Below are 42,680 nucleotides of genomic sequence, written 5' to 3' on the forward strand. Positions count from 1 at the left end.
CCGGCCGCTATCGGCGTAGCGCCGCGGCGAGAGGAAACCGGCCGCTATCGGCGTAGCGCCGCGGCGAGAGGAAACCGGCCGCTATCGGCGTAGCGCCGCGGCGAGAGGAAACCGGCCGCTATCGGCGTAGCGACTCGCGGATCTGCTCGCCGGCGGCCTCGAGCGCCTCCTGGCAGGCCGACAGCGTCTCGCGGGTCAGGCGGCTCTCGGAGGCCTCCTCGCGCACCTTGGCGACGAAGTCGGCGAGCAGCTCGCCGAGCTCGGCGTCGAGTTCGGCCCTGCTGTCGGTCGTGCCGTTGTCGGCGGTACGGCCGCCGGCCGGGCCGCCGAGGTCGCTCCACACCTGGGTCCAGACGCGCCGCCACTCCCTCGACAGCCGCTCGCCCTCGCTCTGCCACTGGGCGGCGTGCTCCATCCACTGGCGCTTGTGCTGCTCGCTGATCCGGCGCACGTGCACACGCTGCTGCTGCGCGGCGCCCCTCTTGACGTCCTTGGCCATCGCGGTCAGCTCTTCGCGCAGCGACTTGACCGTCTCGCGGACGTCCTCCTTGACCTCGCGGGCGATGTCGCGCACCGAGTCGGTGATCTCCTGTTCGAGGTCGGCCAGCTCGTCCAGGCGGGAGTCGAGCTCGGCGCGGCCCTTGTCGGTGATCGAGAACACCTTCTTGCCGTCGATCACCTCGTGGGTGACCAGGCCCTCCTCCTCCAGCCTGGCCAGCCGCGGGTAGATCGTGCCCGGCGAGGGGGAGTAGACGCCGAGGAAGCGGTCCTGGAGCAACCTGATCACCTCGTAGCCGTGGCGCGGGCTCTCCTCCAGCAGCTTGAGCAGGTACAGCCGAAGCCTGCCATGGCCGAACACCGGGCTCATTCCTTCTCCCCCTTGAGCAGCGTGACATCGGCCGAGACGGTGGTGGCCGTGAGCGAGGCCATTCCACCACCCAGCCTTCCCGACAGCGACTTGGCCCCGAGGTCGCCGATCCTGTACAGCTCGTCGAAGGCCGAGTTCAGCCGGCCCGTGGTGGAGCGGATCGCGACATCGCTCTCCACGTCGTACGGCAGGCGCACCAGGATGTCGCCGGAGACGGTCGTCAGCGTGACGTGCCCGGTCGGGCGCAGGGCCAGGTCGGCGGTGATGCGTCCGGAGATGGTGTTGGCCCGCAGCCGCCGCGGCGTGCCGCCCGCGACCGCCAGGTCGCCCGAGACGCTCTTGAACGCCAGGTCGCCCTCCATCGCCCTGGTCTCCACGTCGCCCGAGACGGTCTCGGCGTGGACGTCGCCGCTCACTCCGTCCAGGACGATCTCGCCGGAGACGCTACGGACGTTGGTGCGGCGCTCGAACCCGGCGACGACGGCCGAGGCGGAGACCACGCCGACGCTGATCGGGCAGTCCTTGGGCACGGTGATCGTCAGCGTGGTGGCGCGCTTGCCCGAGCGTTTGAGCCAGCCGAGCAGGCCGTCCCAGGTGAGGTCCTTGTAGGCGATGGTGAGGGTGCCGTCGTCGTCATGGGTGACGATCAGTGGCGCCGAGTCGATCTCGGCCACGTCGAGCGTCGGTGGCCCCTCGCTGGCCAGGACGGCCAGTTTCCCCGCGACGACGCGCACGTTGAGCGCGGCCACGGTGTCGAAGGTGAGCTGCTGCGGGCGCTCGATCGTCCACTGCGACATGGTTCCGTCCTTCGTTGCCGACACGTCCACCACAAGACACGATATGTCGCGTTTCGCGAAACATCAAGATGTATCGCGTCAGGGCGCGTCGGGCGCCAGGCGTCACTCGTCGTCGTCGGAGTCGTGGCGGGCCAGCCACGTGGCCAGGCGCTCGATCGGCGTCTCGAAGTCGGGGTTGAGATCCACGAACTCGCGCAGCCGCTCGCCCAGCCAGAGGATGCTGACCTCCTCCTCGCCGCGACGCTCGACGAGCTCCTCGATCCCCCGGTCGGTGAAGTACATCTCTCTCCTGTTCCCTCGGTCGAGGCGAGCCCACGACCGTGAAGCAACTCTAACGAGCGCCCGGAGGTGCTCCGCCGTGAACCTTTCGCGCGCGGGCCGGTAAATACGGGCATTCGATCATTCGTACCGAAAGGCACCGCATGCCGCAGCCCGCCGCGACCGTGGAGGTCGCCGACGCCGAGCTGATCCGGCGGTCGTTGCACGAACCCGAGATGTTCGCCGCCGTCTTCGACCGTCATGCCCCGCACCTGCACAGGTACGCGGCGCGGCGGCTCGGCCCTGACGCCGCCGAGGACGTCGTCTCCGAGACGTTCCTGGCGGCCTTCCAGAGCCGCCACCGCTACGACGTGGCATACGCCGACGCCAGGCCCTGGCTGTACGGCATCGCCTCCAACGTGATCAGCAAGCGGCGCAGGGACGAGATGTCCCGCTACCGCGCCTACGTCCGCAGCGGCGTGGACCCGGCCGAGATCACCGGAGGGCTCGTCGAGGACAGCGTGACCACGCTGACGGTGAACCGCCCGCTCGTCGCCGCGCTGGCCGGGCTCAAGCGGCGCGATCGCGACGTGCTGCTGCTGATCGCGTGGGTGGGGCTGAGCTACGACGAGGTCGCACGCGCCCTGGACATCCCGGTCGGGACGGTCCGCTCGCGGCTCAACAGGGCCAGGAAAAAGGTTCGCCAGGCACTGGACGACACCACCACCACACCGAAGGACGGTCTCCATGGATGAGATGGACGAACTGCGTCGCCTCTGGGCCACCGTGCCCGAAGGATCGGCGGCGGACCTCGCCGGTTCCCGCACGCTCCTGGCGCGCGCCTACACCGCGGACCGGCACGCGCGGGGGCCGCGCCGGCTCCCCGTCATGACGGCTTGGCGGTCGGTCCTGCCGGTCAAGGCCGGGCGGTCGGTCCTGCCGGTCAAGGCCGGGCGGTCAGGTCTGCCGGTCAAGGCCGGGCGGTCAGGTCTGCTGGTCAGGGCGGTGGCCGTGGCGGGCGCCACGGCCGTGATCGGCGTGGCCGTCCACCTGGTCCCCGGCGCGCTGCCGCCCGCGAGCGCGCAGGACGTGCTCGAAAGGGCGGCCGACGCCGCCGCGGAACAGAAGGAGGTGACGCTGCGGCCGGGCCAGTACCTCCACGTCAGGTCCGTGGCCGCGCAGACCCTGACGGTCGGCCGCAAGGACGGCTCCGGCGCCGACCACCTGGCCCTCACGGTCGCCGAGGACAGATGGGAGCCCGCGACGGCGGGCAGGCCCTGGCTCGTCAGAGAGGAACGGACGGCCGCCACCCCGCTGCCGGGCAGCCGCCTCCCCTCCCTGCCGTGGCGGCGTGGCGTCGAGGACAGCGTCTACGAGTCGTCCTGCGACAAGACCCCCGGTGACGAGCTGTCGTACCTGCGGCTCGGCGACTGGCCCACCGACGTGGCCGCGCTGCGCGCCAGGATCGAGAAGGCCGCCGCACAGGAGGCAGGACCCGTGAACCTGCGCCTGTGGACGACGATCAGCCGGCTGGTGCGGATGTCGGCCGCTCGCCCGGCCCTGGCCGCGCCGCTGTTCGAGGTGGCCTCCGGCCTGGACGGCATCAGCCTCGACGCCGAGGCGACCGACGCCGCGGGCAGGCCCGGCATGGCCGTCGGCATGGCCGAGAACGACAGCCTGCGCTCCGAGCTGGTCTTCGACAAGGACACCTACCGCTACCTCGGTACCCGCCACGTCGTCATGAAGGACAGGACGGAGACCCCGGGCGGCCACACCTTCGTCATTCCGAAGGGCACCGTCACCGGCAGCGCGCTGCTCGGCGTCGAAGCGGCCGACACCATGCCCGAGCCGGCACCCCACGCTTCCCGACTCAAGATCCCCTGCTGAGCCTCAAGGTCCCCTCCTGAGTCTCAAGGTCCCCTCCTGAGTCTCAAGATCCCTACTGGAAGGACAACAACACCATGCTGGTACTTACCGCTCTGCTGGCGGCCGCCGTGGCCGTCACGCCCTCGCCCGAGTACGACGCCGCCCACACCAAGGCGGTCAAGCTGGAACAGGCCCAGGTGTCGTGCATGAAGGCGGCGGGCCTGGAATACCGGCCCCTCGACATCGAGAAGGCCACCAGGAGCACCGCCGACCGCAAGGCGCTCAACGGGGACTACGCCGCCATGCGGGCCAAGCGGGCCACGGAGGGCTTCGGCGTCTGGTCCGAGCTGGTCCACCCCGAGCGCGACGAGGACAAGGACCACCCGAACAACGCGGTCTTCATGTCGCTGCCCGAGAAGCAGCACAAGGCCTACCAGGCGGCCCTGGACACGTGCTTCTCCGCGTCGGCCAAGACCGTGCTCGGCAAGGACGTCCGCTCGCTGGACGACTACTACGAGCAGCTCGACAGCGCCTACGACACGCTGGCCGGAACCGAGCTGGACGGCGCCGCCGACCTGGTCAAGCTGGGCAAGTCCTTCGCCACCTGCCTCGAGGTCGACCCCGCCAAGCCCACGCGGCTGGCCGAGCGAGGCCGCCGCTTCTTCCTGGACGAGCGCACCAAGGTCGCGCGCGGGCAGGGGGTCAGCGCGCCGGCCGAGGCCACGAGCGTGCGCCCGGCGATGACGCCCGCGCAGGCCAGGCCGTACCTGGACAAGGAGATCAAGGCCGCGCTCCAGGACCTGGGCTGCGGCAAGGACTTCTACGCCGCCTACGCGCCCAAGGCGTGGAAGCTCCAGCAGCAGGTCTACGCCGACTACGGCGTGCCGTTCGCCTGGTAAGAGCACGCCGGAAGGAGGAGGAGCAGCACCCCGGAAAGCCGAACGCCCCGGCCTGTCGGTCACAGGCCGGGGCGTTCGCGCGTTCCGCGAGCTGTCTGTCAGCCGAACACCGCGTGCTGGATCTCCTCCAGCTCCCTGTCGTGCGCGGCGTGCGAGCCGGTCGCGGGGGAGCTGTTGGGCGTACGGGAGATCCTGCGCAGGCGGCGACCACCGAACAGGTCGGGGTTCTCCGCCAGCTTCAGCGTCAGGTACGGCCACGGCCCCATGTTGACCGGCTCGTCCTGCGCCCAGATCAGCTCCACGTTGGGGCTGTAGCGGGCGAGCTCGGCGTTGAGCTCGTCCTCAGGGAACGGGTAGAGCCGCTCGATGCGGACGATCGCCGTCGTGTCGGCTGCGGCCGACTTCTCGCGGGCCGCGGCGAGGTCGTAGTAGACCTTGCCGGAGCACAGCACGACCCTGGTGACCTTGCCCGCGTCGACCGTGGTGTCGCCGATGACCGGCTGGAAGGTGCCGGAGGTGAACTCGGCGGCGGCCGAGGTGGCCTTCTTGTGCCGCAGCAGCGACTTCGGCGTGAAGACGACCAGCGGCTTGTGCCTGCCCGCCAGCACCTGCCAGCGCAGCAGGTGGAAGTAGTTGGCGGGCGTGGTCGGCTGGACGACGGTCATGTTGTCGAGCGCGCAGACCTGCAGGAAGCGCTCGATGCGGGCCGAGGAGTGGTCGGGACCCTGACCTTCGTAGCCGTGCGGCAGCAGCAGGACGACGCTGGACTTCTGGCCCCACTTCTGCTCACCGGACGAGATGAACTCGTCGATGATCGTCTGGGCGCCGTTGACGAAGTCGCCGAACTGCGCCTCCCACGCCACCAGCGCGTCGGGCCTGACCACGCTGTAGCCGTACTCGAAGCCCAGTGCCGCGTACTCGCTCAGCAGCGAGTCGTAGACGTAGAACTTGGTCGTGTCGTGGTTGAAGGTCTTCAGCGGCGTGTGGTCCTCACCGGTGTGGCGGTCGACCAGCACGGCGTGGCGCTGGACGAACGTGCCGCGGCGGGAGTCCTGGCCGACCAGGCGCACCGGGCGGCCGTCGATCAGCAGCGAGCCGAAGGCGATGGTCTCGCCCATGGCCCAGTCGATGCTGTCCTGCTCCACCATCTGGCCGCGGCGCTGGATGATCGGCGCCAGGCGCGGGTGCGGGGTGAAGCCCTCGGGCAGGTTGAGCTGGGTGTCGACCACGCGCTTGAGCGTCTCGTCGGAGATCGCCGTCTGCGTGTCGGCGTGGGACCACTTGACCACCTCGGTGGCGGGCACGTGCAGCTCGCCGGCGTCGGCGGGGTGCTTGGCCGCCTCGCGGACCTCGGTGAAGGCCTGCTCCAGCTTCGCCTGGTAGTCGCGCAGCGCCGACTCGGCCTCCTCGACCGTGATGTCGCCGCGGCCGATCAGCGCCTCGGTGTAGAGCTTCCTGGTCGAGCGCTTGGCGTCGATGATGTCGTACATCAGCGGCTGGGTGTAGGCGGGGTTGTCGCCCTCGTTGTGGCCGCGGCGGCGGTAGCAGATCATGTCGATGACGACGTCCTTGCGGAAGGCCTGGCGGTACTCGAAGGCCAGCCTGCCGACGCGGACGACCGCCTCGGGGTCGTCGCCGTTGACGTGGAAGATCGGCGCCTGGATCATCCGCGCCACGTCGGTCGCGTAGACGCTGCTGCGCGACGAGGCGGGCGAGGTGGTGAAGCCGACCTGGTTGTTGACCACGATGTGGACGGTGCCGCCGGTGCGGTAGCCGCGCAGCTGCGACAGGTTGAGCGTCTCGGCCACCACGCCCTGGCCGGCGAAGGCCGCGTCGCCGTGGACGAGCACCGGCAGGACGGAGAAGCCCTCCTCGCCGCGCTCCAGCAGGTCCTGCTTGGCGCGCACGACGCCCTCGAGGACCGGGTCGACCGCCTCCAGGTGGGAGGGGTTGGCGACCACGGAGGAGACGATGGTCTTGCCGCCCGGCGCGGTGAAGGTGCCGGTGGCGCCGAGGTGGTACTTCACGTCACCGGAGCCGTGGGCGGTGCGCGGGTCGATGTTGCCCTCGAACTCGCCGAAGATCTGGCCGTAGGACTTGCCCACGATGTTGGCCAGCACGTTGAGGCGGCCACGGTGGGCCATGCCGATGACGACCTCGTCGAGACCCTCGCCCGCGGCCTCGCTGATGACCGAGTCGAGCAGCGGGATCAGCGACTCGCCGCCCTCGAGGGAGAAGCGCTTCTGGCCGACGAACTTGGTCTGCAGGAAGGTCTCGAACGCCTCCGCCGTGTTGAGACGCGCGAGAACGTGCAGCTGCTCCTCGCGGTCGGGCTTGGCGTGGGGCTTCTCCACCCGCGCCTGGATCCAGGCCCGCTCCTCGGGGTTCTGGATGTGCATGTACTCGATGCCGACCGTGCGGCAGTAGGAGTCGCGCAGGACGCCCAGGATCTCGCGCAGCTTCATCAGCGGGCGGCCGCCGAAACCGCCGGTGGCGAACTCGCGCTCCAGGTCCCACAGGGTCAGCCCGTGGGACTGGATGTCGAGGTCGGGGTGCTTGCGCTGCTTGTACTCCAGCGGGTCGGTCTCGGCCATGAGGTGGCCGCGGACCCGGTAGGCGTGGATGAGCTCGATCACGCGGGCGGACTTGGCCACGTCGTCCTCGTGGGAGGCCGACACGTCCTGCGTCCAGCGGACCGGCTCGTACGGGATCCTGAGCGCCTCGAAGATCTCGTCGTAGAAGCCGCCCTCGCCCAGCAGCAACCGGTGGATCGTGCGCAGGAAGTCGCCGGACTGGGCGCCCTGGATGATCCGGTGGTCGTAGGTGCTGGTGAGGGTCATCACCTTGGAGACGGCCAGGCGCGACAGCGTGTCGGGCGAGGCGCCCTGGTACTCGGCCGGGTACTCCATCGCGCCGACGCCGATGATCGTGCCCTGGCCCGGCATGAGGCGCGGCACGGAGTGGACGGTGCCGATCGTGCCCGGGTTGGTCAGCGAGATCGTCGTGCCGGTGAAGTCGTCGACGCCGAGCTTGCCGGCGCGCGCCTTGCGGACGACCTCCTCGTAGGCCATCCAGAACTGGCGGAAGTCCATGCCCTCCGCGGCCTTGATGGACGGCACGAGGAGCTGGCGCTCGCCGTTGCTCTTCTGCACGTCGATCGCCAGGCCGAAGCCGACGTGCTCGGGCTTGACCAGCGTCGGCTTGCCGTCGACCTCGGCGTAGGAGTGGTTCATCTCCGGCATGGTCTTCAGCGCCTTGACGATGGCATAGCCGATCAGGTGCGTGAAGGAGACCTTGCCGCCACGACCGCGCGCGAGGTGATTGTTGATCACGATGCGGTTGTCGATGAGCAGCTTGGCGGGAATGGCCCTGACGCTGGTGGCCGTCGGCACGACCAGCGAGGCGTCCATGTTCGCGGCCGTGCGGGCCGCCGCGCCGCGGAGCTTGACCTCTTCGGCGCCGGCGGGCACGGGGGTGGAGACCTTGGGCTTCTCAGTAGCGGTGGTAGTCACGGCGGCCTTCGGTGCGGCGGGGGCGGGCGCGGTCGCTGTGCCGTTCGCCGCCTCCCTGGCCGGGGTTCTGCCCGGTCCATAGTCAGGGTTGTAGTCAGCGAAGAAGTTCCACCAAGCCTGGTCAACAGACTCGGGGTCCTGGAGATACTTCTGGTACAGCTCGTCGACAAGCCATTCGTTCTGACCGAAGCTTGCCAGCGGGTTTGTCCGCGACGACTCAGACGACACGGCGGAAATCGCCCTCTTCCGCAGATCGGCATTGATAGAGAACCTGTCCAAGGCTACTCGCCCGGACCGGCATAGTGCGCCCTTGAGGCCACACCACTCCGCCTGATCCTCTCAGGAGAGTTCGAAGTGGTCACGCCTCCCTAGTCATTCCTGGGGGTGCAGCCATTGTTACCATTCGGTATCGACCATCTGGTGCAGGTTTTACCTCCTGCTAACAATGAGTCGGCTTTCGACCCTAATGTCCGATGTGATCCGGTTCAGCAGGTCGGCCAGCTCCTCCCCGGCCTCCTTCAGCTCCTCCAGCGACAGCGGTTCGAGCCGCTCCAGGAGGAAGAGCGCGTCGGTGGTCTCCTCGGTGATCCGTGTGCGCGCCACCTGCCGCCAGTTCCAGCGCCTGCACGTGACACCGGAGTCGTCGCGCCAGACGACCTCGCCCGGCTCCGGCGTGCCCAGCGCCTCCTCCGACGGCTCGTCGCCCCTGGCCCGCAGCAGGTGCGCCGCGCCCTGGTAGTGGCCGAGGTCCTCGCCGCCGATCGGCAGCACGTGCTTGACGCTGACGGCGTTGTAGGCGTCGACGACCAGGTTGATCTCGGGCAACGGCAGGCGGCGGGTCAGTGCGTCGACCGAGGGTCTGGTCCGCTGCGGCTTGGCGCCGAACGCCCGGTAGGCCGCCCGCCACGGGTCGATCTTGTCCTGCTGGACGGCGTGCGAGGATGCCTCCTCGAGCCAGGCGCGCGAGCGGTCGTCCGTGGGGCCGTTGCGCAGGCCGTACGCGGTCATCACCAGCACGGCGAAGTCGGGCCGCAGCTCGAAGATCTCGGGGTCAACGCGAACGTCGTCAATCATCTTCCCAGCTTAGAAGGACACTCGCATGAACCATCTCGTCCTTGATCTCAAGTATCACTGGGCCGTCTTCGGCCTGGCGCTGTTCCGGCCCGTGGTGACGCTGAACGGCTATCCGGTACCGGTCCGATGGGGACGCAACGTGATCCCCGTGGTGCCCGGCTCCCATCACCTGCATGTGCACGTGCCCGGCATCCTGCCGCCCCAGGTGGGCGCCGCCGACCTGCAGGTGTGGGTGGCGGCGGGCCAGTCGCTGCCCGTGGAGTACCGGGCGCCGGCGTGGTCCTTCTCGCCGGGGGCGCTCGGGCCCGCCCCCCAGCCGTGGAACGGCCTGGCCTTCCAACTGGCGCTGCTCGGGGTGCTGCTCGTGCCGCTGGCCTTCATCCTCTTCCTGCTCGGCGCGGTGCTCGTCTCGATCGCCCAATAGCCTTTGCAAAAAACCCTTTGCGATTTACGCTGGGTGGCATGGAGGACGCCTTCCACATCAGCGACCCGCGCACGCTCAAGGTCGTCGCCCACCCGCTCAGGGTCAGGCTGCTGGGCCTGCTTCGCGCCGAGGGGCCCGCCACCGCCAGCTCGCTGGCGCGCACGGTGGGCGAGAGCTCCGGCTCGACCAGCTATCACCTGCGCGAGCTGGCCAAGTACGGCTTCATCGAGGAGGACCCGTCCGACGACGCCAGGGAGCGGCGCTGGCGGGCCCGGCACCGCTTCACCGCGTGGAACACCGCCGAGCTCTCGGTCACCCCCGAGGGCAAGGAGGCCGTGGCGATCATGCACCTGCGGCAGATCGAGGCGATCGCCCGCTCGATGGAGGAGTTCCAGGAGGGGGAATGGCCGGTGGAGTGGGTCGAGGCCGCGGGCATGGGCGACCGGCTGGCCAGACTCACCCCCGAAGGCGTCCTGGAGTACTTCGAGCGCGTCGCCGACCTGCAGCGCGAGCTGGAGGCCAGATACGGCGCGGCGCCCGGCGCCGAACAGGTCTACCTCGGCACCACGGCCTTCCCCCGGAGGACGCGATGACCCTGGGGCCCTCTGGAACCCCTGAGAGCTCGGGGATCTCTGAGGGATTGGCGACCTCTGAGAGTTTCGGGACCTCTGAGAGCTTTGAGACCCCTGAGGGCTTTGAATCCTTTGAGGTCAAAGGGATCATTGGGACCCCAGGGACACCGCTGACAGCGCTTTCGGCGCGCCGCCGCTACATGCTGGTCAGCCTCCTCACCTGGCTGCCGCCCGGCCTGATGATGGCCCCGATGGTGCTGCTCATGACCGAGCGGGGCCTCACCATCGCCGAGGTCGGCGCGGCCATGGCCGTCTACTCGGCGGTGAGCATCGCGCTCGAGCTGCCCACCGGCGGCCTGGCCGACGTCGCGGGCCGCAGGGTCGTCCTGTCGGTGTCGGCCGCCTTCACGGCGGCGGGGCTGTCACTCATGGTCGTGGCCGACTCCTTCGTGCTCTTCGCGGCCGCCGCGGTTCTCAACGGCGCGGCGAGGGCGCTGTCCAGCGGGCCCGCCGAGGCCTGGTACGTCGACACCCTGCACGCCGCCGAGGGCCCCGCCGCCGATCTCAAGCCGGGGCTGTCCAGCGGATACGCGATGCAGGCGGTGGCGCTGTGCGGCGGCACGCTCGTCGGCGGGATCGTGCCCCTGGCCGTGCCCGGCGGGCTGGCCGTACCCCCGGGAATGGGCGCGGTCGCCGCCGTCGTGCTGCTGGTGGTCGTGCTCTTCGCGCTGCCCGAGCCGCCCCACCCGCGCGGCACGCTCGGCGAGGTGCTGCGCGCCGTGCCCGCCACCGTGGCCGCGGGGCTGCGCATGGCCGCCTTCGACGCCGTGCTGCGGCGGCTGATGCCGATCGCGGTGATCTTCGGCGTCGCGCTGGTCGCCGTCGAACTGCTCACCCCCGTACGGCTGGCCGCCCTCACCGGCGAGGCGGAGACCGGCGCCACCGCCTACGCCTTCGTCGCCGCGATCGGCTTCGCGGGCAGCGCCCTCGGCAGCGCGCTGGCCCCCAGGATCGCGGCGCTGCTCGGCGGCTCGGTGCGCGGCGCGGTGGCGGGCATCGTGGTGACCGCGCTGTCGCTGGCCGCGCTCGCCGCCACCGCGCGGCTGGACGGCGCGGCCGGCCTGGTGACCGCGGGGCTCGCCTACGCGGGGATGTTCACCGGGCTGTCGATCAACGCGCTGCTGCGCACCGAACTGACCCACCTGCGCGTCACCTCCGCCGAGCGCGCCACGATGACCTCCGTGACCGCCATGTCGCTGCAGGCGGGCGCGGGCCTGGCCAACCTGGGTCTGGCCGCGCTCGCGCTCGCCCTCGGCACGGCGGCCGCGTGGTGGCTGGCCGCGGCCTTGGTGCTGGCCTCCGCCCTGCTGTTCGTCAGGCTCCCCGCCGTCCGTCCGGCCGCCCCGGAGGAGCAACCGGCCGCATGAAGCCCCTTCCCTGACCTCCGTCCCCGCGCCCACCCGGACGTGGCGCCCGCCTCGCCGTGCGAACCGCTCCGGCGTTCACCCGGGCGTGCGTGCGCCTCGCCGTGCGAACCGTTTCCCCCGTGTTCCCCCGTGCGGTAGGGGCGCTCGTCGGGCCTTGTGAACCGTCCCTGCACGGAACCAGGCCGTGGGTTCCGGGGCCCGCGCGGCACGGGTGCTCGTCGGGCCGTGCGAGCCGTCTCGTCGTTCGCCCGGGCGTGCGCCGCGCCGTGCGAACCGGGGCCCGCGCGGCACGGGTGCTCGCCGGCGTGCAACCGTTCCGGCGCGGCAGGGGTGCTCGTCCGTCGGGTCGGGCGGGCGGGCGCGTCCTGGGGTGCCCGGCGAGAAGGCAGGTGGGGCGGCGGAACCGAACATGGTTCTGGAACAATGGCGAGATGGCGAAGTTTGTGGTGACGGCGGCGAACGAGGCTCAGCGGGCCGCCTGGTTGGACGGAACGCTTCCCTCGGTCGAGAAGGTACGGCCGGGCCTGTGGTCGATCCCGGTGCCCATCCCGGTCAACCCGTTGCGCTACGTCCTGGTCTACGCCCTCGAGCTACCCGGCGGCGTCGCGATCATCGACGCGGGCTGGAACACCGACGAGGCCTACGAGGCGCTGGCCGCGGGCCTGGCCGTCGCCGGCTACGCGATCACTGACGTCAAGGCCGTGCTCGTCACCCACATCCACCCCGACCACTACGGCCTGGCCGGCCGCATCCGTGAGGCGTCGGGCGCGTGGATCGCGCTCCACCCCGCCGACGCCCGGCTGCTGAGCGACCGCTACGACGACGAGTACGTGGAGTCGCTGGTGGAACGGGAGAGGGCGCTGCTGGTCAGGTCGGGCGTGCCGGAGCGGACGCTGGGGGAGCTGGCGGGCGCGTCGATGATGATCAGGCACATGGTGACGATGGCGCCGCCGGACCGGCTCGTCGAGGACGGTGACCGGCTCGACCTGCCCGGCTGGGACCTGCGCGCGGTCTGGACGCCGGGGCACTCGCCCGGACACCTGTGCTTCGTCTCCGGCGAGCGCAGGGTGCTGTTCTCGGGCGACCACGTGCTCGCGAAGATCACCCCGATCGTCGCCGTGCACCCGCAGTCGGGTCCCGACCCGCTGGCCGACTACCTCGACGCGCTGCTCGCCGTGCGCAAGCTGGATGTGGAGGAGGTGCTGCCCGCCCACGAGTACCGCTTCATGGAACTGGCCGAGCGGGTGGACCACGTGATCGGCCACCACGAGGAGCGGCTGGCGGAGATCGAGGGCGTGGTGGCCGCCCACGACGGCATCACCTGCTGGGACATCGCCACCCGGCTGACCTGGTCGCGGCCGTGGGAGTCGATCCAGCCGTTCATGCGCAGGGCGGCCACCAACGAGACGCTCGCGCACCTGGTGTGGTTGGAGAACAAGGGGCGGGTCAGGTGTGTCCAGGGCGAGCCGGACATGTGGCATTCCATGTAAATCCTGTAGGAAAAGTTGACTAGATCCGGCGGGATGCGTAGCGTCGGTCGCGACGGCTGAGCAGCGGCCAGAGGAGAGCGATGAGCATCGTCACCGTCGTCGGCAACCCCCGAGCGGGATCCCGCACCCACGGCGCCGCGGTGGCGGCCACCGCCGCCATCGCCGCCCGGCTCGGCCACGAAGGGGAAAGGGACGTCATCGACCTGTCGGCCCTGGCCCCCCACCTGCTCCACCCCGGCGCGCACGCCGGCCTGGAGGTGGCGCTCGACCTGGTCCGCGGCGCGTCGGTGGTCGTGCTGGCCAGCCCCACCTACAAGGCCACGTACACCGGACTGCTCAAGGCCTTCCTCGACCGGCTGCCGCACCGGGCGCTGTCCGGCAAGACGGCGCTGCCGGTGCTGGTCATGGGCGACCCGCGGCACGCCCTGGCCGTCGAAGCGCACTTCCGGCCGCTGCTGGTGGAGCTCGGCGCGGCCGTGCCCACGCCAGGGCTGGCGCTGCTGGAATCGGAGCTGCCGGGCGACGAGGCGCTCGCCGCGTGGGCCGACCTTGTGGCGCCGCAGATCCTCCTCCTCCGCGAGGGCGTCCCCGGCTGACCCGCGGTCCTTCCCGCCTCCCGTGCCTGCTGTCCTTCCTGTACTCCTTGTGCTCTCTGTGCTTTCTGTGCTCCCTGTACGGCAAGCTGTTGTGCTCCCTGTACGGCAGGCGGGGCCGGGCGCCACCCCTGGCACCGGGCGGGCGCCAGTCCAGGGATACGCGTCACCGGGCGCACGGGGCCGGGCGCCCCAACGGACCCGCCACGACCCCCCACGACCCGCCACGACCTGCCGACCTGCCGGGCTTCCGGGCTGTCGAGCTTCCGGGCATCCGGGATTCCGGGATTCCGGAGTGCGGGCGACGTGACGGTGGCCCGCCGGAGTCCCGCTGGAGTGCGCGTGATGGACGGGCGGTCAGCGGTGACCACGGTGGCCTCGACCCGGCCTGCCGTACAGGGAGGTGTACAGGGAGGCGAGGATCGGCGGCCCTGAGGTCGCCGTACCGGAAGCGAGCCTGTCAGTGGCGGGTGACGGTGTGGCGGCCGCGGGGGACCGGGAGGTCGAGCATGGTGCGGATGCCGGGCGGGGCCGCGCAGAGGGCGGGCACGATGTTGACCGCTCTGGCCGCGGCCGCCGCGAGCCCGTGGGAGACCTCGTCGACGGTCACCATCATCTGCGGCACGCCCTCGATGTGGATGGCGAACCCGGGCTCGGGCCAGCGGCGCACCTTGGCCGCGTCGGCCTTGTACACGCATTCGATGGTCATGAAGGGCCGCCCGCGCACCAGCCCGGAGAACACCCAGCGCGAGGCGCAGACGGTGCCCTCGCTGACCAGCCCGGCGGCGATCTCGAACTCCTCCGTCGCCAGCTCGAACTCGTCGCTCTCCTCCACCTCGTCCAGCCGCACGTCGAGCGCGTCGGCCACGAGCTGGACGCTCTCGGCGAACAGCGAGCGCTGGAAGGCCCGGTAGGGGCGCACCGCGGCGGTGTAGTCCTTGGCCGAGCGGGTGAAGCCGACCAGGTCCACCACGATCTGCCGGGAGGGATGGCCGCGGAAGTCGGACGACTCGCGAACGTAGATGTGGTCGACCCTGCTCGACAGCCCGGTCAGCGCCAGCGGCAGGAAGTCGCTCATGAAACCCGGGTTGATCCCGGTGCCGTGGAACGACGTGCCGCCCCTCTCGCAGGCCTCCTCGATGCGTTCGACGACGCCGGGCCCGTAGGAGCGCGGATAGACGAAGCCGGTGGTGGTGACGACGTTCTTGCCCGAGGCGAGCAGGGCGCAGATCGTCTCGACGTCGGAGGTGTGGTCGCGGCCGAAGTAGGAGGCGGGCAGCGGCATGTGCAGCACGCAGTCGGCGTCGAGCGCCATGATCCGCTCGACGTCGTCGGTGCACCTGACGCCCACCTCGGGCAACCGCGCCAGCTCTCCCGCGTCGACGCCGACCTTGTCGGGGTCGTAGACGAGGACACCGGCGAGCTCGAACTCGGGCCTGGTGAGCACGCTGCGCAGTGCGCAACGGCCGACGGCGCCAGTGGCCCACTGGATCACGCGGAGGGGCGGCTGTGCGGGCATGCAAGGCCTCCAGCCCGGATGGTGGGCGGGGCCGTTACAGGGAGGGGTGTCGTCCTTGACCGCCGCCCTAGCGGGGGCAAGAACTCTAGCAGAAATCCGCATGACTGATCACTGTCCGCAACAGCTTCGCCGGGATATTGTGCCCTTACTAGAATGTTGTTCTCCTACGGTGGAGGGTTCGCATGCTCCGGTTCGACGGCAAGGTCGCGATCATCACGGGCGCCGGGCACGGGCTCGGCCGCTCGCACGCGCTCCTCCTGGCCGAGCGAGGCGCGCGGGTCGTGGTCAACGACCTCGGCGGCGCTCTCGACGGCACCGGCGCGTCGGCCGGTCCGGCGGCCGACGTGGTCGAGCTGATCAGGAAGAACGGCGGCGAGGCCGTCGCCAACGCCGACAACGTCGCCACCCCCGAGGGCGCCAGGGCCGTCGTCCGGTCCGCCGTCGACGCCTTCGGCAAGGTCGACATCGTCATCAACAACGCGGGCATCCTGCGCGACAAGTCGTTCGGGAAGATGACGGTCGAGGAGTTCGACGCGGTGCTCGCGGTGCACGTGCGCGGCTCCTACCTGGTCAGCCAGGCCGCCTACCCCTACCTCAAGGAGCAGGGCTACGGGCGTGTCGTGAACACCTCCTCGCCCGCCGGACTGTTCGGCAACTTCGGCCAGGCCAACTACTCCACGGCCAAGATGGGCCTGGTCGGGCTGACCAAGACGCTGGCGATCGAGGGCGCGCGCAACGGCATCAAGGCCAACGCGATCGCGCCCATCGCCTGGACGCGCATGACCGAGGCGCTGCTTCCGGCCGAGTTCGAGGCGAAGTTCACGCCCGAGCGGGTGAGCGCGCTGGTGGCCTTCCTCGCGCACGAGACCTGCGAGACGTCGGGCGAGGTGTTCAGCGTCGGCGGGGGAAAGGTGGCGCGGGTGTTCGTGGCCGAGGGGCCGGGGTGGAAGGCCGACGACCTGTCGCCCGAGGCGATCGCCGGCAACTGGGAGACGATCATGGCCGAGCAGCCGTACGTGCTGACGGCCGCCGACTCGATGAAGGCGATGCTGTAGCGGGCGGCGCGCATCTCCCTGCCGCTGCGGCCCTCGGCGACCGTCCGGACCACCTGGAGCTCCTGGGGGCCAACCGGTCGGCGAGGCGCAGGGCGGCGGGAACGCCGCCAGCTCGGTGCGGGCCCGCTCGACGGGCCCGCCGCCCGGTTCGACGGGCCGCCCGGTTCGACGGGCCCGCCGCCCAGTTCGACGGGCCTGCCGTCCCGCTCGTGCAGTTCCACGGCCTGCGCGTAAGGCTTCTCCTCGCCGGTCGCCACGGCGTGGCAGCGCAACGCGCCCGCCGTGGCCCAGGGGCGGTCGGCGGCTCGTGCCCAGGCCTCGATCGATCCGGCGGCGGGGCTCGGCGGCCCGCTGACGGCGCGCCCAGCCGTACGGCGGGCTCCACCTCCACCGGGCCGCCTGCCGTGGCGAGGAGGGCCGCGGCGAGGAGGGCGGTGTGAGGAGGGCGGTGTGAGGAGGGCGGTGTAGTGGCCAGGCCGCGTCCAGGGTGTCTCCAGCCGGTCGAGCCCCGTTCAACGTCCGGCGCCCAGGTCCAGCAGGCTCAGCGGGCAGGCCGAGGAACCCGGGTCCGCCGCCGCGCCGGTCGGCTCGCGGCACCGGCCGGTGCCGCCCTCGATGGCCGCGATCCTGACCGGCACCGGCTCCAGCCGCTCGACCCGCGCCCGCGAGCCGGTGTGCCTGGCGATGGCTGCCGCCTCGGCCGCCGCCACCTCTGCGCGGCGCCTGCCCTCGAGGACCTGCTGCCCGGCGTCTGCAGCACCTCTGGTAGTCCCACGACCAGCCCCTTCCCTCTGGTAGTCCCGCGACCAGCCCCTTCCCTCTGGTAGTCCCGCGACCAGCCCCTTCCCTCTGGTAGCGCCGCGACCAGCCCTTCCTTCCGGCAGCACGGGGCCTTCGCTGCCGTCGGCTCCGCGGTGTGCCGGCCTCCGTCGTCGTCGTTCCAAGGTGTCGGCTTCCGCCGTCGCCGGTTCCACGGCGTGCCGGCCGCCGCTGCCGGATGCCTGCGGCTCGGGGAGCGGCCCGAGCAGGAGAGCGAGGCGGCCACGCTCCCGCCGGGCGGGCAGGCGCGGACGGCCGGCGGGCGCGCGGACGGCCGGCGGGCACGCGGGGCGCACCCGCGCGAGAACCCATGGTCACCGCCGAGTTCCGCCGGTCAAGACCCTACTTTGCTCGATCGGCGGCAGAAGATCTGCAAATCTCGGCCGGATGACACGCTCTTGATCCCTTGATTTCGTCATAAGTATCCTCTTATCGTCGCGGCATGACGGGTGACGTCCCCGGCTCGCCGGGCGATGTTCTGACGTTGATCGGCAGGGGCCCGGCCACCACGCGGCCGGACCCCGACGACCACAACCTCGCTCCGGGCACCAGCAACGGGATCGCCGCATGTTGATCATGAGAGGCATCGTCAAGCAGTTCCCCGGCGTGCGGGCGCTGGACGGGGTCGACCTCGACGTGCGGGCGGGCGAGGTGCACTGCCTGCTCGGACAGAACGGCGCGGGCAAGTCCACGCTCATCAAGGTGCTCGCGGGCGTCCACCGGCCCGACGCGGGCACCATCGAGCTCAACGGCGCCACCATCGCGCCGAGCAGCCCGGTCGAGGCCATCAGGCTCGGCGTGGCCACCATGTACCAGGAGCTCGACCTCGTGGACGGGCTCAGCGTGGCGGAGAACATCATGCTCGGCCACGAACCCACCCGCCTCGGCTTCACCCGCCGCAAGGCGCTCAGGAACCGGGCCGGCGAGATCCTCGACCGGCTCGGCCACGGCGAGATCAGGCCGTCGACGGAGGTCGGCAGGCTGTCGCCGGCCGCCAAGCAGGTGATCTCGATGGCCCGCGCGCTCTCCCACGACGCCCGCGTGATCGTCATGGACGAGCCTTCGGCCGCCCTCGCCCACGACGAGGTCGCCAACCTCTTCCGCATCATCAGGGAGCTCACCGCGCAGGGCGTGGCTGTGGTCTACATCTCCCACCGGCTGGAGGAGATCAGGGAGATCGGCGACCGGGTCACCGTGCTCAAGGACGGCAGGACGGTCGCCGTGGGCCTGACCGCCCGCGAGACCCCGACCTCGCGGATCGTCTCGCTCATGACCGGCCGCACCGTCGAGTACGTCTTCCCGCCCCGCTCCGACCGCGCCGCCGGCGCCGAGGTGCTGCGCGTGGAGAACCTGAGTGCGCCCGGCGTCTTCACCGGCGTCTCCTTCGCCGTGCGGGCCGGTGAGATCGTCGGCCTGGCGGGCCTGGTCGGCTCGGGCCGTTCGGAGATCCTCGAGGCCGTCTACGGCGCGCGCCGCGCCACCGGCAGGGTCCTCCTGGACGGCAGGCCCGTCGGGGGCGACACCGCCCGGGCCGTGCAACAGGGCATGGGCCTGGCCCCGGAGGAGCGCAAGGCCCAGGCGCTCCTGCTCGACCAGTCGGTGACCGCCAACATCACCCTCGGCAGCCTCGGCCGCTACGCCAGGTTCGGCTGGCTGGACCGGGCGCGCGAGGACAGCGAGGCCAGGCGGCTCGTCAGGACGCTCGACATCCGGCCGCCCGATCCGCAACGGCCGATCAAGACGCTGTCCGGCGGTAACCAGCAGAAGGCGGTGCTGGCCCGCTGGCTGCTCAACGACCGCAAGCTGCTCCTGCTCGACGAGCCCACCAGGGGAGTGGACGTCGGCGCGAGGGCCGAGCTGTACGCGGTGATCAGGAAGCTGGCCGACGACGGCATCGGGGTGCTGCTGGTCTCCAGCGAGGTGCCCGAGGTCCTCGGGCTGGCCGACCGCGTACTGGTGGTCCGCGAGGGCCGGGTCATCCACGAGGCCGCCGCGCGGGAGCTCGACGAGCACACGGTGCTGGACATGATCATGGAAGGGAGCGCGGCGTGAGGTCCGAAGGCGTTTCCGCGGCCACGGCCACGGGCCGAACCGGCGTCCTCGCCAGGGTCGGCGAGGTGCGGCACCTGGGCCTGGTGGGGGCGCTGGCGCTGCTGGCCGTCGTGGGCCTGGTCACCGTGCCGGAGAACTTCGCCACCGCCGCCAACCTGGTGAGCATCCTGTCGCTGGCCGCCACCATCGGGGTCATCACCGTCGGCATGACGTTCGTGATCATCGGCGGCGGCATCGACCTGTCCGTCGGCGCGATCATGGCGCTCGCCTCGGTGTGGGCCACCACGCTCGCCACCCAGTCGTACGGCCCGCTCGTCATGGGCCTGTGCGCCGTCCTCGTCGGCACGGGCGCCGGCCTGGTCAACGGCCTGATGATCGCCTACGGGCGGATCGTGCCGTTCATCGCCACGCTGGCCATGCTGGTGGCCGCGCGCGGCCTGGCCCAGCGGATGTCGGACCGCAAGACGCAGCTCATCCAGCCGGGCAACGAGGCGATCGTCGCGCTGTCGACCACCAGGGTGCTTGGCATCCCCCTGCTGGTCTACATCTTCGCGCTGGTGGTCGCGGCCGGCTGGATCGTGCTCAACCGCACCACCTTCGGCCGCCGCACGTACGCGGTCGGCGGCAACCCCGAGGCGGCCCGGCTGGCCGGAATCGACGTGCGGCGGCACACGATGCTGCTGTACACGCTGTCGGGGCTCTGCTGCGGGATCGCCGCCATCCTGATCATGGCGCGGACCACCACCGGCTCCTCCACCCACGGCGACCTCTACGAGCTGGACGCCATCGCCGCGGTCATCATCGGCGGCACCCTGCTCACCGGCGGCCGGGGGACGATCATCGGCTCCATCCTCGGCCTGCTGATCTTCACGTTGATCACCAACCTGTTCATCCTCAACGGGCTCAACACCAGCGACCAGTTGATCGCCAAGGGCCTGATCATCGTCGTCGCCGTCCTTCTCCAGCGGCGGAACCTCAAGGAGAGAGCACCATGACCGAGAAAGTCGCGCGCCGAGGTCTCCTCGTTGGCGGGGCCGTCCTGCTGGCCACCGGATGCACCAGCAACCAGCCCACCGCCCAGCCGTCCGCCCAGAACTCGGCGCCCGCTCCCGCTCCTGCCGGCGGCAACGACCAGCCCGGCACGAGGGTCGTCATCGGCTTCTCCGCGCCCGCCGCCGACCACGGGTGGATCGCCGCGATCGCCAAGAACGCCGAGTCCGCCGCCAAGCGGTACACCGACGTCGACTTCAAGCCCGTCGAGCCGACCAACGACATCAACGCGCAGATCTCCGCCGTCGAGTCGCTGATCGCGGCCAAGGTGAACGCGCTGGTCATCCTGCCCAACGACGGCCGGCAACTGAACCAGGTCGCGCTCCAGGCCACCGCCGCGGGCATCCCCGTCGTCAACCTCGACCGCATCTTCCCCGACAAGCTCGCCTACCGCACCTGGATCGGCGGCGACAACTACGGCATGGGCGTCGCGGCCGGCCACTACATCGGCAGGAAGCTGAAGGCCAAGGGCGTGGCCGACCCCGTCATCGTGGAGATCCAGGGCATCGCCACGCTGCCGCTGACCCAGGACCGCAGCAGGGGCTTCGCCGACGCGCTCAAGACGTACGGCTTCGACGTCACCGCCAGTCAGGACGCCCAGTTCACGGTCGAGACGGGCAACAAGGTCGCCGCCAACCTGCTCCAGGCGCACAAGAAGATCGACGCGCTGTGGAACCACGACGACGACCAGGGCGTCGGCGTCCTCGCGGCGATCAGGGAGGCCGGCCGCGACGAGTTCTTCATGGTGGGCGGCGCCGGCTCGGCCAACGCCATGCGGGAGATCCAGTCGGGCGCCTCGGTGCTGGAGGCGACCGTCACCTACAGCCCCACCATGGCCTCCTCCGCCATCAGGCTGGCGAGGTTGATAGCCCAGGGAAAGGGCATGAGCGACCTCGTAGAGAACCAAGTGCCGCAGTCGATCACGCTCGCTTCGGAGACCATCACGAAGGAGAACGTGCAGAAGTACCTACCTCTGGGGTTCGAATCCTGATGACACAGACCACCCTCGGCGTCGGCATGGTGGGCTACGCGTTCATGGGACGCGTCCACTCCCAGGCCTGGCGCAACGTGGCGGCCTTCTTCGACCTGCCGGTGACCCCGGTCATGGCGGCCCTGTCCGGCAGGTCCCGCGAGGCCGTCACGGCCGCCGCGGCCACGATGGGCTGGGCCGCGGTCGAGACCGACTGGAAAGAGCTCGTCAACCGCGACGACGTGCAGATCGTCGACATCTGCACGCCGGGCGACTCCCACGCCGAGATCGCCGTCGCCGCGCTCCAGGCGGGCAAGCACGTCATCTGCGAGAAGCCGCTCGCCAACACCGTCGAGGAGGCCGAGGCGATGACGGCGGCGGCCGCCGCCTCCTCCGGCAGGTCGATGGTCGCCTTCAACTACCGGCGCGTGCCCGCCGTCGCGCTGGCGCGGCAGATGGTCGCCGCAGGGGAACTCGGGCAGATCAGGCACGTCAGGGCGCAGTACCTCCAGGACTGGATCGTCGACCCCGACTTCCCGCTGGTGTGGCGGCTGCAGAAGGACAAGGCGGGCTCGGGCGCGCTCGGCGACATCGGGGCGCACATCGTGGACGTCGCCCAGTTCGTCACCGGACAGCACGTCGTGGGCGTCTCGGCGCTCACCGAGACCTTCGTCAAGGAACGGCCGCTGGCGTCGGCCTCCGCGGGGCTCGGCGGCAGCCGTACCTCGGAGAAGGGGACGGTCACCGTCGACGACGCGGCGCTGTTCATCGGACGGATGTCCGGGGGAGCGATGGCCTCCTTCGAGGCGACCAGGTTCGCCACCGGGCGCAAGAACGCCCTGCGCCTGGAGGTCAACGGGTCTCTCGGCAGCCTCGCCTTCGACTTCGAGGCCATGAACGAGCTGTGGGTGTCGTCGGGCGGTGAGGGCTTCACACGGATCCTCGTCACCGAGCCCCACCACCCCTACGTGGGCGCGTGGTGGCCGCCGGGGCACGGCCTCGGCTACGAGCACACGTTCACGCACGAGATCAAGGACTTCCTCGAGGCGATCGGCACCGGCACGGACCCGTCGCCGTCGTTCGCCGACGGGCTGAGGGTGCAGCGGGTGCTGGCGGCGGTCGAGCAGAGCGCGGCCGAAGGTTGCTACAAGGAGATCTCATGACGAGACCAGTCACGTTGTTCACGGGCCAGTGGGCCGACCTGCCGTTCGACGAGGTGTGCAGGCTGGCCGCCGAGTGGGGCTACGACGGCCTGGAGATCGCCTGCTGGGGCGACCACTTCGACGTCGGCCAGGCCGTCGCCGACCCGTCCTACGTGGCCGCCAAGCGGGCCCAGCTCGACAAGCACGGGCTCAAGGTCTGGGCCATCTCCAACCATCTGGCGGGACAGGCCGTGTGCGACCACCCCATCGACGCCCGCCACCAGGCGATCCTGCCGGCGCGCATCTGGGGCACGGGAGACCCCGAGTCGGTACGGCAGGCCGCCGCCGAGGAGCTGAAGAACACCGCGCGCGCCGCCGCGCTGCTCGGCGTCGACACCGTCGTCGGGTTCACCGGGTCGTCCATCTGGCACACCGTGGCCATGTTCCCCCCGGTCCCGCCGTCCATGATCGAGGCCGGGTACCAGGACTTCGCCGACAGGTGGAACCCGATCCTCGACGTGTTCGACGAGGTGGGCGTGCGGTTCGCGCACGAGGTGCACCCGTCCGAGATCGCCTACGACTACGTGACCACGCAGCGGACCCTCGAGGCGGTCGGCCATCGTCCCGCCTTCGGCCTCAACTGGGACCCCTCCCACATGGTGTGGCAGGACCTCGACCCGGTCGGCTTCATTCTCGACTTCGCCGACCGGATCTACCACGTCGACTGCAAGGACACCAGGGTCCGGGTGGGCGACGGGCGCAGGGGCCGGTTGTCGTCGCACCTGCCGTGGGCCGACCTGCGGCGCGGCTGGGACTTCGTCTCGACGGGGCGGGGCGACGTGCCGTGGGAGGACTGCTTCAGGGCGCTGAACTCGATCGGGTACGAAGGGCCCATCTCGATCGAGTGGGAGGACGCGGGGATGGACCGGCTCGACGGGGCGCCGGAGGCGCTGGCGTACATCAGGCGGATGAACGCGATCACCCCGCCGGCGGCGGCGTTCGACGCGGCGTTCGCCGCCGAGTAGGCGCCGGGCGGCCGTCGATCGTCTGGTAGGCGGTGGTCCAGAAGTCGCGGTGCAGGCGGTTGCGGGCAAGCGCGCATGATGTCCGCGTCATGCGCCTCGCCAGAAAACGGGCATGCGCTCACGTCGCTCCCGATGGCATGCTGGCAACGTGGTCGTACGCCTCCGCATCGCCGAAGAGCTGAGACTGTTCCTGCCGGTGGCCCGCCGCCAGGAGTGGCACGACGTGCCGCTCGACGGCACGGCCACGCTCGGGCACCTGGTCGAGGCGCTCGGCGTCCCGCTGACCGAGGTCGGGCCGATGCGGGCCGGTGACAGCGGCGTCGAGCCGTCGTACCAGCCCGCCGCCGGCGACGTGATCGAGGTGCCCCCGGTGCCGCGCCCGCAGCGGCTGCCCGAGGGGCCGCGTTTCCTGCTCGACGTGCACCTGGGCACCCTGGCCAGGCGGCTGCGGCTGCTGGGCATCGACACCGCCTACCACAACGACATGGACGACCCCTCGCTGGTCGCCCAGGCCAACGCCGAGCGGCGGGTCCTGCTGACCCAGGACCGCGGGCTGCTGCGCCGCCGCGCGCTGTGGCTGGGCGCGTACGTGCGCGGGTCGCGGGCCGACGATCAGCTGCGCGACCTGCTCGGACGGTTCGCCCCGCCGCTGCGCCCGTGGACGCGCTGCACCGCGTGCAACGGCGAGCTGGTCGCTGTCGGCAAGGAGGAGGTCGAGCCGCTGCTCGAGGTCGGCACCCGGCGCAACTACGACGCCTACGGCCAGTGCGAGGAGTGCGGCCAGGTCTACTGGCGCGGGGCGCACAGCGACCACCTGGAGGAGATCGTCCGTACGGCTTACGCGCACCCCGCGACCGGCGGCTGACGTCCTCCCGCCGTACGCGCATGCGTACGGTGCGCGCTGCCTGGACCGGGTCCTGGACGCCTGGCCGTCACCTTGCCGCGACCCCGATTCCGGCACCGCCCCGCCTCGCCCGCACAGCGGCGGACGTCGTGCGCGCCTGCGATGCAACACTTCGCCGCCGCCTTCAAGGTCGTGAAGGAACGACGAAAGGCGAAGGTAGTTGGAATCCGATTCCCGCTTCGCGGAATTCGTGGCGGAGCGTGGTGATGCGTTGCTCCGCTACGGCTACGTGCTCACGGGCAACGCGCACGACGCCGCCGACCTGGTTCAGGAGGCGCTGCTCAAGCTGCGCGGCGCCTGGCACCGGGTACGGCTGAAGGACCGCCCGGAGAGCTACACGCGTACCACGATGGCCAGGCTGCACGTAGCCGCCTGGCGACGACGGCGGCGCGAGCACCTTGTCTGGAGCCCGCCCGAGACGGAGCATCACGACACGCTGCCGACGGGGGACGAGCAGGCCCTGTGGGAAGCGCTGGCCGAGTTGCCGCGCAAGCAGCGCACGGTCGTGGTGCTGCGGTACTACGAGCAACTGACCGACGCGGAGATCGCCGACCTGCTCGGCATCTCGACCGGGACCGTGCGCAGCCAGGCCTCGCGAGCGATGGACAAGCTCCGCGCCGCCCTACCGATTCCAGAGACGGCCCAGAAGAGGAGCGTGCGATGAACGATCTCGAGGAGACTCTGCGCAGCACCCTCGGCCACGCGGCCGAGCGGGCACCACGCCGGCTCGGCGCACTCGCCACCCAGGTGGAGGCCCGCCATCGGCAGCGCAGGCGGCGCACGCAGGCCGCGCTCGTGGCCGCAGCGGTGGCCGTGCTCGCGGGCGGCACCACGTTCGTCCTGACCGGGCCGGGGCCGGCCGCTCCGACCTTGGGAAATCCCCGAGCCACAGTCAGCGCCGAGGTCGCCACTCCTGCGCCGGCGGACCGAGCGCTGCCCGAGCCGGTGGAGAAGGTATGGCCGCAGGCGGTGCACAAGCTCCCCGCGAGGCTGCCGGACGGCAGCAGGTTCCAGCCTGTCGCCTTCATCGACGACCGGACCGTGCTGGTCGAGACCCAGGCGAGCTTCGAGAAGGCCGACGCCCTGTTCGCCTACGACCTCGAGACGCGCGAGGCGCGCCGACTCACCGACGTGCCGACACCGGAGGGGACGGTGCTGTTCGCCTCCGACTTCACCATCGGCGACGGTCACATCGTGTGGTGGACGGCGAACAAGGAAGGCGTCGCGCAGCTCTGGTCGGTGCCGGTGACCGGCGGCAATGCGAAGCTCGTGGCCGAGCGGAAGGCCACCGTGCCCACGGAGGAGCGCGACAACGACGCCGCGCTGGACCCGCCGGCGGTCGCGAACGGCAGGATCACGTTCTCTTTCCGCAGCGGCGGCGTGTTCAGGGTGTCACTCGACGGCGGCACCACCGAACCGGTGCCGGACGCCGAGAGGCTGCACGTTCTGAAGGGGCCGTGGATCGGTCCGGGCGGCTGGTACGGCCCTGATGAAGGGGTGCGGTTCGGCGAGATACGCAATGTCGAGACCGGCGAGACCAGGACCGCTGTCACCCGGCCCGGCGAGCGGGACGTCAGGTGCGGCGTGACATCGTGCATGGGTCTCCGCGCCGGCGGCAGGGAAGCGTTCGTCCGGCTGCGCGACGGGTCCGAGGAGAGGGAGCTCCCCGGCGGCTTCACTTTCCACCGCCTGCCGGCGCGAGACCGTTTCCACACGGCGCTCGCCGGGGACGCGAACGCCCGCGGGATGGCGCTACATGACCTGGCCACCGGTACCGCCGCCGACCTCGGGATCCGGATGGGCAAGGACAACAGCATCGCCTCCCCCCAGCCGGCGCTGGACGAACGGCTGATGGCCTACCCCGTCGGGGACGAGATCGTCGTCCTCGATCTGTCGAAGATCCCGTAGGGCTGGAGCCTGAGGTCGCCGGCCGAGTGACGGACGCACGGGCTCACCCGGGCGGCCCAGGTGAGCCGGCGCTCGCGGATGCGTGGTGGCGGCCGTGGGGAAGGCCCCCACGGCCGCCCGCCGCCTCGCTAGTCGAACAGGACGATCTGGCGCAGCGCCTCACCGTTGCGCAACGCCGCCACCGCCTCGTTCAGGTCGGTCAGCTTGATCCGGGCGCTGATCAACGAGTCGAGGTCGAGCTGGCCCGCCTTGTACAGCTCCGCGAAGTACGGGAAGTCGTGCCTGACGTCGGCCTCGCCGTACAGCGAGGAGAGCAGGTTCTTGCCCTCGAACAGCAGGCTGAACGCCGAGATCGACACCATGTCGTCCATGGCGCCCGCGCCGACCACGATGACGTCGCCGCCCTGGCGGGTGAGCTGCCAGGCGCTCTGGATGGTGGCCGACTTGCCGACGACCTCGAAGCCGTAGTCGAAGCCCTGCCCGCCGGTGAGCTCCTGGAGCGCCCCCGGCAGGTCATCGGGGGTGACGGCGTGGGTGGCGCCGACCTTCAGCGCCAGCTCGTGCTTGGCGGCGAGCGGGTCGACGGCGAGGATGGTGCGCGCGCCCGAGATGCGGGCGCCCTGGATGACCGACAGGCCGACGCCGCCGCAGCCGATGACGGCGACGGTGGAGCCCGGCCGGACGCGCGCGGTGTTGACGGCCGCGCCGACGCCGGTGGTGATGCCGCAGCCGATGAGGGCGGCGGCCTCCCACGGCACGGCGGGGTCGACCTTGATCGCTCCCTGCCACGGGATGACGATCTCCTCCGCCCAGGTGCCGCTCCCAGCCATGCCGTACACCATCGTGTCGCCCATCCGGAAGGTGCCGGTGGTGAAGGACTCGACGACGTACTTCATGCAGAGGTACGGCTGGCCCCCCACGCACAGCGCGCACTCCTGGCAGGCGGGGCGCCAGTTGATGATGACGTGGTCGCCCGGCTGGACCGAGGTGACGTGGTCACCGACCTCCACGACCTCGCCCGCGCCCTCGTGGCCCAGGACCAGCGGCACCGGCTGCGGAAGGGCGCCGGTCATCGCCGACAGGTCCGAGTGACAGACCCCGGTGGCCTTGATCTTGACGCGCACCTGGGCCGGGCCGACGGGGGCGAGAGTGATGTCGTCGCGGATGTCGAGCTTGTCGTCTCCTACGGTGTGGAGCAGCGCTGCGCGCATGGGGGTCACTCCTCGAGTGAGAGGGCGGCTTTCGGACATGACCGCACCGCGTGGCGGACGCGGTCCAACATCTCCGGCGGCGGCTCAGGCAGCAGGATGTGCAGCTGGTCGTCGTCGTCCACCTCGAAGACCTCGGGCGCGAGCCCCATGCACACGGCGTTGGCCTCGCAGACCAGGTAATCGACTTTGATCTTCATGACAGCCTCCTGTGGTCCCATGAGACCACTCTGGTCGGCTCCACGACGAACGCGGCGCGCTTTTTCCCGGTGTGTTCCACGTACTCCCTGAGCAGTTCGTCGGGCACGCCGGGGGTCATCCGCCGGGCGATCTCCATGCCGATGTCGAGGGTCGTCTCGACCTGCTCGGCGACGCCGTACACCAGGACGCCGCGGAGCTCGGCGTAGTCGTCGCCCGACTCGATCAGGCAGCTGACCCGCGGGTCGCGTTCCAGGTTGCGGGTCTTCTGCGCCTTGCCGTAGGTCCAGAAGGCGATCCGGCCGGCGTCCAGGGCGTAGAACATGGTCACCAGGTGCGGGGTGCCGTCCGGGTTGATGGTCGCGAGCTGCAGCTTGCGCGACTCCTGGAGGAAGGCGGCGATGTCGTCGTCGGACATCGCGATGCGGGCGCGCTGGTTCACGTGCCAAGTAGAACAGGTTCCAGAATCTCGTTCAAGAGGAATGTTCGGTTCGAGTCGTGAGTAAGGTGCTCGTCATGGAGATGCCGCCCGATCTGCTGCTGGCCGCCGAGCGCGCCAAGGGGTTCATGCCCGCCGACGAGGGCATGGCGCTGTTCAGGGCCGCCCTCCGGTACGGCACGCGCGGCCCCATCTGCGAGATCGGCACCTACTGCGGCAAGTCGGCCGTCTACCTCGGCGCCGCCGCGCGCCTGACCGGTTCGGTCGTGGTGACGGTCGACCACCACAGGGGATCGGAGGAGATCCAGCCGGGCTGGGAGCACCACGATCCCACGCTCGTCGACCCGCGCTTCGGGAAGATGGACTCCCTGCCGACCTTCCGCACGACCATCGCGGAGGCGGGCCTCGAGGACGAGGTCATCGCGATCGTGGGCCGCTCGGAGCAGGTCGCGCGGCTGTGGAACACGCCGCTGGCGATGCTGTTCATCGACGGCGGCCACTCCGACGAGCCGGTGACGCGCGACTACGAGGGCTGGTCACCGCACGTGATGGTGGGCGGGGCGCTGGTCTTCCACGACATCTACCCTGATCCGGCCGACGGCGGGCAGGCGCCGTACCGGGTGTATCTGCGCGCGCTGGAGACCGGCGCCTTCGAGGAGACCTCGGTGACGGGCTCGCTCCGCGTCCTGACCCGCCTGCGCTAGCCGGCCCCGCCTTCCTGCGGCCGGTCCCGCCTTCCTGCGGTCAGGCCCGCCTTCCTGCGGCCAGGCCCGCCTTCCTGCGGACAGGCCCGCCTTCCTGCGGCCAGGGCACGCCTTCATGGAGCCGGGTCCGGTTCAGTGAGCGCGGCGCCGCCGGCAGCCCCTCACCGGTTCCTGCGGAGCCACGCGCGGCGGGTGTGGGCCTGCCAGGAGAGGAAGTCCTCGGGGCTGTGCGGGTCGTGACCGAGCTCGATCAGCGCCCGGTCCGCCCACGCGGCGGCCTGCTCGGGCTCTGCCCCTGCCATCAGCTGGACGGCGTGCTCGGCGTGGCCGGGCAGGTGCCCCTCGCGGAGCATGGCGGCCGCCGCGAGGGCCGCGCCCTGCGTCAGGTGGGCCCGGAAGCCGTCGGAGGCGGCGTAGGCGGTCAGCCTGCACAGCTCGTCCAGGTCCGCGCCGCCCACGTACGTGGCCGCGAACGCCACGCCGCTCCACAGGTCCGCCCTGCGCGTCGCCGGATACTCGGCGACGCGCGCCGAGACGTCCTCCGGCGAGGCGCAGTCGTGGAACCAGATCATGCGCCCCAGCCCCTGGTCGAACAGCGCGCGCCGGCTCCTGGTGAGCAGGCGGGGAACGGCGCGCTCACCCACCATCCGGTCGGCGCGGGCGAGCGAGCGCTGGAAACCGAACCCGTCGACCGCCAGCCAGCGCAGCAGCGGATGCGTGCCGCCGAGACCCTGGAGGGGGCGGACCCGCAGCCCCGCGTACGCCCGGCCGGCGCCGAGGTACGCGAGGTGCTGGTGCCGTATGGCGGGGCCGGCTAGTAGCTCGCGAAGGCGCCGGCCCCGGGTCATGGTGAGCAGGTCGAGGGTCGCGCACGCCGTGGCGGCGCCCGCGTACCCGAAACCGCGCTGCTCGGGTGAGAGCTCGTCGATCCTGCCCGTCTCGCGGGACAGGACCGCGTTGTAACCGAAGACGTACGACCGCTCGGAGCGCTCGATGGCCGCTCGGGCGGGCCCCGACCGCAGGCGGAAGCGGCGCCTGCCGAGGTCGGCCTCGGCAGGGTCCTTCGCCAGCAGGCGCCGGAGCCCCGACGAAGGGGAGACGGTCGGATCGGTCGTGACCTGCTCCAACAACGCAAGCGTGCCCGTGTCGCCCACTCTTCCCCCGAAGACGCATCGAACGGCCACTGACGAACCTAGTGAGCGCGTCGCGGCGTCCCTCGGCGGCGCTCCGCCCCCTGTGGCAAAGAAGCGATAAAACGGCTTGCGGGTGCCGGCGGCCGGGAAGCGCCGTGCGGGGTCAGGAACGCTCGCCGTACAGGGAGGGGCTGGTCTGCCCGGAGACGGGGATGTCGCGGAACAGGCCCGCGGCCGGGGTGAACCCGGAGAGGGCGTCGGCGGCCAGGATCACGGCGGCGGCGGTGTAGCCGGAGCGCTCGTGCGGGAAGTGCTTGCGGTTCACGAACTGCCAGCCGGTCCAGTACGAGCCGTCCTCGTGACGCAGGTGCTGCATGTCGGCGAACAGCCGTCCGGCCCGCTCGCGGTCGCCGACGGCGTCGAGGGCGAGCACGAGCTCGCAGGTCTCCGCGCCCGTCACCCACGGCTGGTCGGACACGCAGCGGATGCCGAGGCCGGGCACGACGAAGGTGTCCCACTCCTTGTCGAGCAGGTCGAAGGCCAGGTCGCCGCGGACGGCGCCGCCGAGCACGGGGTAGTACCAGTCCATCGAGAAGCGGCTCTTGTCGGCGAACGCCTCGGGATGGTTCCGCAGCACGTTGGCCAGACGGTCGGCGGCCAGCTCCCAGTGGGGCTGCGGGTCGCCGAGCCGCTCGCCGAGCAGGACACCGCTGCGCAGGCCCTGGTGGATGCTGGAGCAGCCGGTCAGCAGCGCGTAGCCGGACGGGTGGCCCTCCGCGTCACGCTCCCAGACGATCTCGCCGCGCGGGGTCTGGAGGTCGACGACGTAGTCCAAGGCCTTCTTGACCATGCCCCAGCGCCCGTGCGCCGCCTCCAGGTCCTCGGTGACGAGGAGGTCGTGCCAGGCGCCGACGGCCACGTAGGCGGCGTGGTTCGTCTCGCCGCCCCGCTCGACCGCCTCGCCCGCGACCAGCTTCATCGGCCACGAGCCGTCCTCGCGCTGGTGGGCTGCCAGCCAGGCGTAGCCGCGCTCGACCTCGTCCCTGAGGCCCGCCACGGCCATGGCCATGAGGCACTCGACGTGGTTCCACGCGTCGACGTGCCCCTCGGGCCACGGCACGCCGCCGTCGCCCTCCTGGATGGCCGAGATGCTCAGCGCTGTCCGGAGGACGTGCTCCCGCGTGATCACGCAGGCTTCCTGATGTAGAGCACCACGCTCTTGCCGACGACCTGGTTCAGCACGGCCTCGGCCACCCTGGTCGTCCGCGGGCGCTTCATGATGTCCCAGACCAGGAGCTTGTGGTACGCCTTGGCCAGCGGGTGGTCGTCATTGTTCACGCCGACCGCGCACTTGATCCACCAGTACGGCGCGTGCAGGCCGTGCGCGTAGTGGTGCGGCCCCACCCTGAAGCCCGTCGCCTTCAGCTTGGCCCTCAGCTCCGCCAGCGTGTAGATCCTGATGTGCCCGCCGGGAGCCGTGTGGTAGGCCTCGCTCAGCGCCCAGCAGATCCGCTCGGGCAGGAACGCGGGCACGGTGATCGCGGCCAGCCCGCCCGGCTTGAGCACCCGCAGGATCTCCCGCATCGCGGTCGTGTCCTCGTGGATGTGCTCCAGCACCTCGGCGGCGATCACCCGGTCGAAGCTGTCGTCCTCGAACGGCATGTCGAGCGCGGTGCCCTGGACCGTCTCGCCGGTGCCCTCGGCCTCGCCGGCCTCCTCCATCGCCGCGAACATCGACTTCACGCCGTCGAGCTCGGCCTGGTCCATGTCGAACGCGACCACGTCCGCGCCCCTGCGCAGCACCTCGAAGGCGTGGCGGCCGCCGCCGCAGCCCAGGTCCAGCACCCGATGGCCCGGTCCGACGGGCAGCCGGGTGAAGTCGACGGTCAGCACTTGCCGAACTCCTCAATGGCCTCTCTGTAGGCCTCGACGGTCTTCTTGGCGACGACGTGCCAGGTGTAGCGCTCCATCACGCGGTCGTAGCCCGCCTTGCCGACCCGCTCGCGCTCCTCGGGGTCGTCGTGCAGGCGGCGCAGCACCGCGGCGAGCTCCTCGGGGTCGCCCGGCGCCACCTGCACCGCCGCGTCGCCGACCACCTCGGGCAGCGCTCCGGTACGGCTGGCGACCAGCGGGGTGGCGCAGGCCATGTGCTCGACGGCGGGCAGGGAGAAGCCCTCGTAGAGGCTCGGGACCACGGAGATCTCCGAGGTGGCGATCAGCTCGCCGAGCTCGTCGTCGGAGATGCCGTGGACGAAGCGGACCCGGTCCTGGAGCGACAGCTCCTGGACGAGCTGCTCGGTGGGGCCTCCGGGGGTCGGTTTGCTGACGACGGTGAGGTTCACGTCGCGCTCGGTGGCCAGCTTGGCGACCGCCCGCAGCAGCGTCGCGACGCCCTTCATCGGGGAGTCGGCGGAGGCCACGGCGACGATGGAGCCCTTCCTGCGCGGCTTGTCCGGCCTCGGGTGGAAGTAGCGCGTGTCCACGCCGAGCGGGATCAGGCGCATGTTGGCCTGCGGGACGTTGAAGTCGCGGTGGATGTCGGCCAGGCTCGACTCGCTGACCGTGAGGATCGGCTTCAGCCTCGGCGCCACCTTGGCCTGCATCCTGACGAACCCGTACCACCTGCGCATGGTCAGCTTCTTGGCGCCCGTGGCCGCCTCGAGCTCGATGCGCCGGTCGACGCTGATCGGGTGGTGGATGGTCCCCACGACGGGGAACAGCTTCTGGATGCCGAGCAGGCCGTACCCGAGGGTCTGGTTGTCCTGGACGACGTCGAAGTCGCCGACGCGCTTCTTGAGCTCGCGGTAGGCGCGCAGGGTGAAGGTCAGCGGCTCGGGGAAGCCGGCCGTCCACATCGTCCCGACCTCGAGCCAGTCGATCCAGTCGCGGTACTCGTGCAGCTTCGGGGTGCGGAAGGGGTCTTCGTCGCGGTAGAGGTCGAGGCTCGGGACCTTGTTGAGGATGACGCCCTCGTCCAGCTCCGGGTACGGCTGGCCGGAGAAGACCTCCACGTGGTGACCCAGTGCGACCAGTTCTCTGCTGAGGTGGCGGAGGTAGACGCCTTGACCGCCACAGGTGGGCTTACTCCGGTAGGAAAGCAGCGCAATCCGCACGGATACCCCTTTCTCCACCGGTACCGTGAAAGATGACCTTAGTCTGCGCACCTTACCATTGGGTAGGTATGCGGGACCTCTTGTGGAATTGTTCCTCGGTTGGCTTTCACGGCGCGCGAACTGGGAAGTTAGCCTGACCGAACGGCGTTCGGTGGAACGCGTTCTATGGCGGTTGCTGCTTCACCAGGGACCTGGCTGTACATTCCCGTCCCAACGACTAACGATGGAGGACCCCGTTGGCCAGGCGCGCGCTGATCACCGGCATCACCGGGCAGGACGGTTCCTACCTGGCCGAGCATCTGCTCTCCCTGGGCTACGAGGTGTGGGGGCTGGCCAGAGGACAGGCCAACCCGCGGGTGTCCCGGATGCGCAAGCTGCTGGCCGACGTCCAGGTCGTCAGGGGCGACCTGCTCGACCAGGGCTCGTTGATCTCCGCGGTGGAGAAGGTGCAGCCCGACGAGGTCTACAACCTCGGGGCGATCTCGTTCGTGCCGATGTCGTGGGAGCAGGCCGAACTGACGGCCGAGGTCACCGGCATGGGCGTGCTGCGGATGCTCGAGGCCATCAGGGTGTGCTCCTCGCGCGGCGCCTCCATCCGCTTCTACCAGGCCTCGTCCTCCGAGATGTTCGGGCAGGTCAGCGAGACGCCGCAGAACGAGCGCACCTCCTTCCACCCGCGCTCGCCGTACGGGGTGGCCAAGGCCTACGGGCACTTCCTCACCCAGAACTACCGGGAGTCCTACGGCATGTACGCCGTGTCGGGGATCCTGTTCAACCACGAGTCGCCGCGACGGGGCGCCGAGTTCGTCACGCGCAAGGTGTCGCTCGGGGTGGCCCGGATCAAGCTGGGGCTCGCCTCGGAGCTGCGGCTCGGCAACCTCGAGGCACGGCGCGACTGGGGGTTCGCCGGCGACTACGTCAAGGCGATGCACCTCATGCTGCAGGCCGGCGCGCCCGAGGACTACGTGATCGGCACGGGACGCACGCAGTCGGTGCGGGAACTCGTCGAGGCGGCGTTCAAGGCGGCCGACCTGGACTGGGAGCGGTACGTCGTGTGCGACCAGGCGCTGCACCGGCCGGCCGAGGTGGACCTGCTGTGCGCCGACCCGAAGAAGGCCCGCACCCAGCTGGGGTGGGAGCCCGTGGTGTCGTTCGAGGAACTCGTGGCGATGATGGTCGAATCGGACATCCGCCTGCTCTCCAACGGGGGCGACCCCGACCAGGACAGCTCCTGGCCCTGACCCCTGGTGCGGGTGCGGGTGGGGGCGGTAGGCGGCCCTGACCCCCGGCACGGGGTGTGGACGGCTGTGACCTCGCCGGCCCCGCATGGCGGTGGCCTTGGCGCGGCGTGGCTGTGGACAGCCGCTCGCTCATCCACAGAAACCCGTTCGGTCGTCCCCGCCCGCGCCCCTCCCCAGCATGCTGTCCCCGTGCCAGCCTCCCTCCTCGACCGAGCCCGCCTGTTCACCGGCCTCATCCCCGGCTCCACCGCGTGCCATCGCACCGCCGCCCACGTCTGGGGCCTGCACGCCCTCGACGACAGCCAGGACGAGTGGCCGGTGGAGCTCGCCGTACCGCGGGCCACGCACCTCCCGGGGTGCACCGTCCATCAGGTGAGCCTGCCGCCGGCCGACGTGACCGAGCACAGGTCCGTCCGGGTGACCACACCCGAGCGCACCGCCGTCGACTGCGCCCGGCACCTCCCGCGGCGCGACGGCGTCGCCATCGTCGACCAGTTCCTGCGCCGCGGCGTCGACCACGACGCGCTCATGCGCCGCGCCACCGGCTTCGGGCGGCTGTGGGAGACGCTCGCCATGGCCGACAGGGGCGCCGCCTCCCCCCGCGAGACGTGGCTGCGGGTCATCCTCGTCGAAGGCGGCCTGCCCAGACCCGCCACCCAGATCCGCGTCGACCTGCCGGGTGACAGGCTCGCCTACCTCGACCTCGGCTGGCCCGCGCACTTCCTCGGCGTCGAGTACGACGGGCACGAGCACCACAGCTCGCCCGCCGACCGGCGGCGCGACGCCAACCGCCGCGCCGCCCTGCGCGAGGCGGGATGGCGGGTCATCCCCGTCAGGCGCGACGTCGTCCCCGCCCGCTCCGCCGACCTCGTCGAGCAGGTCGCCAACGCCCTCATCGAATGCGGCTGGCAGCCCGCTCCGGCCGAGGTCACCCGCATCCTCGCCCGGCTGCGCGCCGCCCGCCGCCGCCGGTGGTGATCACGGATGCAGCGACAGCCCCTTGGTGACCTTGTCCACCGTGTTCCTGGGCCCGTAGAGCGCCAACCCCACCACCTGCAGGTCCTCGGCCGCCACCGCCCGCACCGCGGCCCTGTTGTCGTCGTCGTTGCCCGTCTTGAACAACTCCTCGGTGTAGACGGCCACCCGTACCCCCCTGGCCAGGGCGCGCTCGCGCACCCGCGCGAGGTCCTCCCCGTCGCCGGCGTAGACGAGCACCGGCTGCCTGAACATCGGCAGGTAGACGTTGCCCGACCCGTCCTCGTACGGCTGCCCGACCGTCTCGGGCTCCCCACCCGCCACAGCGCTGGAGAGGAAGGCGGTGACGTTCAGCTTCTGCCAGACAGCGAGATCCCGGCGGACCACGATGCCGATCTTCGTATCGAACCGCATGCGCCCAGCCTTCCGTTTCACGGCCCAGGCGGTCTTGAACGCTCGTGCGCACCTTGGGCTCCTCCTGCCCGCGTGTACGGCCGGCGGTCACGCTCCGCCGTCACCGGCCCGCAGGGGTGGGCGGCGGGCCCAGGTGGCCCAGCGCCAGAGCCATTCCAGCGGACCTTGGCGGTATCTCCGCAGCCAGAGCGTGGACCACAGCCACTGCACGGCGAGGATGGCGCCGGCGATCGCCACGACCATGGCCGAGGTCCAGCCGTCAGGCGAGCTGCCGATGAGACGGGCGGTCACCAGGACCAGGAGCGTGGCGGTCAGGTAGTTGGTCAGCGCCATGCGGCCCAGCGGCGCGAACACCCTCTGGAGCACCGGCCGCAGCGGCGTTCTGAGCAGGAGCAGCAGAGCGCACACGTACGCACCGGCGATCAGCAACCCGGCGAGGCCGAACCAGGGGTGCGAGTCACCAGCCGGCGTTTCGATCTGCAGCAGGACGGCGGGCACCGCCCCCGCCGTGAGGAGCAGGCCCAGCGCGGCCGGACCCCACACGGCACGCTCGATCCTGTCGATCACGCCGTACCGGGTCAGCGCCGAGCCCAGCAGGAACAACCCGGGCACCAACGGCACGCCGTTGCCGCCGAGAATCGGCGGCAACACCAGGAGGACCGCGGCGAGTCCCGCGACGGCCCAGCGCGGCAGCCAGGTCGAGGGCAGCAGCACCAGCAGGCCGACGACGGCATAGATGGTCAGGATGTCGCCCCGCCACAACACGAACATGTGAACCAGGCCGATGGCGAGCAGCGCCAGGAGGCGGCGCAGCAGGAGCACCCGCGGGTGCGGGACCTTCCGTCCCGCGGAGTCCAGCAGCAGCGAGAAGCCGACCCCGAACAGCAGGGAAAAGATCGGGAAGAAGCGCTGGTCGACGAACAGCCCCAGCCAGGCGCCGTCGTCCTGACTCGCCGCCACCATGGGCTGCGTGACCGATGCGCCGTCGACCATGTGGGCGATCGGCTTGACGTTGGCCAGCAGGATTCCGCACAGGGCGAACCCGCGGACGACGTCGAGCGCGGCGATGCGAGGGCGGGCGGCCGAGCGCGGCTCCCCATGGGCGGCGACGTGGCGACCTGCCTGGAAGGGGAAGCCGAGGTCGGACAGCCCGGGTGGGGGAGCAGCAGTGCCGCCCGGCTCGTGGTGGCCGGGCCGAAGCCGGGCGTGCTGGGGCGGGCGGAACTCTTCATCGGACGGGCGGAACTCTTCACGGGACATGAGGACACATCCTGCGGACCCGGGTCCGGGAGCGGCACGGGTCGAAAGCAGGGTTCGCGGCAGCGGGACCGTACTTTCGGCCGGTTCAGCGCAAGGGCTCGGCGGCCTAGCCTGAAGCGCGTGAACGGCCGTGATCGACTGGACGGGCGCCCCGAGGGCGAGGCCGGCGCCCGGGGTGTGGCGACGGCGGCTGAGGCCGAGGTTCGGGGTGTCGGGACGGTGGCCGAGGGCGACGTCCGAGGTGTGGGATCGCGGGCGAGGCTGAGACTCCTGGTGGGGACGGTGGCCAATTCCGATGTCCGAGGTATGCGGGTGGCGGGCGAGGCCGGGCTCGGGGTCGTGTTCGCCGGTCTGCTGGCCTTCTGGGCCTATCGGGTCGCGGACAGTTGGGGCGGCGGCTACTGGACGTTCGGGTGCGTGGCCGGGGCGATCGTGTGCGGGCTCGCCCTGGCGCGGCGGCGCGGCCGGGCGTGGGCGGCCCTCGCCGGCCTGGCCGTCGCGGTGGCGGCCGTCCTGGCCTCCCGGTTCGGCGGACTGCCGGCCGAGCCCGGCCCGGCCATGGCCCTGGCCCTGTCCGTGCTGGTCGGGTCGGCGGTCAGGGCGCTTCCTGTCCTCCAGGCCTGCGCCGTCGCTGCCGGTGGGCTGGCGGTGGCCGCAAGCAGCCTGCTCAGCGCCCACGCGTCCGCCTCCCCCCTCCCGCCCGTGACGGCGCTGAACGCCGGCGCATGGCTCGCCGGGGTCGCGATCGGGCTGTGCTCACGGCTGCTGGCCGCCCGCCGCCGGGCCATGGCCGAGGACGTACGCCGCCACGAGCGCCTCCAGCTCGCCAGGGAACTGCACGACGTCGTCGCCCACCACGTCACCGGCATCGTGCTCCAGGCCCAGGCCGCCCAGGTCCTCGCCCGCAAGCAGCCGGACCGGCTGAGCGGCCCCCTGTCCGACATCGAGACCGCCGGCTCCGACGCGCTGGCCGCCACCCGCCGCCTCGTCGGCCTGCTTCGGGAGGCCGTTCCACCCACGCCGCCTCGCGAGAGCCTCGCCGACCTGGTCGAGCGCTTCGACGGACCCGACGTACGCCTGCGCCTGCCCGGCGGCGAGGACGAGCCGGCCTGGCCGCCCGAGGTGAGCAGCACCGTCTACCGGGTGGTCCAGGAGTCGCTGACGAACGTCGCCCGCCACGCCCCGCACGCCCAATGCGTCGAAGTCACCGTCGCCCGCGAGCACGACACGGTCACGGTGGAGGTCTCCGACGACGCCCCTCCCGCCCCGGAACGGCGCTACCGCCGCGGCGGATACGGACTGGTCGGCATGCGCGAACGCCTGGAGGCGCTGGGCGGCACGCTCCGCGCCGGTCCCCGCCCAGGGCAGGCCGGCTGGTCGGTGCTCGCCACCCTGCCCCTGCCCACCCGCTCGCTCACCCGCCCGCCTGCCGGAAACGTCGATGACCATCCCAAGGAGCGACCATGACCATCCCGGAAGGGTTGATGACGGTCGGGGAGCGGGCGCTTGTGACGTTCGTGGATGGGTTGGTGAGGATGGATGGGGTGCCCGTGACGATCGTGGATGGGCTGGTGACGGCCCTGGATGGGCTGGTGACGGTGAGGTGGGGGTGTGCGTGACGGTCCTGGATGGGCTGGTGACGGTGAGGTGGGGGTGCGTGACGGTCCTGGATGGGCTGGTGACGGTGAGGTGGGGGTGCGTGACGGTCCTGGACGGGCTGGTGACCGTGAGGTCGGGATGTTCGTGGCGACCGTGGGAGGGCTGATGGCGGCGGGGCGTGGGCGCTTGTGGCGTTCGTGGGATGGATTGGTGAGGGTGGGGTGGGGGTGCCAGTGACGAGCCTGGAAGGGCCGATGACGACCGGGCGAGGGGGCCCATGACGATCAGTGTCCTGCTGGCCGATGATCAGGCGATGGTGCGCGCCAGCCTGCGCGTCATTCTCGAGGACCAGCCCGGTATCGAGGTCGTCGCCGAGGCCGCCGACGGCGACGAGGCGGTCGTCCTGGCCCGGCGGCTGCGCCCGGACGTGTGCCTGGTCGACATCCAGATGCCCCGCCTCAACGGCATCGAGGTCACCCGCGCTCTGGCCGGGCCCGGCGTGTCCGACCCGCTGCGGGTCGTCGTGGTCACCACGTTCGACCTCGACGAGTACGTCTACGGCGCGCTCCGCGGCGGCGCCGTCGGCTTCGTGCTCAAGGACGCCGGACCGGACCTGCTGGTGGAGGCCGTCCGGGCGGCGCATGCCGGGGACGCGCTCATCTCCCCGTCGATCACCCTGCGGTTGTTGCGTCACGTGACGTCCTCCGGGGCCCCTGCCGCCCGCCGTTCCGCGCAGCCGCTGTCGGAACGGGAGACCGAGATCGTCCGGGCGATCGCCAGAGGCCGCACCAACCAGGAGATCGCCGCCGAACTGTTCATCTCGCTCAGCACGGTCAAAGGCCACGTCTCCGCCGTCCTGACCAAGCTCGGCGTCCGCAACCGGGTCGAGATCGTCTCCTGGGCCTGGGAAAGCGGCCTGATGGGTGGCTGGTAGTAGCCCACCCCACCTGATGGCCCCGGAGCCCCACGGCTCTAAGGCGCGGGGTGCGTAGTCGTGGAGCGAGCTCGCCGACGGTCTGCTCTGGCCTGCCGATGAGTACGCCCGCGACCAGGACAGCCAGCAGGCACCCCCGCCCGTAACCCCGACGACACGATGCGACGGACACAGATGCGGCGGACACAATGGGAAGGTGACGCGTGACTGGTCCCGTTACTGGCGCTCTCCCGACAGGCCGCTGGAGGCGATGCACGCCCACTTCGAGCAGCACGTCTACCACCGCCACAGCCACGACACCTACTCCTTCGGCGTCACCGAGATCGGCGCGCAGGCCTTCACGTGCAGGGGCTCGGCCCACACCAGCGCCACCGGCATGGTCATGGCGTTCAACCCCGACGACCCCCACGACGGCCACGCCGCGGACCGGTTCGGGTTCACCTACCGGATCATCCACATCGGCCCCGAGGTGGTCGCCGACGCCCTGGAGGACACAACGGGCAGCCGCCTGGGCCTGCCCCTGTTCACGGCACCCGTCCTCGAAGACCCCGTGCTCGCCCACACGTTGCACGCCCTCCACCGCGCCCTCCTCGGTGGCGCCTCCACCCTGCGCCGCGACGAACTGCTCAGGGCCACGGTCGCCGCGATGGTCCGCCGCGGCAGCACCACCGGGGACCTGCCCAGCGGCACACCGCTGACCGGCGCCCAGCTCATCGCCGAACGCGTGCGCCGCCGCCTCGACGACTCGCCGCTGGACGATCTCACCGCCGCTGACCTCGCCCAGGCCGCAGGGTGCAGCCGTTTCACGGTCTACCGGGCCTTCCAGTCGGCGTACGGCTTCGCGCCGAGCGACTACCAGCGCCAGCTCAGGCTCAGGATCGCCCGGCGCCTCATCGCCCGCGGGCTTCCCCTCGTCGAGGTGGCCACCCAGTCGGGGTTCGCCGACCAGAGCCACCTGACCCGCTGGTTCACCCGCACCTACGGCGTCACCCCCGGCATCTACCGTCAGGCAGGCCTTCTTCCCAGGAGATGACACACCGTACGACGGCTCGCCGGCTCCCGCGGACACCGAGGCCGGACGAGGAAGCATGCCTGACCGGTGACCAGAACGCGCCAGCCCCCGTCCGGGGTCTCTTCCAGGTCCCTGGCGTCGCTACGCCTTCATCTCGATCGCAATCCCACCTTCGACCGTTGCCGCCAGTGCCGCGGCCGGAGATGGTTGCTGAATGGGCGTGCTCGTGGACGGCGTGCCCTGTGCCGGGTATCCCTGTCTCGGCCTGTTGCCCTCGATGTGCCCTCTCTGCGAGCCGAAGCTGCCCTTCAGGCATGTCAGGCGCACCCGGAGGCGTTCGCCTGCGGACGTGCTCTGCGGATGTGCCCTCAGGAGGACGTGTTTCGCGGGACGTGTCCTCAGGAGGACGTGCCCTGAGGACGTGTTCTGCGGGCGTGCTCTGCGAACGTGCCCTGAGGACGTGCTCTGCGGATGTGTCGTCGGGAGGACGTGTCCTGCGGATGTGTCCTCAGGAGAGGGTGACGGGAAGGTCCTTGATGCCGTTGATGAAGTTGGAGCGCAGCCGCCGGGCCTCGCCGGTCTGTCGCATCCGGGGGAACCTTCTGGCCAGTTGCTCGAACAGCACCCGCAGTTCCAGCTTGGCCAGATGGTTGCCGAGGCAGAAGTGCGCTCCTCCGCCGCCGAAGCCGATGTGCGGGTTCGGGTTGCGGCCGACGTCGAACGTCTCGGGGTCGGTGAAGACGGCGGCGTCCCTGTTGGCCGAGGAGTAGAACACGACCACCTTGTCGTCGGCTTTGACGGGTTGCCCGCCGAGAGTGAGGTCGGCGGTGGCCGTCCTGCGGAAGAGGTTGACCGGCGAGACCCAGCGGACGATCTCGTCGGCCGCGGTCCTGGCGAGAGTGGGGTCGGCGGCGAGCCGTCCCCACTGGTCGGGGTGCTCGAAGAGGGCGAGCATGCCGCCGGACGCGGCGTTGCGCGTGGTCTCGTTGCCGGCCACGACGAGGAGCAGGACGAACAGCTCGAACTCGTTCTCGGTGAGGCGTTCGCCGTTCTCGTCGGGCTGGAGGAGCTTGGTGACGATGTCGTCGCGAGGGGCGACGCGGCGCTGGGCCGCGAGCGTGGAGGCGTAGGAGTAGACCTCCATGGCGGCGGCGCCGCCCTCATCGGGGGAGGCGTAGTCGGGGTCCTGGGCGCCGATCATGCGGTTCGACCAGGTGAAGAGCTTGTCGCGGTCGGCGACGGGGGCGCCGAGGAGTTCGCAGATCACGTAGAGCGGCAGGGGAGCGGCGATCTCGGTGACGAAGTCGGTGTCTCCTGAGCACTTGTCGAGGAGGTCGTCGCAGATGTCGCGGATGTGCTGCTCGAGGGCGCTGATCGTGCGAGGGGTGAAGCCGCGGTTGACCAGGGCGCGCCGCCTGGTGTGCTCGGGCGGATCCTGGTTGAGCATCATCATCCGCTGCAGCGCGCGCTGCTCCTCGGGCATCTCGTTGAACAGGGCGAGCTTGCGCGCCGACGAGAACAGGTCCGAGTGGCGGGAGACGTGGGTGACGTCCTCGTGCCGGGTGACGGCCCAGAAGCCCGGCTCGCCGGGGTGCCAGTAGACGGGCGCGTGTTCCCGGAGCCAGCGCAGTTGCTCGTGCGGGGGGCCGGAGGTCGCGTACTGGTCCTGATCGACGAGATCGATGTGCACGAGCCGTCACCTCGACTTGATCAAGCGCTTGGTAGGACAATGTATTGAAACGTGTTCTATTACACGGCCGGACAACGGTCAAGGCGCCGATCGGTGCCTTCCGCGTGCCGTCACCGTCCCGGATGGGCGGCGCTTCCGCTGTGACACCTGCCCGCGTAGACGCCTGGAGACGCCTCCTCCTACGTGTGCGCGCCCCGCCGTGCGGGCTGGCTCCGTCGATGGAGGCTGGGGGCCGTCCTTCTGTAGGGGGTCGGCGTCCGCCTGCCGGCAGGATCCGGCCGAGCCCTGGTGATACAGGTTCTCGACTCGGGATCAGAGGATGCCGGGGGCGCGACATGCCGAGGTCTCGGGGCTCCCACCTGTACGGCGGGTGCCGGACCGTGCGTCGTCGGGTCGCCTGTACGGCGGATGCCCCGGCTCCGCATGTCGAGGGTAAGGCGCGTGTCCGGCGTGTGCCGGACCGTGGTCGTCGAAGGTTCGCTGGGTCGCTGTATGGCGGGTGCCGGACCGTGCGTGTCGAGGGTTTGTCGGCCCGC

The 42,680-nt window shown here is 71.0% G+C and carries 42 protein-coding genes; 25 read left to right on the forward strand and 17 right to left on the reverse strand.

What is annotated here, in order from left to right:
• Nucleotides 1-118: 118 nt before the first annotated feature.
• The 3 genes from ACWDLG_RS35000 to ACWDLG_RS35010 form a co-directional block, all read right to left on the reverse strand.
• Entirely contained in the window at nucleotides 119-868 is a 750-nt protein-coding gene (locus ACWDLG_RS35000; RefSeq protein ID WP_354921599.1) for a PadR family transcriptional regulator, read from the reverse strand.
• Nucleotides 865-1,665 (reverse strand): DUF4097 family beta strand repeat-containing protein, encoded by an 801-nt coding sequence (locus tag ACWDLG_RS35005; RefSeq protein ID WP_354921596.1) that lies wholly within the window; start codon nucleotides 1,663-1,665, stop codon nucleotides 865-867. The genes ACWDLG_RS35000 and ACWDLG_RS35005 overlap by 4 nt, the downstream gene beginning before the upstream one ends.
• Before the next feature lie 102 nt (nucleotides 1,666-1,767).
• Nucleotides 1,768-1,947: a DUF6104 family protein gene (locus ACWDLG_RS35010; protein ID WP_354921593.1), complete on the reverse strand. Its 180-nt coding sequence runs from the start codon at nucleotides 1,945-1,947 to the stop codon at nucleotides 1,768-1,770.
• A 140-nt stretch (nucleotides 1,948-2,087) separates the two neighbouring features.
• On the opposite strand from ACWDLG_RS35010, the gene ACWDLG_RS35015 reads away from it, so the two are divergent.
• The 3 genes from ACWDLG_RS35015 (at nucleotide 2,088) to ACWDLG_RS35025 (ending at nucleotide 4,688) form a co-directional block, all read left to right on the forward strand.
• Entirely contained in the window at nucleotides 2,088-2,678 is a 591-nt protein-coding gene (locus ACWDLG_RS35015) for an RNA polymerase sigma factor (RefSeq protein ID WP_354921591.1), read from the forward strand.
• Entirely contained in the window at nucleotides 2,671-3,810 is a 1,140-nt protein-coding gene (locus ACWDLG_RS35020; protein ID WP_449928388.1) for a CU044_5270 family protein, read from the forward strand. The genes ACWDLG_RS35015 and ACWDLG_RS35020 overlap by 8 nt, the downstream gene beginning before the upstream one ends.
• Before the next feature lie 74 nt (nucleotides 3,811-3,884).
• Nucleotides 3,885-4,688 (forward strand): hypothetical protein, encoded by an 804-nt coding sequence (locus tag ACWDLG_RS35025; protein ID WP_449928390.1) that lies wholly within the window; start codon nucleotides 3,885-3,887, stop codon nucleotides 4,686-4,688.
• 98 nt (nucleotides 4,689-4,786) lie between these two features.
• Here ACWDLG_RS35025 and ACWDLG_RS35030 read toward each other — a convergent pair whose 3' ends face one another.
• Both ACWDLG_RS35030 and ACWDLG_RS35035 read right to left on the reverse strand, forming a co-directional pair.
• The gene (locus tag ACWDLG_RS35030) at nucleotides 4,787-8,428 is read right to left on the reverse strand and encodes a multifunctional oxoglutarate decarboxylase/oxoglutarate dehydrogenase thiamine pyrophosphate-binding subunit/dihydrolipoyllysine-residue succinyltransferase subunit (RefSeq protein WP_449928392.1); all 3,642 of its coding nucleotides are present in this window, start codon (nucleotides 8,426-8,428) and stop codon (nucleotides 4,787-4,789) included.
• A gap of 201 nt (nucleotides 8,429-8,629) precedes the next feature.
• On the reverse strand, nucleotides 8,630-9,274 hold the full coding sequence (locus tag ACWDLG_RS35035; RefSeq protein ID WP_354921579.1) for a B3/B4 domain-containing protein: 645 nt from the start codon (nucleotides 9,272-9,274) through the stop codon (nucleotides 8,630-8,632).
• A 25-nt stretch (nucleotides 9,275-9,299) separates the two neighbouring features.
• On the opposite strand from ACWDLG_RS35035, the gene ACWDLG_RS35040 reads away from it, so the two are divergent.
• The 5 genes from ACWDLG_RS35040 to ACWDLG_RS35060 all read left to right on the forward strand — a co-directional run bounded on the left by ACWDLG_RS35040 (nucleotide 9,300) and on the right by ACWDLG_RS35060 (nucleotide 13,783).
• Nucleotides 9,300-9,698: a hypothetical protein gene (locus ACWDLG_RS35040; RefSeq protein WP_449928395.1), complete on the forward strand. Its 399-nt coding sequence runs from the start codon at nucleotides 9,300-9,302 to the stop codon at nucleotides 9,696-9,698.
• A gap of 38 nt (nucleotides 9,699-9,736) precedes the next feature.
• Nucleotides 9,737-10,291 carry a winged helix-turn-helix domain-containing protein gene (locus ACWDLG_RS35045; RefSeq protein WP_449928397.1) on the forward strand — a complete coding sequence of 185 codons (555 nt, stop codon included), beginning with the start codon at nucleotides 9,737-9,739 and terminating at the stop codon, nucleotides 10,289-10,291.
• A gap of 179 nt (nucleotides 10,292-10,470) precedes the next feature.
• The gene (locus ACWDLG_RS35050) at nucleotides 10,471-11,697 is read left to right on the forward strand and encodes an MFS transporter (protein ID WP_449928399.1); all 1,227 of its coding nucleotides are present in this window, start codon (nucleotides 10,471-10,473) and stop codon (nucleotides 11,695-11,697) included.
• A gap of 431 nt (nucleotides 11,698-12,128) precedes the next feature.
• Nucleotides 12,129-13,187, forward strand: a complete 1,059-nt coding sequence (locus ACWDLG_RS35055) for an MBL fold metallo-hydrolase (protein WP_449928401.1) — start codon at nucleotides 12,129-12,131, stop codon at nucleotides 13,185-13,187.
• Nucleotides 13,188-13,267: 80 nt separating this feature from the next.
• Nucleotides 13,268-13,783, forward strand: coding sequence for an NADPH-dependent FMN reductase (locus ACWDLG_RS35060; protein WP_449928403.1), 516 nt, complete (start codon nucleotides 13,268-13,270; stop codon nucleotides 13,781-13,783).
• A 457-nt stretch (nucleotides 13,784-14,240) separates the two neighbouring features.
• Here ACWDLG_RS35060 and ACWDLG_RS35065 read toward each other — a convergent pair whose 3' ends face one another.
• Nucleotides 14,241-15,299 carry an NAD(P)H-dependent amine dehydrogenase family protein gene (locus ACWDLG_RS35065; protein WP_354910048.1) on the reverse strand — a complete coding sequence of 353 codons (1,059 nt, stop codon included), beginning with the start codon at nucleotides 15,297-15,299 and terminating at the stop codon, nucleotides 14,241-14,243.
• Nucleotides 15,300-15,481: 182 nt separating this feature from the next.
• Here ACWDLG_RS35065 and ACWDLG_RS35070 point away from each other — a divergent pair, with 182 nt between their 5' ends.
• Complete coding sequence (locus ACWDLG_RS35070; protein ID WP_449928405.1) at nucleotides 15,482-16,354, forward strand: SDR family oxidoreductase; 873 nt, start codon at nucleotides 15,482-15,484, stop codon at nucleotides 16,352-16,354.
• 512 nt (nucleotides 16,355-16,866) lie between these two features.
• Here ACWDLG_RS35070 and ACWDLG_RS35075 read toward each other — a convergent pair.
• Nucleotides 16,867-17,064 (reverse strand): hypothetical protein, encoded by a 198-nt coding sequence (locus tag ACWDLG_RS35075; protein WP_449928407.1) that lies wholly within the window; start codon nucleotides 17,062-17,064, stop codon nucleotides 16,867-16,869.
• A gap of 551 nt (nucleotides 17,065-17,615) precedes the next feature.
• On the opposite strand from ACWDLG_RS35075, the gene ACWDLG_RS35080 reads away from it, so the two are divergent.
• From ACWDLG_RS35080 to ACWDLG_RS35120, 9 genes are all read left to right on the forward strand, one after another.
• Nucleotides 17,616-17,747 (forward strand): hypothetical protein, encoded by a 132-nt coding sequence (locus ACWDLG_RS35080; protein ID WP_449928409.1) that lies wholly within the window; start codon nucleotides 17,616-17,618, stop codon nucleotides 17,745-17,747.
• Complete coding sequence (locus ACWDLG_RS35085) at nucleotides 17,741-19,225, forward strand: sugar ABC transporter ATP-binding protein (protein ID WP_449928411.1); 1,485 nt, start codon at nucleotides 17,741-17,743, stop codon at nucleotides 19,223-19,225. Before ACWDLG_RS35080 ends, ACWDLG_RS35085 begins: the two co-directional genes overlap by 7 nt.
• Nucleotides 19,222-20,220 (forward strand): ABC transporter permease, encoded by a 999-nt coding sequence (locus ACWDLG_RS35090; protein WP_449928413.1) that lies wholly within the window; start codon nucleotides 19,222-19,224, stop codon nucleotides 20,218-20,220. The genes ACWDLG_RS35085 and ACWDLG_RS35090 overlap by 4 nt, the downstream gene beginning before the upstream one ends.
• Entirely contained in the window at nucleotides 20,217-21,266 is a 1,050-nt protein-coding gene (locus tag ACWDLG_RS35095; RefSeq protein ID WP_449928415.1) for an ABC transporter substrate-binding protein, read from the forward strand. Before ACWDLG_RS35090 ends, ACWDLG_RS35095 begins: the two co-directional genes overlap by 4 nt.
• Nucleotides 21,266-22,408, forward strand: coding sequence for a Gfo/Idh/MocA family protein (locus ACWDLG_RS35100; protein WP_449928417.1), 1,143 nt, complete (start codon nucleotides 21,266-21,268; stop codon nucleotides 22,406-22,408). The genes ACWDLG_RS35095 and ACWDLG_RS35100 overlap by 1 nt, the downstream gene beginning before the upstream one ends.
• Complete coding sequence (locus ACWDLG_RS35105) at nucleotides 22,405-23,412, forward strand: sugar phosphate isomerase/epimerase family protein (RefSeq protein WP_449928419.1); 1,008 nt, start codon at nucleotides 22,405-22,407, stop codon at nucleotides 23,410-23,412. The genes ACWDLG_RS35100 and ACWDLG_RS35105 overlap by 4 nt, the downstream gene beginning before the upstream one ends.
• 112 nt (nucleotides 23,413-23,524) lie before the next feature.
• Nucleotides 23,525-24,277: a Mut7-C RNAse domain-containing protein gene (locus ACWDLG_RS35110; RefSeq protein ID WP_449928421.1), complete on the forward strand. Its 753-nt coding sequence runs from the start codon at nucleotides 23,525-23,527 to the stop codon at nucleotides 24,275-24,277.
• A gap of 199 nt (nucleotides 24,278-24,476) precedes the next feature.
• Nucleotides 24,477-24,980, forward strand: a complete 504-nt coding sequence (locus tag ACWDLG_RS35115) for a SigE family RNA polymerase sigma factor (RefSeq protein ID WP_449928423.1) — start codon at nucleotides 24,477-24,479, stop codon at nucleotides 24,978-24,980.
• Nucleotides 24,977-26,224 (forward strand): TolB family protein, encoded by a 1,248-nt coding sequence (locus ACWDLG_RS35120; protein ID WP_449928425.1) that lies wholly within the window; start codon nucleotides 24,977-24,979, stop codon nucleotides 26,222-26,224. Before ACWDLG_RS35115 ends, ACWDLG_RS35120 begins: the two co-directional genes overlap by 4 nt.
• A gap of 128 nt (nucleotides 26,225-26,352) precedes the next feature.
• Here the strand turns inward: ACWDLG_RS35120 and ACWDLG_RS35125 are convergent, their stop codons facing one another.
• Genes ACWDLG_RS35125 through ACWDLG_RS35135 form a run of 3 tightly spaced genes read right to left on the reverse strand, consistent with a single transcriptional unit; the run spans nucleotide 26,353 to nucleotide 28,072 of the window.
• A complete protein-coding gene (locus ACWDLG_RS35125) occupies nucleotides 26,353-27,435 on the reverse strand; it encodes a Zn-dependent alcohol dehydrogenase (RefSeq protein WP_449928427.1) in 1,083 nt (360 codons plus the stop codon).
• 5 nt (nucleotides 27,436-27,440) lie between these two features.
• Complete coding sequence (locus ACWDLG_RS35130) at nucleotides 27,441-27,632, reverse strand: ferredoxin (RefSeq protein ID WP_354910008.1); 192 nt, start codon at nucleotides 27,630-27,632, stop codon at nucleotides 27,441-27,443.
• A complete protein-coding gene (locus ACWDLG_RS35135) occupies nucleotides 27,629-28,072 on the reverse strand; it encodes a pyridoxamine 5'-phosphate oxidase family protein (protein ID WP_354910005.1) in 444 nt (147 codons plus the stop codon). Before ACWDLG_RS35135 ends, ACWDLG_RS35130 begins: the two co-directional genes overlap by 4 nt.
• A gap of 74 nt (nucleotides 28,073-28,146) precedes the next feature.
• On the opposite strand from ACWDLG_RS35135, the gene ACWDLG_RS35140 reads away from it, so the two are divergent.
• Complete coding sequence (locus ACWDLG_RS35140) at nucleotides 28,147-28,773, forward strand: class I SAM-dependent methyltransferase (RefSeq protein ID WP_449928523.1); 627 nt, start codon at nucleotides 28,147-28,149, stop codon at nucleotides 28,771-28,773.
• A 161-nt stretch (nucleotides 28,774-28,934) separates the two neighbouring features.
• Here the strand turns inward: ACWDLG_RS35140 and ACWDLG_RS35145 are convergent, their stop codons facing one another.
• The 4 genes from ACWDLG_RS35145 to ACWDLG_RS35160 all read right to left on the reverse strand — a co-directional run bounded on the left by ACWDLG_RS35145 (nucleotide 28,935) and on the right by ACWDLG_RS35160 (nucleotide 33,019).
• The gene (locus ACWDLG_RS35145; protein ID WP_449928430.1) at nucleotides 28,935-29,900 is read right to left on the reverse strand and encodes a DUF1702 family protein; all 966 of its coding nucleotides are present in this window, start codon (nucleotides 29,898-29,900) and stop codon (nucleotides 28,935-28,937) included.
• A 169-nt stretch (nucleotides 29,901-30,069) separates the two neighbouring features.
• The gene (locus ACWDLG_RS35150) at nucleotides 30,070-31,095 is read right to left on the reverse strand and encodes a prenyltransferase (RefSeq protein ID WP_449928432.1); all 1,026 of its coding nucleotides are present in this window, start codon (nucleotides 31,093-31,095) and stop codon (nucleotides 30,070-30,072) included.
• Nucleotides 31,092-31,799, reverse strand: coding sequence for a methyltransferase domain-containing protein (locus tag ACWDLG_RS35155; protein WP_354909999.1), 708 nt, complete (start codon nucleotides 31,797-31,799; stop codon nucleotides 31,092-31,094). Before ACWDLG_RS35155 ends, ACWDLG_RS35150 begins: the two co-directional genes overlap by 4 nt.
• Nucleotides 31,793-33,019 (reverse strand): glycosyltransferase family 4 protein, encoded by a 1,227-nt coding sequence (locus tag ACWDLG_RS35160; protein ID WP_354909997.1) that lies wholly within the window; start codon nucleotides 33,017-33,019, stop codon nucleotides 31,793-31,795. Before ACWDLG_RS35160 ends, ACWDLG_RS35155 begins: the two co-directional genes overlap by 7 nt.
• A gap of 236 nt (nucleotides 33,020-33,255) precedes the next feature.
• Here ACWDLG_RS35160 and ACWDLG_RS35165 point away from each other — a divergent pair, with 236 nt between their 5' ends.
• On the forward strand, nucleotides 33,256-34,260 hold the full coding sequence (locus tag ACWDLG_RS35165) for a GDP-mannose 4,6-dehydratase (protein ID WP_449928434.1): 1,005 nt from the start codon (nucleotides 33,256-33,258) through the stop codon (nucleotides 34,258-34,260).
• Between the two features lie 189 nt (nucleotides 34,261-34,449).
• Nucleotides 34,450-35,238 (forward strand): hypothetical protein, encoded by a 789-nt coding sequence (locus tag ACWDLG_RS35170; RefSeq protein WP_449928436.1) that lies wholly within the window; start codon nucleotides 34,450-34,452, stop codon nucleotides 35,236-35,238.
• Here ACWDLG_RS35170 and ACWDLG_RS35175 read toward each other — a convergent pair whose 3' ends face one another.
• On the reverse strand, nucleotides 35,239-35,649 hold the full coding sequence (locus ACWDLG_RS35175; RefSeq protein ID WP_449928438.1) for a DUF2000 family protein: 411 nt from the start codon (nucleotides 35,647-35,649) through the stop codon (nucleotides 35,239-35,241).
• Nucleotides 35,650-35,736: 87 nt separating this feature from the next.
• A complete protein-coding gene (locus tag ACWDLG_RS35180; RefSeq protein ID WP_449928440.1) occupies nucleotides 35,737-36,909 on the reverse strand; it encodes a DUF418 domain-containing protein in 1,173 nt (390 codons plus the stop codon).
• A 282-nt stretch (nucleotides 36,910-37,191) separates the two neighbouring features.
• On the opposite strand from ACWDLG_RS35180, the gene ACWDLG_RS35185 reads away from it, so the two are divergent.
• From ACWDLG_RS35185 to ACWDLG_RS35200, 4 genes are all read left to right on the forward strand, one after another.
• Nucleotides 37,192-38,376 carry a sensor histidine kinase gene (locus ACWDLG_RS35185; protein WP_449928442.1) on the forward strand — a complete coding sequence of 395 codons (1,185 nt, stop codon included), beginning with the start codon at nucleotides 37,192-37,194 and terminating at the stop codon, nucleotides 38,374-38,376.
• Nucleotides 38,373-38,528, forward strand: a complete 156-nt coding sequence (locus tag ACWDLG_RS35190) for a hypothetical protein (RefSeq protein ID WP_449928444.1) — start codon at nucleotides 38,373-38,375, stop codon at nucleotides 38,526-38,528. The genes ACWDLG_RS35185 and ACWDLG_RS35190 overlap by 4 nt, the downstream gene beginning before the upstream one ends.
• A gap of 257 nt (nucleotides 38,529-38,785) precedes the next feature.
• Entirely contained in the window at nucleotides 38,786-39,442 is a 657-nt protein-coding gene (locus tag ACWDLG_RS35195) for a response regulator (protein WP_449928446.1), read from the forward strand.
• 196 nt (nucleotides 39,443-39,638) lie between these two features.
• Nucleotides 39,639-40,475 carry an AraC family transcriptional regulator gene (locus ACWDLG_RS35200; RefSeq protein ID WP_449928450.1) on the forward strand — a complete coding sequence of 279 codons (837 nt, stop codon included), beginning with the start codon at nucleotides 39,639-39,641 and terminating at the stop codon, nucleotides 40,473-40,475.
• A gap of 487 nt (nucleotides 40,476-40,962) precedes the next feature.
• On the opposite strand, the gene ACWDLG_RS35205 is transcribed toward ACWDLG_RS35200, so the two are convergent.
• Complete coding sequence (locus ACWDLG_RS35205) at nucleotides 40,963-42,144, reverse strand: cytochrome P450 (protein WP_449928452.1); 1,182 nt, start codon at nucleotides 42,142-42,144, stop codon at nucleotides 40,963-40,965.
• Nucleotides 42,145-42,680: the final 536 nt, after the last annotated feature.

This window comes from Nonomuraea sp. NPDC003727, assembly GCF_053586935.1.

What these genes read in the sequence shown, in the direction of transcription:
- ACWDLG_RS35005 (WP_354921596.1), bottom strand. Translation starts at nt 1,665, where the DNA reads ATGTCGCAGTGGACGATCGAGCGCCCGCAGCAGCTCACCTTCGACACC.
- ACWDLG_RS35120 (WP_449928425.1), top strand. Translation starts at nt 24,977, where the DNA reads ATGAACGATCTCGAGGAGACTCTGCGCAGCACCCTCGGCCACGCGGCC.
- ACWDLG_RS35015 (WP_354921591.1), top strand. Translation starts at nt 2,088, where the DNA reads ATGCCGCAGCCCGCCGCGACCGTGGAGGTCGCCGACGCCGAGCTGATC.
- ACWDLG_RS35095 (WP_449928415.1), top strand. Translation starts at nt 20,217, where the DNA reads ATGACCGAGAAAGTCGCGCGCCGAGGTCTCCTCGTTGGCGGGGCCGTC.
- ACWDLG_RS35035 (WP_354921579.1), bottom strand. Translation starts at nt 9,274, where the DNA reads ATGATTGACGACGTTCGCGTTGACCCCGAGATCTTCGAGCTGCGGCCC.
- ACWDLG_RS35105 (WP_449928419.1), top strand. Translation starts at nt 22,405, where the DNA reads ATGACGAGACCAGTCACGTTGTTCACGGGCCAGTGGGCCGACCTGCCG.
- ACWDLG_RS35175 (WP_449928438.1), bottom strand. Translation starts at nt 35,649, where the DNA reads ATGCGGTTCGATACGAAGATCGGCATCGTGGTCCGCCGGGATCTCGCT.
- ACWDLG_RS35190 (WP_449928444.1), top strand. Translation starts at nt 38,373, where the DNA reads ATGACCATCCCGGAAGGGTTGATGACGGTCGGGGAGCGGGCGCTTGTG.
- ACWDLG_RS35080 (WP_449928409.1), top strand. Translation starts at nt 17,616, where the DNA reads ATGACGGGTGACGTCCCCGGCTCGCCGGGCGATGTTCTGACGTTGATC.
- ACWDLG_RS35010 (WP_354921593.1), bottom strand. Translation starts at nt 1,947, where the DNA reads ATGTACTTCACCGACCGGGGGATCGAGGAGCTCGTCGAGCGTCGCGGC.
- ACWDLG_RS35020 (WP_449928388.1), top strand. Translation starts at nt 2,671, where the DNA reads ATGGATGAGATGGACGAACTGCGTCGCCTCTGGGCCACCGTGCCCGAA.
- ACWDLG_RS35050 (WP_449928399.1), top strand. Translation starts at nt 10,471, where the DNA reads ATGCTGGTCAGCCTCCTCACCTGGCTGCCGCCCGGCCTGATGATGGCC.
- ACWDLG_RS35055 (WP_449928401.1), top strand. Translation starts at nt 12,129, where the DNA reads ATGGCGAAGTTTGTGGTGACGGCGGCGAACGAGGCTCAGCGGGCCGCC.
- ACWDLG_RS35025 (WP_449928390.1), top strand. Translation starts at nt 3,885, where the DNA reads ATGCTGGTACTTACCGCTCTGCTGGCGGCCGCCGTGGCCGTCACGCCC.
- ACWDLG_RS35045 (WP_449928397.1), top strand. Translation starts at nt 9,737, where the DNA reads ATGGAGGACGCCTTCCACATCAGCGACCCGCGCACGCTCAAGGTCGTC.
- ACWDLG_RS35110 (WP_449928421.1), top strand. Translation starts at nt 23,525, where the DNA reads ATGCGCTCACGTCGCTCCCGATGGCATGCTGGCAACGTGGTCGTACGC.
- ACWDLG_RS35140 (WP_449928523.1), top strand. Translation starts at nt 28,147, where the DNA reads ATGGAGATGCCGCCCGATCTGCTGCTGGCCGCCGAGCGCGCCAAGGGG.
- ACWDLG_RS35195 (WP_449928446.1), top strand. Translation starts at nt 38,786, where the DNA reads ATGACGATCAGTGTCCTGCTGGCCGATGATCAGGCGATGGTGCGCGCC.
- ACWDLG_RS35100 (WP_449928417.1), top strand. Translation starts at nt 21,266, where the DNA reads ATGACACAGACCACCCTCGGCGTCGGCATGGTGGGCTACGCGTTCATG.
- ACWDLG_RS35040 (WP_449928395.1), top strand. Translation starts at nt 9,300, where the DNA reads ATGAACCATCTCGTCCTTGATCTCAAGTATCACTGGGCCGTCTTCGGC.
- ACWDLG_RS35060 (WP_449928403.1), top strand. Translation starts at nt 13,268, where the DNA reads ATGAGCATCGTCACCGTCGTCGGCAACCCCCGAGCGGGATCCCGCACC.
- ACWDLG_RS35125 (WP_449928427.1), bottom strand. Translation starts at nt 27,435, where the DNA reads ATGCGCGCAGCGCTGCTCCACACCGTAGGAGACGACAAGCTCGACATC.
- ACWDLG_RS35065 (WP_354910048.1), bottom strand. Translation starts at nt 15,299, where the DNA reads ATGCCCGCACAGCCGCCCCTCCGCGTGATCCAGTGGGCCACTGGCGCC.
- ACWDLG_RS35085 (WP_449928411.1), top strand. Translation starts at nt 17,741, where the DNA reads ATGTTGATCATGAGAGGCATCGTCAAGCAGTTCCCCGGCGTGCGGGCG.
- ACWDLG_RS35000 (WP_354921599.1), bottom strand. Translation starts at nt 868, where the DNA reads ATGAGCCCGGTGTTCGGCCATGGCAGGCTTCGGCTGTACCTGCTCAAG.
- ACWDLG_RS35130 (WP_354910008.1), bottom strand. Translation starts at nt 27,632, where the DNA reads ATGAAGATCAAAGTCGATTACCTGGTCTGCGAGGCCAACGCCGTGTGC.
- ACWDLG_RS35070 (WP_449928405.1), top strand. Translation starts at nt 15,482, where the DNA reads ATGCTCCGGTTCGACGGCAAGGTCGCGATCATCACGGGCGCCGGGCAC.
- ACWDLG_RS35180 (WP_449928440.1), bottom strand. Translation starts at nt 36,909, where the DNA reads ATGTCCCGTGAAGAGTTCCGCCCGTCCGATGAAGAGTTCCGCCCGCCC.